We start from the raw sequence: 41,954 nt of genomic DNA, 5'->3' as shown, positions 1-41,954 counted from the left end.
TGCCCAACTGTCCCCGATGATCGGCAAGTCGGAGCGGACCCGTGGGCTGACCCTGGACCAACTGGTTGCGTACTCGTCCCGGGGGTCGGTGACAATAACCGCCAGAACCCAGCGGCGGATCTGGTCTCAGGTCAATCACTTCCTCGACTGGGTGGTCTATGAGGGGCATCTGGAACAGAACCCCTTTCGAACCGTTCTCTTCGATCGCAAGGTAAGCCCTCAACCTTATGCCGTTCCGACCGACGATGAAGTCGTGCGATTGCTAGGAGCCAACGACCGGGAGTTACATCCTGTTCTGCTGACCTGTCTGCTGTCAGGAATGCGAGTAGGGGAAGCGGTCGGCTTGCTTCGGGAAGACCTCGTGACCAAGGGCAACCTCGGTTGCTTCGTCCATGTTCAGCCCAATGAACTGAGACTGCTGAAGACCGACGCTGCGGAGAGACTGGTTCCGGTTCACCCGGTGCTGGAGGAGACGTTCCGGCAACTGCCTATCCATGGGCCTCTGTTCCCTGACCTTACCGTGGCGCATGTCACCAAGGGGTTCGCGAGACTGAGACATAGGCTGGACTTGGAGCGACCGGGTCTGGTGTTTCACTCGACTCGAAAGTGGTTTGTGACCCAGTGCGAACGAACAGGTGTTCCCGAACATTTCACGGCCTCTCTGGTTGGTCACCAATCGGCGCGGTCGGAGAACGGGATCACCTACGGGATTTATTCGGCTGGCATCAGCGACGAGCAGCGGCGGTCGATCGTTGACCAGATCCAACTGCCGACATGACCTTCCCCGACATTGATGCGTTCGAGGAGCGAGCTGCTATCGCTGAGTTCGATGGCGGGTGCACCCGTAAAGCTGCGGAAGATCTGGCTGCTCGTGCTCAGGGGTTTCGTGATGCGGAATCCTACTGGCAATGGCTGGCTGACTACGTCGTCAACCGAAGACCACCCTGACAACTATCCCTCGGCGGCCCTTAGCGGGTTGCCGGGGGATCTGCGCTTTGTTTTCTTTTTTGTCAAAGTGGACATTCGCTTCAAGTTAAACGAACGACTGCTTTGCGGACAAACCTGCCGTTCGGTGCTCAAACAGAATTGACGGATAAGAACACTTAAACGCGTTGTTTGAGCATACTGGCATCAGGCTCAAATTGGTTGCGAAGTCTCTCAGCACGACTCAAACCAATTTCTAGAGGCAGGACCAGCGTATTAGTCGATCTCCCTCAATAGCCACTCCGCCCGTTTGACGCTCTCGTGCGCTGTTCCGAGTTTTCGAACCAGCCTGGCTTTCCTATCAGAATTCTTTTCAATATGAATTTCGGCCTCAATATCTGCTGCCTTCTTGCGCAGCTTCTTGAGTACCTTTTGAACATGGCTGGATTTAATTTTCTCCGCTTTGCCCGCCTCAAGACGCGAGTTGTACTCGACCATTTTTTCGGCAAGTTTTTTCAATCCCATCTTAACCCCCCCCGCAGATCGTCGCACAATTTCAGCATGCTATTTGCTTTCTACGACTTTACTGTGACGTTTTTCGGATTCGTCTTCCTTAGAGAGCGCATCGGTTTCAATCTGATACTCACCCAGTTCTTCTTCTTCCAAAGCCAACAAACGTTCGACTTCGGCCATAGCGCTGTCTCGTTCGATGTAAAAGGTTCTCGCTGCTTCGATCAGTTTACGCATCGCGCTGTAGGCATAGTCCGAGTCGTTTAGAAATGAAGTTGCGGCATCGGGAGTGAGTTGGTTTTTTCGAATGAGATGTTCTACACGGCGCGCAGCGGTCCGGGCATCCTCTTCTACTTGTGCACGTTCCTGATCAAGCCAGAGCGCACTACGCTCATCCGGTTCCGAGTTTTCAAGTTTTTGAATTTCGACGAGTATTCTGGCAATTTCAGTACGGAGGCCATCATACAGTTCGGTTGCACTCCCGGACAACCGTACAGTGTGACGCAAGATATTCTTTCGCAGGTGTTTGACCGACTTAACCGCTTGAACGATGTCACCGGCGATATCCCTCAGTGCATAAACACGTTCCGCAACGTCTGGTTCGACACGTTTTTCCCCGACGCGCGTCGAGAATTCTACAATTGCAGAATAGAGCGTCTTGATCTTGCGCCGGTAGCTTTCCTCGATATCCATGTCGGTAGGTGTTCGACTGCTGCGAACCACCTCTGCAACGCTGTTCGCGCCAAGTACATCCTTCTTATGCAGATTCAGGCCATGCAAGATCAACGTCATCGCGTTTTCGTAGAGATGCATGACTTCCTTTCGAAGTGCGATCTCAAGAGTCTGTGGGAAATCATCGGCCGCATCGTTCAGGTACCGCGGTTGACTGACATCGGGGGTTGGTTCGACGATACTGCGTTCAAGAAAGGAAATCAGCCAACGCATCAATGGTAACATGAGCAAGACGCCGAGCACGTTAAAGATGGTATGGAACACCGCCAACTTCAGAGCATAATCTTCCGCACCGATGCCCACGGTACCACTGATCAGGTCGACCGTCTCACTCAGCGGGACTATGAAAATCAAAGCTACCGCCGCAGTCGTTGTATTGAAGATCAGGTGCGCCAATGCGAGTCGCTTGCCCTGAAAATTGGCGCTGATCGAGCCAATAATCGCCGTAATCGTGGTTCCAATATTAGCCCCGATCGCCAGAGCCAGCGCGTTTTCATAGCTTATTTGTGAAGCGGCAAGCGCGGTGAGAGTAAGCACCATCGTCGCGTGGCTCGACTGCATAATCACGGTTGCGGCAGTCCCCAACAAACAATAGACCACCAGCCCCCAAAACCCCGACAAAGCAAATCGCATTAGGTCGACCTGATCCTTGAACGCGTCGAAACCCTCTTTCATGTAATGAATGCCTAAAAACAGAAAACCCAGTCCTCCAAGGGCGTAACCAATCCCACGGAGCACCTTCGGCTTCTGAAACACAAGAATTATGCTAAGGCCGATAATTGGCATGGCATAGGTTGCGATATTCACCTTTAATCCTAGCCCGGCGACCAACCACGCACCCGTCGTCGTTCCGATATTGGCCCCAAAGATTATCCCCACCCCACCGACCAGAGAAATAAGGTCCGCACTTAAAAACGAAATCGTTATGACCGAAACCAGTGAGCTGGACTGCAACAACGCAGTAGAGACGAAACCGAATAAGAGAGATCGCGAAACGGATTTTGTCGCCCGCTGAAGCATTCGTTCTAGTGTTCCGCCTCCAAGTAGCTTGAAGCCGTCTTCAAGCATAAGCATGCCAAACAAAAATATAGCGATCCCAGCTGCAACCACCTGCGCGTCAGGACTTACCCAAAAGGCAATTAGTAGCGCGCCAATTGCGACCGGTAGGTAGTACTTGATCATTCAATCAGTCCAAATTTTTTGGATCGCAAAGACACCGCATGGCGCGAATTTCGACCTACAGGAAGACCGCACACTAACCTCAACCAACGTTCGTGCAGCGCCAAGATTCTCAGCAGATACCACACCCCAAACCCGGGCGCTTTCTGACCTCGATGTTTCTACTACCGCAACGTACATGTCTCATTGATTCAAATCATGGCGTAGGAACTCTACTTGCCCAAATGTTTGGACTGACTTGCTACATGAGACCGATCGACCAAACATGTTGAGAACTGAAAGAGTAGAAAAAGCAGTTCGCCTAAACCGGGAAGAACTGTTCCGGTTTGGTACGGCTCTGCTCTTCATCGTCGGCATCATGCTGGTAGCAATGGCCAGATCAGAAGGCGGAACAGACGGAGTGCTCTTGATCGTCGCCGCAATGATCGGTGGATACATGGCTATGAACATTGGCGCGAACGACGTAGCGAACAATGTTGGCCCCGCCGTCGGGTCCCAAGCAATTACTTTGACCGGCGCTATCCTGATTGCGGCTTTCTTTGAAGCAGGCGGCGCCATGATTGCGGGGGGCGATGTTGTCGGCACAATAAAAAAAGGCATTATCGACCCGGACTTGGTGGCGGACCGAGACACATTCATCTGGCTGATGACGGCGGCTCTACTCGCGGCAGCGGTGTGGCTGAACTTCGCCACAGCTGTCGGTGCCCCGGTTTCCACAACGCATTCAATCGTCGGTGGCGTACTTGGGGCTGGGATAGCTGCAGCCGGTTGGAGCATAGCGGACTGGTATCAGGTTGGGATGATCGCGGCGAGTTGGATTATTTCTCCCGTCCTTGGAGGAGTCATTGCGGCAACTTTCCTTTACGTCATCAAGCGCACAATAACCTATAAATCGGATGTATTGACTGCAGCCAACCGAATGGTGCCATTCCTTGTTGCCGTTATGGCGTGGGCCTTCGGCACGTATCTTATGCTCAAAGGTGTGAAGAAGTTGGTGAAGGTCGACTTCCCTACAGCCCTGGTGATTGGCCTGTTGCTTGCGATCGTCGTTTACTTTCTTATTCGTCCGTATGTCGCAAACACGACAAAGCGTCTGGAAAACAAAAAATCAAGCGTGAACGATCTCTTCACCGTTCCGCTAATCTTCGCAGCAGCGCTCCTGAGTTTTGCTCATGGTGCCAATGACGTCGCCAATGCAGTGGGCCCACTAGCCGGTATCAACGAAGCGATCGCCGCCGGTGCCGTGGCCACGAAAGCCTCTATTCCGATATGGGTAATGGCGGTTGGAGCCATAGGCATTTCACTCGGTCTCGCGCTTTATGGACCCAAATTGATCCGAACCGTAGGAAGCGAGATCACCGAACTTGATAAAATGCGCGCATATTGCATCGCGATGGCGGCGGCGATTACGGTTATTGTCGCCTCGCAGCTGGGGTTACCAGTCAGTTCCACCCATATCGCTGTTGGGGGTGTATTCGGGGTCGGATTCTTGCGTGAATACATCAAGTCCAGCTACGCCCGCATGCTGGACGAAATTAGAGAGCACCACGCCGACCATGACCCAGAAGCGGTTGAAGCATTCCTCGAGAGATTTGAAGCTGCTGACGTCACGACTAAGGGCGAGATATTGCGCGATATGAAGGCACAGGCTTCCTCCGACCGAGTTTTGGCTAAGAAAGAACGAAAAGCTCTCGGCAGGGTGCACCGGATCGAATTGGTCAAGCGAAACCTATTGCTCCGAATTGCAGCTGCATGGGTTATCACGGTCCCTTTGGCAGGCACTCTTGCAGCTATGTTCTTTTTCATGATCCGCGGAATGTTGTTGCCTTAGGTATTCTGAATCAAACCTAGAGAGACTACGGCTTTTCGTTTGACAGGCTTCAATCGCCTCGGGCTTTGATACTAATTTATATCGATTGCGACCGTCCACATTGGGCTCTCACCAGTCGTTCGCTGCATCACGCCTTAACGTCCGCTCCGCCCCAACCCGCCAGCACCAGCAACCAGCCTTCAGCCCCCGGAACGACTCGTCAGCGGTCGTCTCAGCGCCACTGGGCGGTTCTTTAGCGGTCTCGACAGCACGGGTCGGCACTCGTAAAGGGGTATGTTAGCGGCTCCAAATGCCCCGTGCTCACTCGTCCTTCGTCCTCGTTCCGCCCCAGAAACCGCCCCAGAAACCGCCCCAGTTCCGGTCACCAGTTGGAAAAGCCTATAACAATCATAGGACGGCAAGGATTCCTACCACCCCAGCCACCCACTCACTAATCTTCAGCTCACGAGAGTTTGCGTCGATATTGCTGCGTGATTTCCGCACCTTGGCTCAAGCAACTTTCGACATAGACATGGGATAAGCAGTAAAAACGGCCGATTTCGACCCTTAATCTCAGTTTGCCAATTCGGCGGTACGAGTTTGGTAGATTTTGGAGAGGTTTTGCTCAGAGCTTAGCAAACCGTTCGCGTTGCTCAGACCAGAGAGCCGGGACGCCTGACCTGATGAGATAGTTAGACGTGAGGCCATCCGGCTGTTCGCCTAATGCGATGGAGTCGAGAATGTCCGGCGCCAGCATCGCCAGATCGACTACATCCTGAACGCGGCGCTTGGATGTGCTTTCCGTCTTTGCGATTTCGGTAAAGGTCTTTCCGCTCTTGATCATAGCCATCCACCGCTGCGCTTTGACGATGTTCTGAACCAGAGTGAGATCCGCCTCCGAGGGTGCGTCTCCCAGATGTAACTTCAGCTCGACTCCTCGTCGGCGCATCCGGAACGGAGCTTCGATGCACAGGGCAGATATGTCTAACCGATCTAGTTTGCACTCAAGCTGCTCGGCTATTTCCCTGTGGCCAAGAAGAACAGTCACCTGGCCTGGTTTGAGATCAACTCGCGCGACAAGAGCAAGGCACTGTTTCGCACTTTGAATGGATTGCAATTTCGTGGAGATGCCCGGGATCTCTGCAGCAGATACGTCCCGCAGGAGGGCTATAGCAAAATCCGGACAGCTCAGGTTTTTTCTGATGACGTCAGCGATCAAAGTTTCCAGTTCATCCGCAGGCAGACGCCAAGCATCTGGATGCTTCTGGCTGCGGCCCTTCACCAGTCGGTGGGAGATGTAGTACCGCAGGCCTCTCTTTGCGCATCCAGAGAGTTGAAGTCTTGCTCAAGCCCTTCTTCCGAGCTCTTGCGGGTATAGATCGCACAGCGGACCCTGCGCATCACTGGACCCCGAAGAAGCGCGGGCCGGACCAATGGGCGCCGGTGATATACTGGGCGATGGCTGACAGCGAACGCCAGGTTTTACCGTCCATGACGTACCCACCCTCAACGACCTCGACCTGGTAAGTCCGCCCGTTCCATTCTCGAACAAGCTGAGAACCGGGCTTGGCGGTCGTGGTCAACGTTTTCCCAGCTGCAATCTGCTTCAGTCGCCGGGTGGTTTTAACAGACACACCGCCCAGCGCCCTGTTCTGCGTTTCCCAGATTAGCACCCGCTTCATGAACTGTGGCGAAAGATACTTCGGTGGTGAGCGCCCGAAGGTCTCTCGCCATCGGTCGAGGCACGCTGCGCGATTAAGGGCTTCGATCTCTGATATTTGGATCGAAACATCTTCGTTTTGCTCCGCTTTCATTGGTTGCCCTGCATTTCGACAATTCGGTAGATCGATCCCTTGTCGGTCTCCGCCCTGTCGACCACACGTCCTGCTTTGCGCTGCGCGTATATCGCCGCCCGAGTCGTATGCGGTTGCCAGCCGAAGGTCTGTTGAAGTTGTGCGATTGTGACGCCGGACTTCCGCGTCAGCATTTTGTACAGCTGCTTTTGGCGGGTCGGCTTTTTGGCAACCTTCGTGTTTCTGTCCGAATTTTGGGTTGCCGCAATTGGTGTTGTCATCGTGTTTCTCCACTCTGAGGGCAAAGGTTTATTCCTCGCCCTGTACTGAGTGGAGCCCAGTGATCCCGGGCATGTTCGACACAGACAGTACCGCTCTGAACCGTCGTGAAGTCCAGTCCATTCAAGGAGAAAGCCCGAACTTTTTTAGATCAGTGGGTAATGGCTTCCGTGCCCACTTTCCGACCACAAGCGGTCATCTGACGGAAAGACTCAGATGACTGCATCGAGCCCATCTTGACCGATTCTGCGCGACGCACGAACGGGCGTGAACCACGTTTTGCCGCCATTTGTTATGGTTAGTAAGGTCCCAGAGCTGCCCTTGAGGACTGTTTTCAAATGCTGCATTCGCAGTTCGCATTGCTGCCGTTCGCTGCACCTGCTTGATCTCGGTAGCGATAGACGTCTGTACAGTGGACCTTGCAGTCCTCCGATTCTTGCACTGGATGGCGGCAGTCAGCTAAACGCTGACCTCGTCAATTTTCACCTGGACGACAAACCGAGTATCGCTCGTGCCTGCGTAGGTGTTGCGACTGGTCGGCCGTACTGAACGCAGATATCCGACGTGCGTTCGACCAATGCGGCGTTCGATGAGGCCAAAGTTTTTTTGTCCAGACGCACATTGTCTTCCAGACCCGTTCGTGCATGGCCTCCGGACGAAATTGCCCATTCGTTCAAAACAATCTGTTGCGCCCCAATCCCGGCGGCGCACCAGGGGGCGCCAGGGAATAGTCTATTGACAGTTTTTACATAGAAATCAAAAATCTCACGGTCTGCCGGCATCGCGTTTTGGACACCCATGACAAATTGCACATAAGGCGTATCTTTGATTTGCCCTTTCCGATGCATGTCAGCCGCCTTCAGAATGTGACTCAGATCGAAGGCTTCGATCTCAGGCTTGACGCCATAGGTCACCATTTCCGCCGCCAACCAGTCGACCAGATCAGGCGGGTTTTCATACACGCGCGTTGGAAAGTTGTTCGACCCCACCGACAAGGAGGCCATATCCGGCCGCAATGGCAACATGCCACCCCGCGTCTTGCCCGCACCGGACCGCCCGCCTGTCGAAAACTGAATGATCATGCCGGGGCAGTGTTTCTCCAACCCCTCTTTCAATCTTGCGAATTTGTCAGGATCGCTTGACGGCGTTTCGTCTTCATTGCGCACATGTGCGTGGCAGATGGTTGCCCCCGCTTCGAACGCTTGCTGGGTGCTTTCGATTTGTTCTTCGACGGTTATTGGCACGGCCGGGTTATTGGCCTTTGTGGGCAAAGACCCGGTTATCGCGACGCAAATGATGCACGGCTCGCCCATGTCACACCTCTTGGGGTGCCAGGACGAAATCAAATTCGACATCCCAATACGGACCGTCGAAGCCAACTTGCTCGGAGCGTACCGGGTCATCGACGCGGTTGAACTCGGCAATCAGACTTTCTTTGACACCAAAAACGGAATCCGAATGGAGATATTTGTCCTCGGGGTCAAAAATGTGGGTTGTCAGTTCGTCATACCCATCCTTTGACACAATGTAGTGCAAATGGGCCGGGCGAAACGGATGGCGACCCAACCGGTTCAACAAATCTCCGACGGGGCCATCGTCAGGAATAGAATAATGTTTGGGCCTGACAGCGCGGAACCAGTATTTTCCGTCCGGTCCCGTTCTAAAAACACCGCGCAGGTTAAAGTCGGGTTGGATGCCTTTTTGCTGAACGTCATAGAACCCTTCGTCGTTTGCCTGCCAGACGTCGATTTTGACGCCTTCCAGCGCGTTGCCATCAACATCTGTCACGCGCCCCCGCACCACCATATCTTCGCCCTTCTGGTCGAGGCATATGTTGTGGCCCATTGCATATTCAGGGGCATCGCCGACGTGAAATGGGCCCAACACAGTGTTCTCCGAAGCACCAGAGGGGCGGCGGGAATTTACAGCATCCACCAACATCGACACGCCCAAAACATCGGACAAAAGTATGAACTCTTGCCTCCAGTCGTCGCACATATGACCAATCTTGGTGAGGAACATGATGGCTTCGAACCATTCCTGCTGCGTCGGTTCGATTTCTTTAACCGCTTCATGAAGCTTGCGGGTGATCACCTCCATCACCTCTTTAAGCCTTTCGCTTTCCGCATTTTTGTTGCGGGCCGCAACCACCTCGGCCGAGTTTTCCTCGGTGAAGTATCCCATCTCATGCGAGTCCATTGTGATCTCCTAACCTGTAAAACCTGATCCGTTTCTGTTTATCGCGAAAGGACTGTGGTCAGAGCGCGACGCAGTTCGGCTTCGGCATCCTCAACCATATCGGTCGAGCGCCAAGCGATGTGTTGATCAGGACGGACCAGCAAACAGCCCGTATCCGAAATTTCCGATGCGCGCGCCCAATCCCCGGTGTGGTCAACATAGGTCTGGCGCGGGCCGATGACGTGACAGCGAATGGGCATTCCCAGCTCATTTGAGACGGTCTCGGCCGCTGCTACCCAGGCCTCGCCACCAATTCCGGTCAGCACGGTGAATTCTCCGCGACCACACAAATCCAGAGTTGAATGCTTGTTCCCTGTATCATGATCAAACACCCAGACATGTGGAATACGCGCGCCGGGCCAAGTCGTCGGCTGGAAGTGGAGTTCGGCGTCCTGATAGAAACCGGGGTTCGGTTGGCCATCTGTTTCAATTGCGCGGGAATCGTAACGTTGATTCATTTCGACACCGTGGGCGTCGAATTCATATTTCTTGAAGGCAATGGCCTCGCGGATTGCCTGTCTTTGCGCCGCAGCTTCCGGCGTTGACCCGGTCCTTGCCTCAAGGTTGCTTTGCATGACCTGCGGGTCGACCCCTTCGGCCATGCCAAGCGCTTCGAAGATCGGTCCGAATTCACCAATCGACTGGTTGGCCCGCGTGACGATCTGCTTTGCCACCGGTGCGCGTTCCTCGCTGTAGCTGTCCAACAAGCGTTTTCCAGCATGACCTTTCAATACGGCCGCCAGCTTCCACGCGAGGTTAAAGCTGTCCTGGATCGACGTGTTCGACCCGAGCCCGTTGGATGGTGGGTGTCGGTGTGCCGCGTCACCCATAATGAACACGCGATCCTTCTGCATATGGGTCGCGTACATGTTGTTGACGGTCCAGGTGTTGGCACTGATCAGTTCGATCTCAAGCTCGGGATCGCCAACCAATTGCCGTGCTACTTGCGTGGCCATCGCCTCATCAACTTCGGGGGCTGGTTGATTGATGTCATAGCCCCAGACAATGAGCCATTCGTTCCACGGGCGGACCATGCGGACCAGACCCATGCCGATGCCACCCACATTTGCGCCGGGTTGCATCACCCAGTAGAGAACCGATGGGCGATGCGCGACGTATTTTCTGAGATCCGCGCGGAACAGGATGTTCATCGAACCACCGACACCCATCTGGCCTTCAAAAGGTAGCCCCTCATGTTCGGCGACCAGAGAATTGCCCCCGTCCGCACCGACAAGGTACTTCGACCGGATGGTGATCTCTTCACCCGACAACCGATCAAGGCACGTCGTCGTCACTCCATCTGCGTCTTGCTCATGACGCAAGTATTCAGTGCTCATGCGCGCCTGCGTGCCGCGGCGACAGGCCGTGCCGAACAGGATCGGCTCCATGAACGTCTGCGGTAGGTCGTTCATCATGGTCGGGCTGGACAACAGGTGTTCGGCCTTGGACAGGGGATGGTTGCCCCAGCTTTTCATGCGCCCAATTTCTTCACCGGCAAGGCTTTCGCAGAACACGTTCTCGCCCATCAGGTCCTGATGCGCCGCGTGCATGTAGGCTTCGGCCTCGACCTCGTGACCAAGGTCGCGCAGCACCTCCATCGTGCGCTGATTGGTGATATGTGCCCGCGGCGTATTGGCCAGCCAGCGATAGCGGTTGATGACCATGTTCTCGACGCCATAGCTGGACAGCAAAGCCGCCGTTGCAGACCCCGCCGGGCCGGTCCCGATGATCAGGACATCCGTTGTAATGGTGGCCATAAGCTCTCTCCCTTGTTCTTTGAATGTCTCAGGACCGCGGATCCCAAAGGCGGCCGTCATATTCGGCCTCATAGGCTTTGCCGTCCGGGTAGGTGACCAGTTCAAGCTGCATGCCCCAGGGGGCGAGGAAATAGACCCAGGTCTCGCCAGCACTTGGGCCGTCGGTCATGGTTGTCGGGTTGCCGAGGACCTGAATGCCCTTGTCCTGCAAATAGCTGACGGCACCTTCCATATCGGTGGTGTAGAACGCGATGTGATGCCCGCCGATATCCGAGTTGCGCGGTAGCTTCGTATCCTGATCGGGCGCCGTATATTCGAAGATTTCGAAATTGGCGCCGTCGCCACAGCGCACCAGCCGCATCGTCGGGATTTCGGCTTTGGCATCGACGTTCAGATGCTCCGCCATCCAGGTGCTGTCACCGCCCGAGAACGGTCCCAACGGGTAGAACACATTGCATCCGATCACGTCCTGAAAGAAGGTGACAGCCTCATCAACGCTCGGGACAGTAAATCCCACGTGGTCTGTGCCCGTCATTCCCGGCAGGGAGCTGCCAGCAAGTGCGCCAGTTCCAAGTGCTGCGGCCGCGACCGTCAACGCGATTGTTTTCATGGATCAATCCTCCTTGTTCGACTGCGCGCCAATCACCAAACGACGGCGCACGGGGAATATTTGAAGTCCGGTTTTTTCGGTGATCAGCCCCCAGAGGCCGCGCGGGGCGAAGAGCATGACGGCGATCCCGATCAGACCAAGCACCATGAGGTACCAGGAGCCGTAGTCGGCCAGCAGGCTCTGCAATATGAAGAAGATCAGCACGCCCAGGATTGGGCCTTCAATGGTCCCGATGCCTCCGATAACAACGATGAAAATCACGTAAGCGGTCCAGTCGGTGACCGAGAACGCCGCATCAGGTGAAATCCGCAACTTTTGAACGTAGATCAGCGCGCCGGTCAGCCCGGTTCCTGCGGCTGAGACCAAGTAGACCAGCCATTTCATCCGCACCGCATCGACGCCAACAGACTTAGCCGCTTCAACGTTGTCCCGTACCGCCGCCAGCGCCAGCCCACGCTTCGTTCTGAGCAGCCAGTAGATGCCCGCAATCGTTGCGATCACCAGCGCCAAGGCCAACCAATACGTCAGGATATCCCGCGCTGCCGCGCCGCGAACGTCAAACGTGGTTTGGATCCACTCGGTGGCCCACATCTCACGCGTTGCGGTGCGCGGCAGAGAGGTGCCGGTGCCGCCACCGAGCACTTTCCATTGGGCCACCAGCAGGCGCATGACCTCGGCGATGACCCATGTTCCGATGGCGAAGTAAGCCCCTTGCAGGCGAAAGGCGAAGAAGGCCGTAGGTATAGCGACAATCAGGGCTGCAGCGCCGCCCAACAGGATCGCCGGAACCGGGTCCATACCCCACAGGATGACGCCGCCGAACATGGCATAGGCCCCCATACCAACAAAGGCTTGTTGTCCGACCGAGACCAAACCGCCGTACCCCGCCAGCAGGTTCCAGAACTGCGCTAGTACAAGCATGGTGAAGATGAAGAACAGGTCTTGAATCAACCCCCTGCTGGCAAACGTCGGCAGCAGGATGAACAAAATGATCAGGGCGACGCAGACAGCTCCGGCGCTGTAGGATGCGCGGGTCTGAGTCTGGACGCTGTACATTGAGGTATCAGTCATTAGTCCACCGCCCTTGGAAACAGGCCTCTGGGTTTGATCAGAAGCACGATGAGAAAGGCCAGGTGGCCAGCCAGGATTTGCCATTCGGGGTTGATCGCCGCACCAACGGTCTGCGCGAGGCCGATGATGATGCCTCCAATCAACGTGCCCCACAGGCTGCCGAGGCCGCCAATGATTACGGCTTCAAAGGCGTAGATCAGGCGCGCTGGGCCGATGTTCGGGTCAAAGTTCGCCCGCATTCCTAGATAAAGCGCCGCCAAGGTCACCACGAGCATTGCGATGGCTGTGGCATTGGCGAAGATACGTTCTGGCCGGATACCCATCAGACCCGCTGTCACCGCATCATCCGAGGTCGCGCGGAACGCTCGGCCCAACTCTGTGCGGTAGAAAAGTTGGTTCAGACCTACGATGACAAGGATAGCCGAGGCAAAGGTCAGCAGCGGCAGAACACCAAGATTCAACCCGCCTATTTGAACGGAAGCGGTTGCAATCTCACCCGCAGGCAAACGTTGGCTATCTGCTGAGAACCCTTCGAGCAGAGCATTCTGCAAGACGATCGACAGACCGAATGTCACAAGCAAAGGCGGTAGGATATCAGGCCCCAGCACTCGGTTCAGCACGTGCCTTTGCAAGGCCCAACCCACGCCAAACATGATTGGTGCGGCAATGATGGCTGCCAGAAACGGCGACAGCCCAAACAACGAGACCAATAGAAGGATCAGATAAGCTGCAAAGACGATCAGATCGCCATGGGCCAAATTGACCAAACGCATGATCCCGAACACGAGGCTCAGGCCTGCCGCGAACAGCGCATAGAGCCCGCCCAACAGAACGCCCTGAATGATGGTGTCGATCCAGATCATGCGGCGGCTCCTCCGAAATAGGCGTCGTGAATGGCTTCACGGCTGAGCGTCTCGGCGGTGCCTTCCAGCGTGACGCGACCCTCCATCATGCAGTAGACGCGATCCGCGACTTTCATCGCCTGGCCAATGTCCTGCTCCACCACGATCAGGCTGGCTCCGGCCTCCTGAATGCGGGGGACGGCGTCGTAGATGTCCTTGATGACCACAGGTGCCAGCCCGAGGCTGATCTCGTCACAGAGCAAAACGCGCGGGTTGCTCATGAGGGCGCGGCCAATTGCCACCATCTGCTGTTGCCCACCTGAGAGAGCCGTCCCCGGATGGTTGCGACGCTCTTTCAGGATCGGGAACAGGTCGTAGATCGTTTGCAAAGACCAATGGCCTGACACTTTTCGGCCATAGGTGCCGATCAGCAAATTTTCTTCGACACTGAGAGAAGGAAACAACCGACGCCCCTCGGGCACCATGGCCACTCCGCGCGCCATAATCTCGTCCGCGGCTAGGCCTCCGATGGGTTGACCGTCAAAGCGCACCTGTTCGGGCCCGTTGGTCAGAACGCCAGAGATCGAGCGCATGAGAGTCGATTTCCCGGCCCCGTTCGCGCCGATAATGGCGACGGTTTCGCCTTCGTTCAGGTGGATATCCACGCCGAACAGGGCTTGGAAATCTCCGTAATGGGCGGTCAGCGCGTGGGTTTCCAGCAGGCTCATCAGACTTCGATCCCCAGATAGATTTCTTTGACTTCCCGGCTGTTCATGATCGTGTCCGGATCGCCCAGGCCGATCACCTTGCCGAAATCCAGAACCAGCAGCCGTTCGACGACAGAGGTGAGCGCATGCAGGACGTGTTCGATCCAGATAATCGTGACACCGCTGCTGTGCAGTCCCTTGATCGTGTTGATCAGCGCGGTGCATTCCGCATCGGTCAAACCCCCGGCGATTTCGTCCAACAGCAGAAGCTTGGGGTTTGTGGCCATTGCACGCGCCAGCTCCAGCCGCTTGCGCTGTAGCAACCGCAAACCTGCTGCCGGATCATTGGCCGCATTCAGCATTTCCGTCTGTTCAAGAATACGAACGCAGTCCTGTTCGACCTCTTGTTCGGATTTGTTCTGCCCATGCGTTGCAGCCACCAGAAGATTTTCAAACACTGTCAGATGATCAAACGGTTGAGGGATCTGAAAAGAACGCCCAACACCGGATAAGCAGCGCTGCATGGGCGGCACGCGAGTGACATCTACGCCATCGAAATGGATCGATCCCGCGTCAGAGGTCAGGTTTCCGGTAATCAGGTTGAACAGCGTCGACTTCCCGGCGCCGTTCGGACCAATGATCCCAAGGGCTTGTCCTTGCTCGACGTCAAAGCTGACATCGTCGGTGACGGTCAGGGCTCCGAAGCTTTTGGAGACATTTTTGAGCGAAAGTATGGTCATACCGGTGTTCCTGCCCCGGGCTTGAGTCCGGGGCTTTGGTTTCGTTGCGATCAGGAAATTTCTTCCATCACACCCGCAGTCGGGATCTCGGGCACGGAAGAGTTGTCGACGATCACGAGGTCATAGCTGCCATTGTCGAGCAGCCTCCACTGCCCCCCAACCAGGGGCGTTTTGGCAACGTTCTGCGCAGCGAAGGGTGGCAGGCCCGCACCATCAAACGCGATCCGGCCCACGATAGAATCCAACTGCGTGGCAGCGATAGCTTCGGCTACGGCATCGCCATCGCCCGCGTCATCGACGCGGCCCATGACGTTTGCTGCCATTTCGAACAGTGCGTGCACAAAGCCGATGGGTTGGGTCCACTGGCGGCTAGTGGCAGCCATATAGCCTTGCGCCAGTTCAGCCGAGCTCGCGCCCGTCAGCGATGACGAGAATGGATGCGTGGGCGACCACCACACTTCGGAGCTCAGATTGTTGCCAGCGCTGCCCAAGACTTCGACCGCTTGCGGAAACAGGATAGCTTTACCGATGCTCGCGGCTTTCGGCGTAAAGCCTTGCTGCTTGGCCTGGCTCCAGAATGTAGTGAAATCGGGCGGGATCGGAACACCAGTCACTATCTCGACATTCGCCTGCCGGAAGGCATTGATCTGGGACGAGAAATCGTCCGTCAGGTTCTGGTACCGCCCGGGGTCGGTCAGTGTGTATCCAAGCTCGGAAAGAGCCGGCGGAAAGCCCACATTCGGATCCCCCCAGGCATTGCCGTCACCATCATTCGGGAACAAGGCGCCAACCTGTTTGTTGGTGTCCAACTGGCCCCACATCGCGGTGAAAACAGAGATCACATCTTCGAGCCCCCAGAAGAAGTGATAGGCGTAATAGAACGGCTCCCAAGATCCGGGATCGCCGGGATTGCCCTGCTGGCCGATGAACCACGGCTGCCACGGGGCAACGGTCGAAATGCAGGGCACTTCTTCGGCCTCGCAGGTTGACGCAACCGGGTTTGTCGTTTCGGGGGTTGAGGCGACCAGCATCAGGTCGATCTCGTCATCCACGATCAACTCACCCGCAACGTCGGCGGCGCGGTTCGGGTTCGACTGACTGTCCTTGACTATCACTTCGAAATTCGCGCCAGCCTCGGACGCGGCGAAATTATCCAGAATGTACGTGTCTGCTTCGGAAAAGGCAGCCAGAGGCCCTGATTGCGGGCTGACATAGCCCAGCTTGATCTTCGCGCCCTGTGCGATAGCGGGTGCGGCGAGCGCGCCGGCGGCCAGCCCGAGGCCGGTTGCGGCGCTGGATTGCAGCAATTTGCGTCGTGTGATCATGTGTCCCTCCATTGACACGGTGAACTCAAACGCTTGGGGCGTTGCCCGCCCAAGCGTTTTGCAATAGCGCCCGCACCCCGTCAGCCGTGACAGAGCGCGGGTTCCAATACGGATTTTTGAGTGTGATTTCTGTGGCGCGATCCAGATCGTCTTCCGAAAGGCCGAGGTCTTTCAAAGCCAGGGGTGCGCCCATGGCTATGGCAAATTCCCAAAGCGCCTGACCGGGCTTAGAACCGCCAAGACTGTCTGACACGGGGGCCAGCAGATCGGGCACGCTTACGGCATTGTAAGCGATGGCATGGGGCAGAACGATCGCATGGGTTTCCGCATGCGGCAGATTGAAGGACCCGCCCAGCGTATGACAAAGCTTGTGGTGCAGGGCCATTCCGACCAGGCCAAGTACCGTGCCGCAGGCCCACGCGCCGCGCTGCGTTTCTTCTCTGGCTTTCAGGTCGTTGGGGTTTTCGACAACGGTTGGCAGACCCTCTGCGAACGCTTTGAGACCGTTGATTGCCAGCGCAGTAGTTTCCTCTGTGCGGTCTTTGGCATAGAGCGCTTCGGCCGCGTGCGCCACCGCGTTCAGCGCGCTGGTCACGGTCATTGAAGGCGGCAAAGAGGCCACAAGTTCAGGATCATACAAAATGACCCGCGGCAGAACGTTAGCGTCTGTAAGAGTGGTTTTGATACCTTTATCAGTCTGACCCAGGATCGGCGTGGCCTCACTGCCGGCATAGGTGGTTGGGATGGCGACCTGCGGTAGCCCGGTGCGCAGGGAAATTGCCTTGCTCAATCCGATCGTCGAGCCGCCTCCGATGGCCACTACACTGTCGGCTTGAACTGACTGGGCATGTTCGACTGCCTCTTCGGTGACGTCGACCGGCGTGTGCATTGTCGCGCGGGTAAATACACCCGACGCGCGATCCCCGATCATTGTCGCCAGTTCCATCGCCATATCCACTTGTTGTGGCGTCGAAAGAATCAGCGCTTTTGTCGAGCTTAGTTCAGACAGCTCGGAACAAATGTCGTTTCGCAAACCCGCGCCGAACCGAACCTTCTGACCGTTAATGCTGGTGATGCTGAGACCCATTGAGAGGTTTCCCGACCTGCGAAGAATTGTGAATTTGGTCAACGCTAGCAGGGCACGAACGGGTTCTTGATCGAATTTGGAACTGATAATATAACCTTGGGTTATGAAGTTAGATCCACGACATCTCGAAATTCTCGCGGCCATCGTCGAAGCGGGTGGCTTGACCGAAGGCTCTGTTTTGCTTGGCAAATCTCAGCCCAGTGTCTCGCGCAGCGTGTCCTTGCTGGAAGATCGCGTGGGAGAACCCCTGTTCCTCCCCGCGCGGCGACCTCTGCAACCTACCGAACTTGGTCTTTCATTGGCGCGTGAGGGGCAGAGGATTCTGGATGCCGGCCGTCATGCGAGCCGTCTGGTGGACGAATACCGGCAAGGCCTTGCGGGCGCGGTGCGGGTTGCGGGTACGCCAATCTTCATGGACGGCGTGATCTCGAGCGTGATCGCGGAGTTTCAGGCCGAGCACCCAAACGTCCGGATCGACCAGTCCTATGGATATCCCGCGGACCTGTTGTCGCAGATTTCCAATGAGACATTGGACGTGGCAATTCTTCCTATTCGTCCGGCCGACGTATCTGAAGAGTACGAGTTTCGCCAAATCCTTCCTGGGCGAAATGTTATTGCTTGCCGCATAGGGCACCCTTTGGCGCGCAAGAAAGAGGTGAAACTCGATGATATTACCAACTATCCTTGGATCGCCCCGCCCGCGAACAGTCCACTTTTTCGCGACCTGAGAAATACCTTGGATGGAATTGGTGTGCGTGACCTCAAGATAAGCTTTACCGGAGGGTCTCTCAGCGCGGTCGCAAATGTCTTGACTGGCTCAGACTCTTTGACCGTGTTGCCGTTCTCGGTTGTCTTCATGATGCAACGCCAAAACACCCTGACATCCCTTCCCATCAAGATCGGCGACCCGGACCGCCACCTGGGCTGCGTTACGCTTTGCGATCGAATAATGTCTCCTTCATCGAGCCGATTCATTAGTTTTGTTGAACAAAAATTTCAGGTCTTGGATCGATTGATTTGCAATGCCTGAGTTGACCGCTGATGCAGGTCAATGGTTCCAGCCCAAGGTTACTTCAGCTTCGAGCTCATCGCCGCCCTGCGGCTGTGCAGAAATCAGCTGCCTAAAGTGAACACCGGAATGTCAGCTTTCACAGATTGCCCCACAAAATCTCGCACTTGCGGGGAAGGTCTGCAATCCGCCCTTGTTGCAGGAAATCGAGGTCGCGATGCGCAGACTGCAGAAGTTGGGGTCCGCTACGTGAATTCACGCTATGTCCGCATCTCGGACATTGCAAACTCGGTTTTGAAGGACCGCTTTGGGGCTGAAGCGGATACTGAACTATTAGGTCCGAAATCAGGCCCACGCCCTTCAACTTGGCATAATTTGGCTTACCGGTCACAAGGCCGAAGCCTAAGCGCCGAGGTGCTGTAAATAGTGCCCATCAACTTGTAACACCCTAATATCAATTGACGCCGGTCGCGCTAGTCACACTTGCGTTCCACACCAATCCACTTATGACAGTGCCGTCAAATGACCTGAGGGAAAGCTTGCAATGCGCATGCGCGATACGTTCATCAAACCGATGCATCCCGAAGGCATTAGGTTTGTCGCAATCTTTGCCGCCATAACGGTCGGTCTGTTTCTCTTGTCCGACATTCTGGGCTGGATTGGCGTCGGCTTCACGGTTTGGTGTTACTATTTCTTTCGCGATCCTGAACGTGTGCCACCGACAGAAGAAGGCCTGATTGTTAGCCCGGCGGACGGGGTGGTTTCGCTGATCGAACCTGCGGTACCGCCGAAAGAACTTGGGATGCCCGACACACCTCTCACCCGTGTCAGCGTGTTCATGAGTGTCTTCAACTGTCATGTGAACCGGACCCCCATTGAAGGGGAGATTACCGCAGTTGCCTACCGCCCCGGCAAGTTTTTCAATGCATCCCTGGACAAGGCCAGTGCTGATAACGAGCGCAACAGCTTGCGTATTCGTATGACAAACAATCAGGATCTGGCTGTTGTCCAGATTGCTGGTCTAGTGGCCAGACGGATCGTCTGCTTCGTAAAACCAGGCGAAGCGCTTAAAACCGGAGAGCGATTTGGATTGATCCGGTTCGGGTCTCGGCTGGATGTTTACCTTCCGGATGGCGTGGATCCACAAGTGCGTGTCGGACAAACGATGATTGCGGGTGAAACCGTCCTTGCCAGTTTATCTATGTCTGAAGAAAAATAGGTAGGCGGATCAATGGGAGACCCCCCCAAACAGGAAGAGACCGGGTTTGCGCTAATCCATTTGCTGCCCAATGCGCTGACCATAACGGCCATTTGCGCGGGCCTGTCAGCAATCAGATTTGGTGTTCAGGGTAACTACGTACTCGCGGTCCAGTTGATAATTGCTGCCTGTGTGCTTGATGGATTAGATGGGCGCATTGCGCGCCTGCTCAGCAGTGACAGCAAGCTGGGGGCCGAGCTTGACTCTCTTGCAGATTTTCTGAACTTCGGAGTGGCTCCGCCGCTCGTTCTCTATTTTTGGGTCCTACAGGATATACCCAGCGCGGCGTGGATTGCGGTATTGTTCTTTGCTGTGTGCTGCGTCATGCGCCTTGCCCGGTTCAATGTGAGCAGCAAATCCGAGACATGTGATCAGGACAGTGCCTATTTCGAGGGGGTCCCCGCCCCTGCGGGGGCGCTTCTGGTCATGTTGCCAATGTATTTGTCTTTCGCTTTCGCCGATGCCCCGTTGCTGCCGAGTGTATTGATCTGCCTTTACATGGTGATCATCGGTCTTCTGCTCATCAGTCGCATACCAACATGGTCTTTCAAGGCCACGCGGATTTCTCGCGAGAACGTGAAGTTTTTGCTCATCGGTGTCGCTGTTGCGGGGGCGGCGCTGCTGACATTTGCCTGGGCCACGCTCATCGCTCTTTGTGTCGGGTATGTGGGAATGGTCGCCTGGGCATGGCTCGACAGGGAATTACCTTCTAACCGTTAAGGACTCGATATGGACATCAAGGCCGTTCAAACCTCTTACGCTCGCTGGGCGCCCGTCTATGACAGGACGTTTGGGGCTGTCACCAATGTCGGGAGACAGCACGCGGTTGAATACATCAATAGGCGTCCCGGCAAGGTTCTGGAGGTTGGCGTGGGCACCGGACTGTCCCTGGAACATTACGGGGCCGAGACGCAGGTGACAGGGATCGATTTCAGCGAAGACATGTTAGAAAAGGCCCGCGACAAGGTTCAGGCCATGTCACTAAAGCATATCAAAGCACTGGTGCAAATGGATGCCCGAACGATAGAATTTCCCGACAACCATTTTGACACGGTTGCAGCGATGCATGTGCTGTCCGTCGTTCCGGAACCGGAAAAGGTGATGGCGGAAATAGCGAGGGTCTGCAAACCGGGTGGCAGAGTGGTGATCACCAACCATTTCCAACTTAAGCGGGGGCTGCTTGCATCTATGGAACGCATATTTGCCCCGCTGGCAAATACAATCGGCTGGCATTCAGATTTCGAGATCGAGACGGTGCTGCAAGAGGATATGCTTGCCGTCGAAGAGCAAAGGCCCCTTCCACCGCTGGGGATGATGACCTTTCTGGTGCTGAGGAAATCTGAAGGCGCGTAGTACCCAGTACCTTTGGCCGCTTTTTCAGTTTCGGGCAGCCAAGCCAGTACACATATGTCAATTCATCTCGGAGCTAGATCGTTGGCCACGTCATTGCATTTCAGATGTTCTGACCATAAGAGGCGCCTTGGTCGCGTCAGAGATTTCTTCCGTCATAGATTACCTCAGGTAGGCGAAGAGCGTCCAACTCATCGATGCATCCGAGGTTAACTCGATAGTGGCCCGGGTTCAGCCGCGTCTCGACGAATGTATGAATTCCACAGCGATTGCAAAAATAGTGCCGCGCCGTTTCTGTGCCAAATTGGTAAGTTGAGAGAACACCCTGCTCACACCTGATTTTAATATCTTCAGGCGGTACCACTGTTGCACTCATCACCATGCCTTTACGGGAACATAATGAACAATCGCATCGCATTGCATGATCGATGTCCGGTACCGAAAATGTGAATTCTACAGAACCGCAATGACAGCTGCCTTGAAATTGTTTCACCTTTCACTCCACCGATTGAATGCGGAAAGAGCGCCCACAAAAGATCTGTAGGCACTCAGTGACTATTCACACTTTATTCGGCCACCATTGGGTCCGCATCCGGAACTGTAGAGGTAACACCAACTGCGTTCCGGCGGCTATCGTTGATGATTACCTTGATCAGAGCAAAGCCGATCAACACCATTGCCAGCCTCCCGGTCTTCTGGACCCGAAGGCGTAAGAGTATCAAACACTCTAGCGGAATTCGTTACCGCCCGAAGCATTTTTGATAACGTTTGTCACTACCGGAACCAACTGTCGACAACAGCCGAATTGTCTTCAACCCATTGCTTTGCAAATGCCTCGGGGTCCTTTTTCTCGACTGCCAAGGCAAAGGACATTTCCGAGAGCATCTCGGTCTCCAAATTGACATTGCTTAGCATTGCGACCGCATCAGGCTGCGCGCTTTCCAGGCTGGTCGCGTAGCTGACATGAAGATCGTCAGTATCCCAGGCGACACCGGCAGTTGATTTCTCCAACCAGCCCGGGATCGAGTTGGGCGGCACGATAATCCACTTTGAACTAACGTGCGCTGGCTCGTTCAGAACAACAAGGTCGTGCACTTCGAACATGTAGTGCGGCTGATAGCAATAGAATACGACATTCTCATTCCGCCCGGCAGCAGCCCCCAGTTCTGCCAAGGCGTCGGCTTCGTCCATGATTCGGAGGCTCATAGTCTTGTGATAGCCGTAAGAACGTGCACGGACCTGTTCGATAGAAGTGGAAGTCCAACCTTCTGCACCGATCCAGACCTCACCTTTTCCGTCTCCGTTACTGTCAAAATTCTGAGCCATTTCCGGATCGGAAAGCTGCTTGATATCCGTGATATCAGTGCGTTCCGCCGTGCCCTTTGTCACGCACATTCCTTGCGCCCCCTTGGGGCCACTGGACTTTACCTGAACCGTTTTTCGGCCGTCGACATATTCCCGTCGAAGGTAGTCGAGACTGGGCAGCCAGACCTCAGGATGCACATGCAGGGTTCCGGCATCCATAGCCGCAAACATGGCTGCATTGGTGCTGTCCTGCAGTTCGACGTCCAAGTCCAGCCGACTTTCCAAGGCAACCTTCAGAATATGTGCGGTGGCTTCCCCCGATGGCCAGTTCGGGACGCCAATGACCATGTCGGCCGCCGAGACTGTAGAAGCGGCAGTTACCGCGGACGCCACACTGATAGCTGCAAAAGATTTACGCGTTTTCATCTCGAAGTCCTTTCATCACTATCAAGCTTCATTCCGCAGCAGATGCCGGGGCGGTGGTCGGAACACCTTCGGCAATTCTTCGGCTATCGTTGTAGATCGCCTTAATCAGTGCAAAGCCCATCAGAACCATCGCCAAACTGAATGGCAAAGCCGCAATAACCATCGCGGTTTGAATGGCTCCCAGACCCCCAATGACAAGCAGGGCTCCGACCACCAATGCCAGGGCGACACCCCAGAAATAGATGTGAGGCTTGGCTTTCGGGCCGTCGTCGCCCGCGGCGTTGATTGTATTTACGATCAAAACAGCGGAGTCTGCCGTGGTTACGAGATATGTCAAAAGATCTTTTCAATTGGAACATCGACGAATTTCAGGTCGCGGTGCAGGTCGTTACGCTTGCCGGGCGGCGCCTGCAGACTCGAAGCAGACTTTGGCTCGTGACTATCTGCGACAGCTGACGGACCGGTCGGGTCTGGTTGTGCAGCACCTGGATGATCCACTGAGTTGCCAGACATTTTGTCATTTCCTTTCTCACTATTTGGAGGCGGGAAATGCGGACATGGAGAGCCGCAACGCCCGCCGATTACGGCGTTCGTTTCGAATAGGTTCTCCAAGGTTTTTGGTTGTGGTGGCCAAAACGATGGCTCCACATGTCGCTCCGGTCAACAGAAAAATTCTATATAGTTGACGAACACGCTTCAGGGCACTGCATTGCGACTTTTGACACCGCTCCACCGCCGGTCGGTGTTTCTCAGAACCCGCCCAGTCGGCAAATTTGTGGCAGACCGCACTACCCTTTTAAACGAACTGCGTAACGAAGCGGCGTCGGCATGGCGATCACCACCCTGGATACAGATCCAGGTCACATTCCGCAGGCTCAGTGACAGACAGATTTCTGGCAAGTCGGTTTATCAGATCTGCAAATTCGATCTCGCGACGCCAGAGGAGTGACATGACCTCGCCAAGAAACATAAGTCCAAGCAGGTTCCCTGTTAGCTGATAGAGCTTTCGCTGTTGAGCTCCATAAATTCCCTGTTTTGCGGAGTAGGGAAATTTATCCTATCTACCTGAAATAATGTAATAAAAATTTTGCGCTTCAGAGAAATTTGCATACATTCGCATTTTTCCCTGTAAAAATCCCTGTTACCAGGGAAAATTGGCGCAGACTGGATAGCCGCAGACTGCAAGCACAGCCACCTTTTCCAGAAAAGCCAGGAAAATAAGGGGCAACAGAGCCTCCGGAAAATCCGATGAGTCACAGCATTCGGAAACTGTGACACATGCTGTGACACAGCCAGCCAAAAATCGACCCAGCAGTCGGTTGCGCAAAACCCGTTACCATGCCGGCCCATACCTCATGCGCCGTGGCCGTATTTTCTATTTCCGAAAACGCCTGCCAAAAAAACTATCAAACCAGGTCCCAAACCAGTTTCTTTGCCTGTCGCTGCGAACCGACCTCCCGCTCGACGCCGTGAAGCGCGCAGCCGCGTTGCTCACCGTCCTCGAGCAGATGGAGAAAACACACGTGGACGCACTGATTAAAAACTCGCTTAACCCCGAGACCGCCAAAGCCGTCTTGACTGAGATGCTACGCTCAGCACTTGAGGGCATGCTACAAGAGCAAAACCAGGACATTGCCTTGAGCGCCGGCGAGGTCGACCAGAGGATCGAAGCGCTACAGGAAGAAAACCGACGGCTCCGGCGGGCCGCAAGGAACAGACAATGGACCGACGTCGAGCCTTTGCTGCGTGCCGCCGGAGACCGCGTTACCCTAAATCTACCATCGCCGATTTCAAACGATCTGGGCAAACGTGCGACCGCTTTGCAACACTAAGACGGGTATTTGCTCGAGCACGGATGTGCATTGGCACAAGAAACTGGGCGCGCCTGAACGCGCCCAGTTTCGTCAAGTCGCGACGTGAGATATCTCTTTGTCCGGCGAGTATATGTCCAAAATGTTCCAATGTCCGGTCGTCGGTGTTGGGTTGTTGATCATTGGCACATCGAGCACGGTTGGCTTGCCACTGGCGATTGCCGCTTCCAGTGCGGGCAACAGTTCGTCGGCAGCGCTGAGCCTGTGCCCTTCCGCGCCGTAGGCTCGCGCTATGTCGGCATAGCCCGGTCCGTTTGCGGGTGCGGCGGCTGATCCGGGGAACGTGGTTCCATAGGTCAGACCGTAATGCGCCTTTTGCAGACCCGCTATGGTTCCGAAGGCGTTGTTGTTCATGACCAGCCAGATAATGCCCAGATCGAGTTCGACGGCCGTTGCCAGCATCGACGGGTTTTGGCCGAAACCACCATCGCCAACAAGGCTGATCACCACACGATCAGGTGCCGCCAGTTTCGCGCCGATCGCACCCGGAGGACCGAAACCCATCGTCGCGAACCCGCCCGGGGTCAGGATTGAACCCGGCGTCAAAATGTCGAACTGTTGCCCGACACCGTTCTTGTTCCACCCAACGTCAGTGGTGATGATGGCATCTTCGGGCAGTGCCTTGCGGACATCTGCCAGAATACGCTCGGGCATCATCGGAAAGGCTGCTGAGGTCGCCATTTCCACGTTGTGCGCTTTGAAATCCGTGCGGAAGTCGGCGATCTTCTGTTCCAGAGCGGGGCGTTTGAAACCGTCCGGATACATCTCGCGGGCGACCCGGTTGAGGACGCGCAAAGCGGCCTTGGCGTCAGCAACGACGCCGATCTCGGTGGGATAGTTCCGACCGATTTCCTGCGGTTCGATGTCGATATGGATGACCTTCGAGCCGGGAATGTTGAACGTATAGCCGGGATACCAGCTGGAACAATCGGCCTCTTTGAACCGGGTTCCCACCGCAAAGATGTAGTCCGCATTCAAGCAGGACTGGTTGACCAATTCGGTGCCCCAAAACCCGGTCATTCCCAGCACAAGTGGATGGTCGTCTCGCAACGCGCCTTTACCCATCAGGGAATGCGCGACTGGAAGGCCCATATGTTCAACAAATTCTCGCAACTCCTCGCTGGCCTGTGCCAGAAGAATACCACCCCCGACATAAGCGACTGGGTTTTCGGCTTTAGCCAACGCTTCGACAATCTCTCCCGCTGTCTCGTCGTCAATCGACGGTTTCTTGAGCGCGCGCGTGTTATCGCGGATACGGTCGAAGCTGTCCGAGGGGATCACCTCGGAGAAGATGTCCATCGGCACATTGACCAGCACCGGCCCGGGCTGACCGCTTTCAGCCAGATGGAACGCCTTTTCCAAGATTTCGGCCATCAGGTCGGCGCGATCCACCCGCCACGCACGTTTGACGAAAGGGCGATAAATCTCCCATTGGGCCGCGTCTGCGTGCAGGTTCACTTCCTGATGCGGATGCTTGCCGTAGTAATGCGTAGGAATATCGCCCGCAATCACGACCATAGGGATACAGTCCAAGGCCGCGTTGGCGACCCCGGTGGCGCAATTGGTCAGCCCCGGGGAGAGGTGGGACAGCACCACCGAGGCCTTGCCCGTCACGCGGGCATATGCGTCCGCCGCGTGGCTGGCGATTTGTTCGTGTCGTACTGTGACGAAATCAATTGGACTTTCGGCCAAAGCAGCCAGAACCGCGATGTTCGTGTGGCCGCACAGGCCGAACACATGTTTGACCTCACGACGTTCCAAGAAATCAACGATGTGTTCGGCGACGGTTTTACCGTCCAGTTTGCTTGCGTCCATCACGCGACCTCCTGTCCGTAGAACTCACCGAACAAGTCCGGCTCCGAGGGGCGATCCTCTGGGATGGGACGGCTGACCCAAGTGTAGTTCATCATGTGTTTCATAGTGACGTTTTCGTTGGTGATGTTGCCGCCCCAGATGCCGCAGCCCAGGCTGCTGGTCATAGGCATACCATTGGTCCAGGCACCCGCATTGGCCTTGGACTGAGGCTGTCGAACCATCATGCGGCTGACCGGAGCCAGACGCGCCAACCGGTCGATGTGATCGTCATTGTGGCTGTAGATACCGCAGGAATGACCCTTGCCCCCGGTGTTGTAGATCTGGCTGACCGTTTCCAGCGCGTCATCGAACGTGTCGAAGTGATAAAGCGCCATCAAAGTGGTCAGTTTTTCCTTGGAGAACTTGTGCTGCGGCCCGATTTGCCCCTGATTTTCAACCATCAGAAACTTGCGATCTTCGGGAATGCTAAAACCGGCGACCTTGGCCGTTTGCTGCGGCGGACAGGCGATGGTCGGAAACGTACGGTTTCCCTTTTCATCCCACATGGCCGCTTCGAGCATGGCCTTCTCTTCATCCGAACACAGGTACCCGCCTTCGGCTTGAAGCGCCTTGATCATATCGTCGTAAACTGAGCGCTGGATGATGATGTTGCCGTCGGCCGAGCAGCCCGACCCAAAGTCAGAGGTCTTTGAAATGCGAGTGTTCTGCGCGGCGATGTCCAGATCGGCGGTTTCATCGATGACGATGGATGAATTGCCCGCGCCAACGCCATAGGCCGGGCGCCCGGAGCTGTAGGCCGCTTTGACCATCGGCTTGCCACCCGTCGCCAAAGTCAGGTCGCAGATCTCCATCAGATGTTGCGTCAATGGGATCGACGGTTTGCGAATGGATTGAAACAGGTCTTCGGGGGCACCGGCAGCACGGCAGGCTGCACGCATAACCTCGACCATCTCAAAGGTGGTATGGGCGGTTCGCGGGTGCGGGCTGAAGATGACCGCATCCCGGGCGTTTGCGGCGGATACACCTGTCACCGGTGGCGTCATTGCTGGATTGGTCATCGGGATCAGGGATGCGATGACACCAGCAGGTTTGGCGTATTTCACGAGCCCCTTTTCTTCGTCGACTTCGACGATCCCCGTCGAGGGCGTACGCAAGACATCTCGCAGCACCATGTGAATCTTGAATCGCTTCGCAGGGCGCCCTGCGCGATCTCCGATGCCGCTCTCGTCCACGCCTTGTTGAGCCAAACGCGTGAAGGTTTTCTCATTACCCGCATACCACGCAATCGCCTGAGAAAGGCGGTCCAACCTGTCCTGATCCCAATCCTCGATCTCGGCCATGGCAGCGCGAGCGCGTGCCAGCATATCGGCGGCCATGTTGCGGTCGTTTTCAGTGAGCTCTTTGCCCATGATGATCCTCTTGGTGTTTTAGAATTGCAGCATCGGGCACACGACGCTGTGACCGCGCCTCGCCGAATGTTCGCTTGGCGTGGCTGAGACAGCGACGCGCGTGTTCTTCATATCCCAACTCGGCAACGCGGCTTTGGTTGGGCAGTTCGATGGAATAGTCGACGGGTGGCATCCGTTCGATGATGCCGGTGAAATCGATCCAACCTTCGCCAGGATAGAGCCGCGCATCGCGGGCCAACTGGATCATGCCCTCACGCGTATCGGCGATGCCAGGCAGGCAATCAGAGATATGCAGGAAGTGAAACAGGTCTGAGGGTACGTGTAGCAACTCTCCCAGATCAACGCGACTGAGGTGCAGATAAAGCGTATCGACCAGAATACCGCCATTCGGTTGATCAGAGGCACGCACGATATCAAGCGCCTCATCCAGAGTGCGCAAGCGGGAGAAGCTTGGAAACTCAAGGTCCACTGTTAGCCCATACGGAGCCGCCAGTTCGCAGGTCTCGGAATAGACATCGATCAGGAAGTCACGATCATCGCGGGTGTTGGTCCACGCGCTCATGATCATACGCTTGGCGCCCAGTTCCCCGCCGATCTCCAGCGACGGCTCGAAACTGCGCGGATCGACATCTTCGGTAATGCGCGCAAGCTCGACATCGAGGACTTTCAGACCGGTTGTTGAAAGCGCAGTTTTGGTAGCCTGCACCTGAGCCTTGCCGATCGGGGACTGGGTGAACTCTCCAGGCACATGCATCGGAATAAACCGGGGGCTGACGGCATCGTAACCGGCCCGTGCGGCGATATAGACCAGCTCGGGCGGCGTACAGCCAATCAGCGTCAGATGCGCCAAGGAATAGAGAGAGGGGCGTGTGCCAGCCTCTTCGGGTTTCGCCATGAATGACAGCTCCGGGTGTCTGCGAATCTTATTTTCATCACACGTAGTAAAAAATATCTGATATTTTTTAAAATATCAACTTTTAATACTGAGCAGAAAATAGAAACGCCCGAGCAATAGCCCGGGCGTGTTTAACCTTTATGCTGGCAGAGCATTAGATGGTGACCCAGTCACCTCCGGACTGGTGAGAGCGCACAGAGGCATCAATGAATCGGACACCGTCTGCGCCTTGTTCGACACTGGGGTAAGCAAGCCAATCGGCCGGAACGGTAACGCCATCCCAACGCGCGGCCACGGCCATGGCAAATTCCGTATAGAGGTTGGCCCAGGCTTCGATTATCCCTTCGGGGAAGCCACGCGCGGTACGGATCAGACGTTCCGCACCGCGGCCGATGCCGTGCCCGTGACCTCGGCTGATGATACGATCCGGCTCACCAAACCGATTGAACTTCAGCTGTTCCGAGTTCTCCAGATCCCACTCCAAGCCCCCTTCGCTGCCGTAGACCCGCAACCGCAACCCGCCCCGGTTTCCGGGGGCAAGGCGCGTTGCCATCAGGGTGCCCGGAACCTCGTTTTGATAGCGGGTGAACATGAATACCGTGTCTTCCAAAGGCTTTGGCGCGCCGCAGACATGGAATTCGGCCCTCAGGTCGGTCATCGGCAGGCCCGAGACAAAGCTGGCAAGATGCGCGGCATGGGTGCCGATATCGCCGACACAACTGGTCGGACCTGAAATCTTGGGGTCCAGCCGCCATTTCACATGGGGCGCATCGGCCACATCATCGGGCGTCATCCAATCTTGCATGAACTCGACATGGATTTGGTTGATTTTTCCGATGCCTCCATCGGCCACGATTTGTTTGGCCTGACGGATTACTGGAAAACACGACATCGCATAGCCGACAGCAAAGATGTGTCCCGTGCGCGCAGTAATGTCCTCAAGCCCCTCGGCCTCGTCGACTTCGTTGGTCAGGGGCTTGTCGCACAGCACGTCAATACCCGCCTCCAGAAACGCTTTGGCCGCTTCGAAATGAACGTGGTTCGGGGTGGTGATCATCACCGCGTCCACACCATCCGGGCGTGCCGCCTCGGCCTTTGCCATCTCGTCGAAGGACGCATAGCACCGATCGGCCGGCAGGAACCACTCGGCCCCGCGCGCCTTGCTTCGCATGGCGTCAGAACTGAGCGCTCCTGCGACGACCTCCCACCGGTCGGTCATCCGCGCGGCCGTTGCCTGCGTGAAAGAGATACGTCCGCCGCCAACAACGCCCAGCCGCAAACGGCGAGACAACCGGGGGAAAGGTCCATCAAAGTTCAGGTCTTCGGATAAAAGTCTCTCAGCCATTCTGAATCTCCATTTCTGGGACCCGCACGCCTTCCGGCAGCATTTCCACCGCCATGAAAATACTGGGGGTAATCGTCTCGTACTGATGCCAGGGATAGTTGCCTTCGGCGTCATACATCGGTTTGTGCGTCGTGCCGGGGGCCATGAATTCTTCGAGGTAAAGGGTTTCAACATCCCGCTCACGGCATTGCTGCATTTTGCCAAAGCCTACGATTTGTGTATGCACTTCGCGAAACCCCGGTACAGGGCAGAACGGATGATCCTTGTGCAATCCGACATTCAGCGGCACCGAGCCGGAAAGGTACATGGTCAGCCCAACGTTACCCACAAAGACCTTTGGCGACATGTAGTGGCTGACACCGCGTAAACGCTCCTCTTGGCGAACATCAAAAGCAGATGGCCATGTATCTTTCACCCATGCGAACAACTCGTTGTCATCGGCATGGGCGTCAAAATCGTGGACAACGACTGCACGTTCCACGCCGCTAAGCGTGCTGTCTTGCACGATCACAGAGGAAAGCGGTGCAATGGTCTGATCCTCGACAGAGAGATTTCGCCCCCCAAGGTTAAGGACGATGGCGCGACCCTTGATAGAAATTCTGCGCTCGTCAGTTATGTGCTGGACGCGAAAGAATGGCTGAGCAAAGTCGAGTATCTCAATCGGCATGAACCATTTCCTTCCTCTCATCGTTAAGGAAATCGACCGGCAAAGGCTCTGGAGCCGCGCAACGGCTTTCTATCGTCTGATAGGCGCCAAATTTCGGCGCCCGTTCGATCGCGTCCATGACCTCGAAAACGTGGTAGGCGAGCGCTCCACTTGCACGGGGTTGGCGGCCTTCTTGCGCCGCCAGGGCCAGATCCAAAAGGCCGAGCCCGCGGCTGTCTTCATTGAATACATGTTTGTTTTCGACCACTTGCCAGTCCTCGCGACCTGTTGGACGGGGCTGATGAGACCAGCGCGAGGTGTCCCGTGTCTTCAACCAGACATCCCCCTGAAAGATATTGGCACCATGAACCGGGTCAGGGTCAGGGATGCTGATGGTGCCGTTTTCACCGTAGATCTCGAACCGCGGAGTTTCGCTGTCCCAGACGTCGAAGCTCATGGTCATCGACCCTATAGCTCCGGAAGAGAACTGCAGCAGGCTTAGGGAGTGCGTGTCGACCTCGACGTCCATCCATTCGCCGTTGCGAGGGCCGTTTTCGATCATCCTTTTGTCGAAAGTGCATCGCGCCATTCCGGCGACCCGGTCAACGGGACCAAGGCAGCAAATCATTGCGGTCAGGTAGTATGGCCCAAGGTCCAGCAAGGGCCCGCCACCGGCCTGGTAGTAGAAATCCGGGTTGGGATGGTGGCGCTCCGTCCCGTGGGTCCCGACATGGGCAAAAACCCCTGTCGGTTTGCCAATGGCACCCTCGTCGATCAAGCGCCGAACGGTCTGCCAGCGCCCGCCCAGAAATGTGTCGGGTGCGCAACCGACCAGTAACCCTTTTTCAGAGGCCATATGCAGGATCGCTTTACCATCCGTTCGATTCATAACCAGCGGCTTCTCGGAATAGACGTGCTTGCCCGCCTCCAACGCGCGCAGGCTGATTTCGGCATGCGCCGCCGGAATTGTCAGATTCAGAACGCAGTCAATCGTCGGATCGTCAAACACTTCATCTGGCGTACAGGCCTTGGCGATGCCGTATTGATCCGCCTTGGCGCGGCTTTCCGAAGGATCAAGGCTTGCGCAAGCCACGACCTCAACGTTTGAGAATTTGGATAGTGTTTTTAGATAGATATCACTGATACGACCACAGCCGATAAGGCCGACCCGGAAGGATTTCGATGTCTCACGTGTCATCATTCCTGTCTTCGTAGAGGGGTAAATAATTCGGAGGCATCGGCCCTTTGTTGCGACCGCCCTGCCCCATCTGCTCCCAGGCGTGAGCGAGTATCCCGACCGAGCGGGACAGGCAGAACAATCCGCGCGACAAGGGCGCAGGAAAGCCAAGTTCGCAGAAGATCACGGCTGTCGCGCCGTCGATATTCATGGCAATTGGCCGACCGCCGCGTTGACGACCGAGTTCGGCCTGAACCTCTTCTCCGATATCGGCAAACCGGCCAGAAACTGTGCCTTCTGCCGCCGCATCACGAACAAGTTGCATCAATCGTGGTGCGCGTGGATCGACAGGCTTGTGAAACCTGTGACCAAAGCCCGATACGATCTTGCCGTAGGTCTCGCGCCAGCTGTCCAAGCCATCCCGAACAGCGTCATTCAGCGAAGCTCCCGCATCCATGCGGACTGCGGTATCATTGTACAGCTCTGCACACTGCTCTCCTGCCCCGCCGTGCACGTCGCCCAGCATGTTCACCGCAGTCGCCATCGCATTATTGAGACCTACCCCGCAGGTGGCGGCCATACGCGCAGCCGCGATTGAGGGAGCCTGTGGGCCGTGATCCACGCCTGCGACCAAAGCAGCTTCGAAAAGGCGCGCTTGCGCGTCGCTGGGCAAGTCGCCCCGCACCATCAGCCAGATCATCTGCGGGAAAGATACGTTCCCGATCAGGTCCTCTATGGCGTTGCCGCGAAACGCGATCTGGCCGGGCTTCATGTCGATGATAGATGTGCGCCACCATTGGCGGATAGCTTGCTCGTCGTTTGTCATACCGTTGCACCTCTAAACTCGCGCATGCGCTGCTGACGAAGTGAATCGAAAACGTTTTGAAGACGACTGATTGAGGCGGTGCAGCCGGTGAAGATTTCAAAAGACGCTGCAGCCTGATGAACTGCCATTCCAGCACCATTCATCACTTTTAACCCAGTTGTGCGGGCGCTGCTCAGAAGGTGTGTCTCGAGCGGGAAATATACTATATCTGCCACCCAAGCATTCGGCCGCAACAATGATGGATCAATTACCGACCCGGGGTACTTATCCATCCCGAGCGGTGTTGCATTGACCACTCCGTCCACAAATTTGACCCGTTCCAACGAAATCGAGGGGGAACCCTGAAGCTTCGCACAAGGGCGCAAGACCTTTAGTCGACTGACCAGCGCCTGCGCTCGGTGGAAGTCAGGATCGATGATCTCCAGATCTCGAACACCTGAATCAAGCAAAGCCAAAGAGACAGCACTGCCCGCGCCACCAGCACCAAACATGAGAACCGTTTCAGTCTTCGATGATCCCAAAAAATCTCCGAAGGCACTGTGGAAACCTATGTAATCGGTGTTGTGGCCAACCATTCGGTCGTCACAAAAAACCACCGCGTTGACAGCTTGAAGCTCCTCAGCAGTCTTGGAAAGCTCATCGAGATGATCAATGACCGACGCTTTGTAGGGGTGTGTCACGTTGACCGCCGCACAGCCTAATTCAACGGAATAATGCAGTAAATCAGCGACCGACATTCCACGAAATGGCTCTATTGCAGTGTCGATCCTACCGTAGCTCAGATCGATGCCCTGCGCCCGGCCCTCCGCCTCGTGCATCTCAGGCGTCATGGAGCCAGAAATCCCTTGTCCGATTAGTGCGGCCTTCATATTAGGTTGTTCCTTCCGCCACGTGGTGTCGCGTTTGCGCCGCTAATCGAAACGCAGCGTTACGCGCGCCATAGCCGGCGTAACCAGTTCGGCGCTCAACAATTTCAAAGAAAAAGCCGTTAAAGATAGGGCGACTGTAGATCTGAAAGTACTCGGCACCCGCCGCCTGATCGTAGAGTATGTTATCCCTGCGCATTTGGGCGATCAGGTCTTCACTTAACCCGAATGTCGCTTGCAGATCAGCGTAATAGTTTTCTGGGATGGACAGGCTGGGAAAACCGGACTTCCGCAATTGGGCTGAGGTTTCAAATATGTTGTCCGACTGGAAGGCGATGTGCTGAACACCAGCACCAAAACCGTCTTCAAGGAATGAAGCCGCCAGTGTTCGACGCCCAACTGCACCATTCAGGTTTAAACGCACTTCGCCTTCGGGGCTTTCGATGGCTTGGCTTTGCACAACACCCGACGGGTCGGCAACGTTCACGATCGGGGATTTTGCCATCTCAAAAGTCGAAATGTAATAGAGCAGCCAGCTTTGCATCTCATCGTTACGCATCGTCTGTGCCAGATGGTCGATGCGGCGCAGACCGGCAGGCTGGATCGCTTTGGTGTTGGCGACTGGCTCGAACTCGATGTCCCAAACCCGATGCAGATCGGATTTCTCATCTATGAAATGGACAACATTGCCACCAACACCTCGGATGGCCGGGATGTCCAGTTCCCCGGTCCCTACCGGCTGTGAGAAATTCGGCGCGCCCAACGCGGTCGCCCGCTGAACCGTCTGATCCGCATCTTTGACACGCAACCCCATGTCACAAACGGAGGGGCCGTGACCCAGGAACGCCGAATGGGCAAAACCTTCCTTTTCGGTATTCACAACGATGTTTATCGCGCCCTGCCGCCACAACTCGACGGACTTGCTCACATGCTTTCGCTCCATTCGAAAACACATTGCTGACAGCATATCTGCCAGCTGCGCGCCGCTTGTTTCGTCGGCTGTAAATTCAACGAACTCAAAGCCTGACGCATAGACGCGTTCAGGCAAGTCCGGGATGCCGAAATCTGTTCCCGGCTCGGTCCGCGACACCTCATCCAAAAGGTTCACCAGCGACCTATAGCTGTCTCGGGCCAGTGTGCGGCCACCGGGTTGAGGAGCTGCTTCGTTGACGCGCGCAATGGACCAAGGCCCCTTGTAACCGGCGCGCGACAACACCCGCACGAAGCCCGCAAGGTTCAGCGATCCGAGCCCAGGCAAAAGCCCGAAATGCCGCTTGAGCCTGCGGATATCCATCTCAAGCCGGGGTGCATCGGACAGTTGCACATGGAACAGCCGCTCTCCGGGAATGTCCCGAAGGCGGGCTGGTTTGGACCCATCGGCAAGCGAGAAGAAGGAATTCAGAGCCAGCCCGAAATGGGGGCTGTCGATTGCTTCAACGACGCGTAACGCCTGCTCATCCGAGCGAATAAAATCCGACCATGGCAAGCCCATATAGGCCAGACGCATCCCTATTTCTTTAGCGATTTGGGCCGCCTCGCCAAGATCTGCGATTACCTGTTCTTCAGTTGCAGCGGCATCGACGTCGAAGGCAGACCCGATTAGCAGTAATTCCGTTCCCAACTCGGTCATCAGGTCGAGTTTGCGTTTCAGCCGATCAAAGGCGCGCTCCCGTCCACCGCCGGACTGGCCTTCAAGGTTATGGAAGGGCTGCAGCAGGCAAATCTTAAGGCCGAGATCTGATGCAATGTTCCGAATTTGCGATGGCGGCCCATCAAAAGCGGTCAAATCCGGTTCGTGTAATTCGACACCCCCGAATCCCGCGTCAGCGATAGCACTCAGCTTTTCAGCCAGATCACCGGGGATCGACGTTGTCGAAACTGAGAGGCACATTATCCCTGATATCCAAACATACGCGGCAACCACAGGACTAGATCCGGCATCAGCATCATGATCACCAGGGCGAAGATGAGAACCGCGAGGAAGGCCCAGATTTCCGAGATGATCTCACGCAGCGGAATGTCCGTCACGGCGTTGATCACAAAGAGTAGAATGCCATAAGGCGGCGTGATCAGACCGATCATCGAGTTCACGACGACCAGCACTCCGAAATGCACCAGATCAATCCCAAGCGCTTCGCAGGTTGGAATGAACAGGGGCACGATCACCAGGATGATCGTTGTTGCGTCTAACACGCATCCCAGCGCGAGGATCAGCAGGTTAACCAGGATCAGGAACACAATCGGGCTGACATCCGAACCCTCCAGCAATGCCGAGATCGACTGTGGAATCTGTTCCTGAATGACGATGAAGTTCAGAATGAACGCACCCCCAATGACCACCCCGACGGCTGCGGAAGAGCGCGCGCTGTCGACGAACACTTGATAAAGGCCACGGAAGGTCAGTGCGCGGTAGAACAATGCTGCCAGTAGCAGGGCGTAGAACGCAGCCACGGCTGCAGCCTCGGTCGGAGTGGTGACGCCGCCATATATGCCGTACAGCAGGATTGCGGGCATCAGCAGTGCCGGAAATGCGTTGGCGGTTTTAGCCGGCAACTCGCGCAGCGGAACAGGTTCTTCCAATGCAAAGTTCCGCTTGCCGGCCAGATAGTAATTCATCGCCATTAGGACGACGCCCATGATCAGTCCCGGCAGAATACCGGCCAGGAACAGCGACCCGATAGAGGCCTTGGAAACGAGCGCGTACAAAACCATCGGGATCGAGGGTGGAATGATCGGGCCAATCGTCGCCGACGCCGCCGTGATTGCGGCTGCGTAACCTCGGCTGTAGCGGCCATCTTTGGTCATCATTTCAATGATTATCTTGCCTATCCCCGCAGCATCCGCGACAGCCGAGCCGGACATACCGGAAAAGATCAGAGACGCTACCACGTTTACGTGCCCAAGGCCGCCCTTGAAACGACCGACAGCGGCTACGCAGAAGTTCAACAGACGGTCCGTGATCGACCCAGCGTTCATTATATTCGCGGCGACGATGAACAAAGGCACGGCAAGCAGGATCGTGCTTTTGTAAAAGCCTTGCAGGATCTTCTCACCCGCGAGGGCGACGTCCAGTCCGGCTGTGCCCAAGTACACTAATGAGGCCAAGAGGATGGAATAGCCGATAGGTGTCCCGATGCCTGCCAGAAGAAAGAGAGCGAGCAGGCAGGAAAGAAGTTCAAAACTCATTTCTTAACTTCCTCGTCCTCTTCGACGTCGACACGGGGATGGTCGTCAACCACGTTGTACCCAACAACCAGTTCCAACTCTGTCTTTGGGGGCCCATTGCGCATGACGTCGAAGAATAGCCACGCGTAGCGCGCTGCGACGACCAGCATGAATACCGCGTAAATCGAGAATACTGTGCGCAGCGGTATCTTCTCACCCGAGAACGGATTGCGCACAGTCGAGGTTTTGCGGATTTTCATCCAGTCGATGTAGTCCCACGTCGGCAGGAAACTGTAGAGCATCCCGACCACAATCGCCGCGGCCGCCAGCATCGCAAAGACCTGACGTACGCGCATCGGCACCGAAAGGTAGATGATGTCGAACTTCACGTGATCCCGTTCTCGCACTATGAAAGCGCAACTGAAGAAGATCACCCAGACCCACAGAATGCCGATGAGTTCAAGCGTCCATCCGGCGGGGGTAAAGAAGTAGCGCAAGAATATTTGCAATAGGAAGATCAGGAAGATTGCCGCCAGCATCCCGCCGGCAATCGCTTCGGTCAGTCGGGAGAACCCCTTCATAAAGGCTTTCATTATGGTTCTCCCTCCCTTGTCTTACTGGGTTCAGTTGCCCAGAGCGTTGATCTGATCCAGAACGCCCTCAGGCCACGAGCCAGCGAACTCGCTGTCCAGATACATAGACTGTACCTGATCGCGGAACGCCGCGAGATCGGGTTCGTAGATCGCCATGCCTTGCTCTTTCAGGAAGCTGACAAGATCCTCTTCTTTCTGAAGTTGCTTCTGACGGCCTGATTCAGCTGCAGCATCCGCAGCTTCCTGAACCTTAGCCTGCTGTTCCGGTGTCAGCCCGTCCCAAACCTCTTTTCCGATGGCGATATAGTTCAAGTCGACCAAGTGCGATGTCAGGATGATCTGATTGGTCACTTCGTAGAATTTGGCATCAACCACAGTCGGCAACGGGTTGTCCTGACCGTCGACGGCACCAGTCGACAGAGCTGTGTAAACCTCTGAAAACGCCATTGGTGTCGGGGCGGCACCCAGCGCTTTGCCAAGGAACTGCCACGCATCGGTGCCCGGCATCCGCAGGTTCACACCCTCCAGATCAGCCGGAGTGCTGACGGTCAGTTCATCCTTCGGTTGGCGCAGATTCACCTGACGACGGCCCAGATACATGACCGACAGCAGTTTGACGCCCAGTTCTTCTTCGGCCTTTTGCTTGAAGGCATCCATCAAGGGATCGTTGAAGACAGCCACCTGATGCGCGGCGTCCTGGTGGACATAGCCTGCTGTAAAGATCGAAAACTCGGGGAAGAACTGTGCCAGTTCCTGCGCCGAGGTGATCGACATTTCCAGGTTGCCCCGGCTGATGGCGTCCAACTCCGTACCTTGGGCGAAGATTGTGCCGTTATAGCTGGGCTCATATGTCGCAAATTCAGCGACCATGGGTGCGAAAACCTCGGCCATTGCGACCGAGCGCTGATCGGTCTCCGATCCTGATGTTGCGAGGCGAAGTTGAACTTTGTCTTCCGCCAGCGCACCACTTGTTGCGCTAAACAGAACACCGGTTGCGACCAGGGCTGATACAGCAGCCCGGCGGGTAAGTTTGGTAATCACTTTGCTCCTCCCTGAGACATCATGATGCTTCTTTTTTGCGATTCAGAGTTTTGACCTATTTTGGACATTTTGCAAGATGTTTTACAAAATATCAGATATTTTTCATTACCTGCAATCTCTGTTGCTGCGTTTCCTGAAGGTTTCTTATCCTGACAGTCTCGCCAGTTCTGCAAGAATTCTGAATAGCTTCAATAACTTGAAGCGTTCTGAACCCTTCCCAGCCAGACACAATCGGCACTGCTTCGTGCCGAGCTACTTCAACAAAGTGCCTGAGCTGATTGACCAGAGGGTCAGACGCACCCTTCTTCAGCGCGGTCGATGAAATAGGTGTCCACCAGTCCCTATGCTCACTCTGGTAACTCCACAATCGAAGATCGGGAACGGACAACGAACCATGAGAGCCACCTATCATGTAGCTACTCTCAGTGGTTGAAGGATAGATTGGGTATTCCTGAGAAGTCATCTCCCAGCTCCATGGAGCAACGATGCTATCGGACACACTTATGGTCCCTATCGCCCCGCTTTCGAACGTCAACAGAGCACCGGCAACATCTTCGTTGTCGTAACCCCGCTGCGATGCAGCCGACTGAGCCTGTACGGTCATGACTTCTCCGGCCAGGTACCGCAGCAGATCCACATCGTGGACAAGATTGACCGAGATGGGCCCTGCACCGGGTTTCTTTCTCCAAGTCGCAGCATCAAAATACTCGTCTGGCTTATAGAACCAGCAATTCGCATGGACAGCGCGCACATCTCCAATCTTCCCATCGGCAATGGCTTCCTTAGCCGACCGGATCAGAGGATTGTGTCGACGATGATGTCCGACCATCAGTGGCACATTGGCTTTCTCCGCTGCTTGAACAAGCTCAAGTGCAGCGGTGGCTTCTACGGCGATCGGTTTTTCGACAAGAACGGGACAACCATGTCGAACACACGTGAGGCCTTGTTCGACATGAAGCGTGGTCGGGGTCGCGAGAACAGCTCCGTCCGGCGTCTGATTTGCAAACATTTCCTCGAGGGTCTCGTAACATGCGACCCCATGCTCAATGGCGTAAGCACGACCTTCATCGCTGGGGTCGACCACCGCAACGAGATCAACATGGCGCAACGCTCGGACAGCGTCTGCGTGGCGGCGTCCAACAAGGCCGATGCCGACAATGGCAATGCGAAAGTTCTTAGACACTTTGCTTCCTTCCGGAGGGTCCGGAAAATCCCGAAACCGATGATTGCGATCGAGCTGCTTTGCCCAGCTTGGCCACGACCGTATTGGGGTTTTCGCGATTCCGCAATAATGTATGATATTTTTATTTTTACCATACATCAGTTTGGATTGCTGATGTCTATGAAAAATGCTAATTGAACGAGGAAACTGATAATATCGGGTGAAACGCATGGCGAAACAGCCGTCTACGATAGGTGCAAGCACCTATCAGCGCATCAAGCGGGACATCATCTTCGGGGAGTTGCAGCCCGGCTCCAAACTGAAGCTGGACGCCTTGAAGGAACGCTACTCGGCAAGCCTTTCGACACTTCGTGAAACGCTGAACAGGCTCGCCAGCGACGGATTTGTCGAAGCTCCTGAGCAACGGGGATTCCTGGTTACACCGGTCTCCCGTGAAGACCTGATTGAGATATCAGAGCTGCGTGTCCTGTTGGAATGCCACGCGCTGGAGTTATCCATCGAGAATGGTGACACGGATTGGGAGGGGAACCTCGTCGCCGCGCATCATAAGCTGCATTTGATGGAGCAGCGGCTTCTCAAAGGAGATGACTCTGAGAAAGAAACCTGGAAGAGGTACGACTCGGAGTTTCATCAAGCAATGATAGCAGCCTGCAACTCCAAGAATCTTCTATCCCTTCACTCAATCATCTATGACAAATATCTTCGCTACCAGATGCTCGTACTGACCTATCGAGGTGAGGTAGCAGCCAAAGAACACAAACACATGTTCGATGCCGCATTGGCCAGAGACGCGAATATGGCCAAGAAACTGTTGGAAGATCACATCCGAAACGGCCTCACCCACACGTTGGAGGCTATGTAAGGCGGCATGCTGATTGCGTGCTTCGACGTCTTCAGGTCGATTTGGCAGGGAATAACTCATAATTCCACATCTAAATCGAGAAGTTTGTGAACGGCCCAAAGCGGACCTTCACGCGTCGGGCAGTGAAGGTCCGAATTAGCAATATTAAACTCGGTCTGGTGCAAGAAGCCGCCAGTAAGGGGCTGCCTTTTGAGCTCACCCAACGCAACTTAAACCTACGGTCATGAGTCAAATATCAGGAACACATAGGTCATAAAGGCGGCCAGATGCACGACACCCTGAAGCGCGTTGGTGCGGGTTCCGACAAAGGTCAGGATGCTGATCCCTATTGTCAGGGCCAGGAGGACGATTTCCGCGCCGCCGAGCCCAAGTTCGATGGGAAGCGCAACAAAATGTGCCGCGATCAGCACAGCGGGCACTGTTAGGCCAATGGTTGCCAAAGCCGACCCCAGACAGATGTTCACGGCCCGTTGCAGTTTGTTGGCCCGCGCAGCGTCCAGCGCGGCGAGGGCTTCAGGTGTCAGGATCATGGCGGCAACCAGAAAGCCACCCAACGCGACAGGTGCGCCAAATTCCAGCAATTTGAAATCGACAAACAGCGCCAGTTTTTTGGACATCAAAACCAGGGGCAACATCGCCAGCACCAACCAAAGAACATGGAAACCGATGCTTTTGGTTTCCAGATGATGCGCATCCGAGCCACCGGTTGTTGGCAGGTCTTCCTCAGGCTGTCGAAAAATCTCGGGTTTGCCGGCGGTTTGGTAGACGAGGAAAATCCCATAGAGCACCAAGGACATGGCGATCATGAAGACAGTTTGCAGAGCCGACAGACCACCGCCCGGGGCGGATATGGTGAAGCTTGGCAAGACGAGGCTGACGATGGCCACTGGCAACAGCACCACAAGGTAGGCATTAGCACCCGAGAGGTTGAACACCTGCAGCCCGTGCCGCAGCCCCCCAATCAGCAGGCTGAGACCAACCAATCCGTTCATGACAATCATCAACACGGAAAACATAGTGTCCCGAGCCAGTGTCGGGTTGTTGTCCCCGGTCAGCATAACAGCTGTGATCAGAGCCACTTCGATGCCGATCACCGACAATGTCAGGATCAATGTGCCATAAGGCTCGCCAAAGATGAGATGCCCTTCATAGACTACCCAGTCGAGGAAGTGATTGACCTGAGACCAGATCCGCCGCTGGGTTCTGGCTGTTATGGCCACCGACCCCCGAGACGAGAACGCGACCAGCTGGTCCAGGGTTAACCCACGGGTCCGTTCTGACTTGCCGATCATTGGAGACAGTTGGGCT

The 41,954-nt window shown here is 55.6% G+C and carries 40 protein-coding genes and 1 pseudogene; 8 read left to right on the top strand and 33 right to left on the bottom strand.

Features of this window, described 5'->3' with window-relative positions:
• Positions 1-778: site-specific integrase (locus ABWV79_RS22180; protein WP_502949877.1), on the top strand; the 778-nt coding region annotated here is incomplete at its 5' end.
• 422 nt (positions 779-1,200) lie between these two features.
• Here ABWV79_RS22180 and ABWV79_RS22175 read toward each other — a convergent pair.
• Positions 1,201-1,449, bottom strand: a complete 249-nt coding sequence (locus ABWV79_RS22175; RefSeq protein WP_353394984.1) for a hypothetical protein — start codon at positions 1,447-1,449, stop codon at positions 1,201-1,203.
• Positions 1,450-1,488: 39 nt separating this feature from the next.
• The gene (locus ABWV79_RS22170) at positions 1,489-3,348 is read right to left on the bottom strand and encodes a Na/Pi cotransporter family protein (RefSeq protein WP_353394982.1); all 1,860 of its coding nucleotides are present in this window, start codon (positions 3,346-3,348) and stop codon (positions 1,489-1,491) included.
• Positions 3,349-3,610: 262 nt separating this feature from the next.
• Between ABWV79_RS22170 and ABWV79_RS22165 the strand changes: the two genes are divergently transcribed.
• Positions 3,611-5,176, top strand: a complete 1,566-nt coding sequence (locus ABWV79_RS22165) for an inorganic phosphate transporter (protein ID WP_353394980.1) — start codon at positions 3,611-3,613, stop codon at positions 5,174-5,176.
• A 604-nt stretch (positions 5,177-5,780) separates the two neighbouring features.
• On the opposite strand, the gene ABWV79_RS22160 is transcribed toward ABWV79_RS22165, so the two are convergent.
• The 13 genes from ABWV79_RS22160 to ABWV79_RS22100 all read right to left on the bottom strand — a co-directional run bounded on the left by ABWV79_RS22160 (position 5,781) and on the right by ABWV79_RS22100 (position 17,604).
• Complete coding sequence (locus tag ABWV79_RS22160) at positions 5,781-6,437, bottom strand: hypothetical protein (protein WP_353394977.1); 657 nt, start codon at positions 6,435-6,437, stop codon at positions 5,781-5,783.
• 118 nt (positions 6,438-6,555) lie between these two features.
• On the bottom strand, positions 6,556-6,969 hold the full coding sequence (locus ABWV79_RS22155) for a DUF2924 domain-containing protein (RefSeq protein ID WP_353394975.1): 414 nt from the start codon (positions 6,967-6,969) through the stop codon (positions 6,556-6,558).
• Positions 6,966-7,229 carry a DUF3489 domain-containing protein gene (locus tag ABWV79_RS22150; protein WP_353394973.1) on the bottom strand — a complete coding sequence of 88 codons (264 nt, stop codon included), beginning with the start codon at positions 7,227-7,229 and terminating at the stop codon, positions 6,966-6,968. The genes ABWV79_RS22155 and ABWV79_RS22150 overlap by 4 nt, the downstream gene beginning before the upstream one ends.
• 480 nt (positions 7,230-7,709) lie before the next feature.
• Positions 7,710-8,540: a 3-oxoadipate:acetyl-CoA acetyltransferase gene (locus ABWV79_RS22145; protein WP_170353296.1), complete on the bottom strand. Its 831-nt coding sequence runs from the start codon at positions 8,538-8,540 to the stop codon at positions 7,710-7,712.
• A 1-nt stretch (position 8,541) separates the two neighbouring features.
• On the bottom strand, positions 8,542-9,426 hold the full coding sequence (locus ABWV79_RS22140; protein ID WP_170353295.1) for an intradiol ring-cleavage dioxygenase: 885 nt from the start codon (positions 9,424-9,426) through the stop codon (positions 8,542-8,544).
• A 38-nt stretch (positions 9,427-9,464) separates the two neighbouring features.
• Positions 9,465-11,222: an FAD-dependent oxidoreductase gene (locus ABWV79_RS22135; protein WP_353394971.1), complete on the bottom strand. Its 1,758-nt coding sequence runs from the start codon at positions 11,220-11,222 to the stop codon at positions 9,465-9,467.
• Positions 11,223-11,250: 28 nt separating this feature from the next.
• Positions 11,251-11,832, bottom strand: coding sequence for a VOC family protein (locus ABWV79_RS22130; RefSeq protein ID WP_170528642.1), 582 nt, complete (start codon positions 11,830-11,832; stop codon positions 11,251-11,253).
• 3 nt (positions 11,833-11,835) lie between these two features.
• Positions 11,836-12,903: a branched-chain amino acid ABC transporter permease gene (locus tag ABWV79_RS22125; protein WP_170353292.1), complete on the bottom strand. Its 1,068-nt coding sequence runs from the start codon at positions 12,901-12,903 to the stop codon at positions 11,836-11,838.
• Positions 12,903-13,766 carry a branched-chain amino acid ABC transporter permease gene (locus tag ABWV79_RS22120; RefSeq protein ID WP_170353291.1) on the bottom strand — a complete coding sequence of 288 codons (864 nt, stop codon included), beginning with the start codon at positions 13,764-13,766 and terminating at the stop codon, positions 12,903-12,905. The genes ABWV79_RS22125 and ABWV79_RS22120 overlap by 1 nt, the downstream gene beginning before the upstream one ends.
• Positions 13,763-14,473 (bottom strand): ABC transporter ATP-binding protein, encoded by a 711-nt coding sequence (locus tag ABWV79_RS22115; protein ID WP_170353290.1) that lies wholly within the window; start codon positions 14,471-14,473, stop codon positions 13,763-13,765. The genes ABWV79_RS22120 and ABWV79_RS22115 overlap by 4 nt, the downstream gene beginning before the upstream one ends.
• Positions 14,473-15,192, bottom strand: a complete 720-nt coding sequence (locus ABWV79_RS22110; protein WP_170528640.1) for an ABC transporter ATP-binding protein — start codon at positions 15,190-15,192, stop codon at positions 14,473-14,475. The genes ABWV79_RS22115 and ABWV79_RS22110 overlap by 1 nt, the downstream gene beginning before the upstream one ends.
• 50 nt (positions 15,193-15,242) lie before the next feature.
• Complete coding sequence (locus tag ABWV79_RS22105) at positions 15,243-16,517, bottom strand: ABC transporter substrate-binding protein (protein WP_170528638.1); 1,275 nt, start codon at positions 16,515-16,517, stop codon at positions 15,243-15,245.
• A 25-nt stretch (positions 16,518-16,542) separates the two neighbouring features.
• A complete protein-coding gene (locus ABWV79_RS22100; protein ID WP_170353287.1) occupies positions 16,543-17,604 on the bottom strand; it encodes a maleylacetate reductase in 1,062 nt (353 codons plus the stop codon).
• 103 nt (positions 17,605-17,707) lie between these two features.
• Here ABWV79_RS22100 and ABWV79_RS22095 point away from each other — a divergent pair, with 103 nt between their 5' ends.
• The 4 genes from ABWV79_RS22095 to ABWV79_RS22080 all read left to right on the top strand — a co-directional run bounded on the left by ABWV79_RS22095 (position 17,708) and on the right by ABWV79_RS22080 (position 21,224).
• The gene (locus tag ABWV79_RS22095) at positions 17,708-18,634 is read left to right on the top strand and encodes a LysR family transcriptional regulator (RefSeq protein ID WP_170353286.1); all 927 of its coding nucleotides are present in this window, start codon (positions 17,708-17,710) and stop codon (positions 18,632-18,634) included.
• 523 nt (positions 18,635-19,157) lie between these two features.
• Positions 19,158-19,832 (top strand): phosphatidylserine decarboxylase, encoded by a 675-nt coding sequence (locus ABWV79_RS22090; RefSeq protein ID WP_170335104.1) that lies wholly within the window; start codon positions 19,158-19,160, stop codon positions 19,830-19,832.
• Between the two features lie 12 nt (positions 19,833-19,844).
• A complete protein-coding gene (gene pssA, locus ABWV79_RS22085; protein ID WP_170335106.1) occupies positions 19,845-20,591 on the top strand; it encodes a CDP-diacylglycerol--serine O-phosphatidyltransferase in 747 nt (248 codons plus the stop codon).
• A gap of 9 nt (positions 20,592-20,600) precedes the next feature.
• Complete coding sequence (locus ABWV79_RS22080; protein ID WP_353394966.1) at positions 20,601-21,224, top strand: class I SAM-dependent methyltransferase; 624 nt, start codon at positions 20,601-20,603, stop codon at positions 21,222-21,224.
• Between the two features lie 136 nt (positions 21,225-21,360).
• On the opposite strand, the gene ABWV79_RS22075 is transcribed toward ABWV79_RS22080, so the two are convergent.
• The 4 genes and pseudogenes from ABWV79_RS22075 to ABWV79_RS22060 form a co-directional block, all read right to left on the bottom strand.
• On the bottom strand, positions 21,361-21,714 hold the full coding sequence (locus tag ABWV79_RS22075; protein WP_170815399.1) for a GFA family protein: 354 nt from the start codon (positions 21,712-21,714) through the stop codon (positions 21,361-21,363).
• 281 nt (positions 21,715-21,995) lie between these two features.
• Positions 21,996-22,952 carry an ABC transporter substrate-binding protein gene (locus ABWV79_RS22070; RefSeq protein ID WP_353394964.1) on the bottom strand — a complete coding sequence of 319 codons (957 nt, stop codon included), beginning with the start codon at positions 22,950-22,952 and terminating at the stop codon, positions 21,996-21,998.
• A 28-nt stretch (positions 22,953-22,980) separates the two neighbouring features.
• Positions 22,981-23,292 (bottom strand): annotated as a pseudogene (locus ABWV79_RS22065) (BCCT family transporter); the annotation flags it as partial.
• Positions 23,286-23,465: a hypothetical protein gene (locus tag ABWV79_RS22060; protein ID WP_353394962.1), complete on the bottom strand. Its 180-nt coding sequence runs from the start codon at positions 23,463-23,465 to the stop codon at positions 23,286-23,288. The gene ABWV79_RS22060 and the pseudogene ABWV79_RS22065, both read right to left, overlap by 7 nt.
• A gap of 842 nt (positions 23,466-24,307) precedes the next feature.
• Between ABWV79_RS22060 and ABWV79_RS22055 the strand changes: the two genes are divergently transcribed.
• Entirely contained in the window at positions 24,308-24,784 is a 477-nt protein-coding gene (locus tag ABWV79_RS22055; RefSeq protein WP_353394960.1) for a DUF6538 domain-containing protein, read from the top strand.
• A gap of 72 nt (positions 24,785-24,856) precedes the next feature.
• Here the strand turns inward: ABWV79_RS22055 and ABWV79_RS22050 are convergent, their stop codons facing one another.
• The 13 genes from ABWV79_RS22050 to ABWV79_RS21990 form a co-directional block, all read right to left on the bottom strand.
• The gene (locus ABWV79_RS22050; RefSeq protein ID WP_353394958.1) at positions 24,857-26,638 is read right to left on the bottom strand and encodes a thiamine pyrophosphate-binding protein; all 1,782 of its coding nucleotides are present in this window, start codon (positions 26,636-26,638) and stop codon (positions 24,857-24,859) included.
• Positions 26,638-28,047 (bottom strand): aldehyde dehydrogenase family protein, encoded by a 1,410-nt coding sequence (locus ABWV79_RS22045; RefSeq protein WP_353394956.1) that lies wholly within the window; start codon positions 28,045-28,047, stop codon positions 26,638-26,640. Before ABWV79_RS22045 ends, ABWV79_RS22050 begins: the two co-directional genes overlap by 1 nt.
• Complete coding sequence (locus tag ABWV79_RS22040; protein ID WP_353394954.1) at positions 28,028-28,942, bottom strand: sugar phosphate isomerase/epimerase family protein; 915 nt, start codon at positions 28,940-28,942, stop codon at positions 28,028-28,030. Before ABWV79_RS22040 ends, ABWV79_RS22045 begins: the two co-directional genes overlap by 20 nt.
• Positions 28,943-29,096: 154 nt before the next feature.
• Entirely contained in the window at positions 29,097-30,287 is a 1,191-nt protein-coding gene (locus ABWV79_RS22035) for a Gfo/Idh/MocA family protein (RefSeq protein ID WP_353394952.1), read from the bottom strand.
• Positions 30,280-30,954: a hypothetical protein gene (locus ABWV79_RS22030; RefSeq protein ID WP_353394950.1), complete on the bottom strand. Its 675-nt coding sequence runs from the start codon at positions 30,952-30,954 to the stop codon at positions 30,280-30,282. The genes ABWV79_RS22035 and ABWV79_RS22030 overlap by 8 nt, the downstream gene beginning before the upstream one ends.
• A complete protein-coding gene (locus tag ABWV79_RS22025; protein WP_353394948.1) occupies positions 30,944-32,134 on the bottom strand; it encodes a Gfo/Idh/MocA family protein in 1,191 nt (396 codons plus the stop codon). The genes ABWV79_RS22030 and ABWV79_RS22025 overlap by 11 nt, the downstream gene beginning before the upstream one ends.
• Complete coding sequence (locus tag ABWV79_RS22020) at positions 32,121-32,936, bottom strand: citryl-CoA lyase (RefSeq protein WP_353394946.1); 816 nt, start codon at positions 32,934-32,936, stop codon at positions 32,121-32,123. The genes ABWV79_RS22025 and ABWV79_RS22020 overlap by 14 nt, the downstream gene beginning before the upstream one ends.
• Positions 32,933-33,805, bottom strand: a complete 873-nt coding sequence (locus ABWV79_RS22015) for a shikimate dehydrogenase (protein WP_353394944.1) — start codon at positions 33,803-33,805, stop codon at positions 32,933-32,935. Before ABWV79_RS22015 ends, ABWV79_RS22020 begins: the two co-directional genes overlap by 4 nt.
• Position 33,806: 1 nt before the next feature.
• Positions 33,807-35,693: a bifunctional sugar phosphate isomerase/epimerase/4-hydroxyphenylpyruvate dioxygenase family protein gene (locus ABWV79_RS22010; protein ID WP_353394942.1), complete on the bottom strand. Its 1,887-nt coding sequence runs from the start codon at positions 35,691-35,693 to the stop codon at positions 33,807-33,809.
• Positions 35,693-36,988 (bottom strand): TRAP transporter large permease, encoded by a 1,296-nt coding sequence (locus ABWV79_RS22005; protein WP_170328647.1) that lies wholly within the window; start codon positions 36,986-36,988, stop codon positions 35,693-35,695. The genes ABWV79_RS22010 and ABWV79_RS22005 overlap by 1 nt, the downstream gene beginning before the upstream one ends.
• Positions 36,985-37,560 carry a TRAP transporter small permease gene (locus tag ABWV79_RS22000; protein WP_170651104.1) on the bottom strand — a complete coding sequence of 192 codons (576 nt, stop codon included), beginning with the start codon at positions 37,558-37,560 and terminating at the stop codon, positions 36,985-36,987. The genes ABWV79_RS22005 and ABWV79_RS22000 overlap by 4 nt, the downstream gene beginning before the upstream one ends.
• Positions 37,561-37,590: 30 nt before the next feature.
• Positions 37,591-38,601, bottom strand: coding sequence for a TRAP transporter substrate-binding protein DctP (gene dctP / locus ABWV79_RS21995; RefSeq protein WP_353394939.1), 1,011 nt, complete (start codon positions 38,599-38,601; stop codon positions 37,591-37,593).
• A gap of 91 nt (positions 38,602-38,692) precedes the next feature.
• A complete protein-coding gene (locus ABWV79_RS21990; RefSeq protein ID WP_353394937.1) occupies positions 38,693-39,994 on the bottom strand; it encodes a Gfo/Idh/MocA family protein in 1,302 nt (433 codons plus the stop codon).
• Between ABWV79_RS21990 and ABWV79_RS21985 the strand changes: the two genes are divergently transcribed.
• Positions 39,993-40,646 carry a GntR family transcriptional regulator gene (locus ABWV79_RS21985; RefSeq protein WP_170385853.1) on the top strand — a complete coding sequence of 218 codons (654 nt, stop codon included), beginning with the start codon at positions 39,993-39,995 and terminating at the stop codon, positions 40,644-40,646. The two genes, ABWV79_RS21990 and ABWV79_RS21985, sit on opposite strands and share 2 nt — an antisense overlap.
• A gap of 221 nt (positions 40,647-40,867) precedes the next feature.
• On the opposite strand, the gene ABWV79_RS21980 is transcribed toward ABWV79_RS21985, so the two are convergent.
• Positions 40,868-41,954 (bottom strand): calcium:cation antiporter (locus tag ABWV79_RS21980; RefSeq protein ID WP_353394935.1); only part of this gene is annotated, 1,087 nt, incomplete at its 5' end.

This window comes from Ruegeria sp. HU-ET01832 (assembly GCF_040371315.1).
In the GTDB taxonomy this organism is placed as follows: domain Bacteria; phylum Pseudomonadota; class Alphaproteobacteria; order Rhodobacterales; family Rhodobacteraceae; genus Ruegeria; species Ruegeria lacuscaerulensis_A.
Note: the sequence above shows the minus strand (reverse complement) of the source record. Positions and strands in the feature narration are given on the sequence as shown.

Coding starts and splice junctions, on each gene's coding strand:
- ABWV79_RS22025 (WP_353394948.1), bottom strand. CDS start 32,134: ATGATGACACGTGAGACATCGAAATCCTTCCGGGTCGGCCTTATCGGC.
- ABWV79_RS22095 (WP_170353286.1), top strand. CDS start 17,708: ATGAAGTTAGATCCACGACATCTCGAAATTCTCGCGGCCATCGTCGAA.
- ABWV79_RS22175 (WP_353394984.1), bottom strand. CDS start 1,449: ATGGGATTGAAAAAACTTGCCGAAAAAATGGTCGAGTACAACTCGCGT.
- ABWV79_RS22040 (WP_353394954.1), bottom strand. CDS start 28,942: ATGGCGAAACCCGAAGAGGCTGGCACACGCCCCTCTCTCTATTCCTTG.
- ABWV79_RS22145 (WP_170353296.1), bottom strand. CDS start 8,540: ATGGGCGAGCCGTGCATCATTTGCGTCGCGATAACCGGGTCTTTGCCC.
- ABWV79_RS22045 (WP_353394956.1), bottom strand. CDS start 28,047: ATGGGCAAAGAGCTCACTGAAAACGACCGCAACATGGCCGCCGATATG.
- ABWV79_RS22125 (WP_170353292.1), bottom strand. CDS start 12,903: ATGACTGATACCTCAATGTACAGCGTCCAGACTCAGACCCGCGCATCC.
- ABWV79_RS22170 (WP_353394982.1), bottom strand. CDS start 3,348: ATGATCAAGTACTACCTACCGGTCGCAATTGGCGCGCTACTAATTGCC.
- ABWV79_RS22050 (WP_353394958.1), bottom strand. CDS start 26,638: ATGGACGCAAGCAAACTGGACGGTAAAACCGTCGCCGAACACATCGTT.
- ABWV79_RS22030 (WP_353394950.1), bottom strand. CDS start 30,954: ATGCCGATTGAGATACTCGACTTTGCTCAGCCATTCTTTCGCGTCCAG.
- ABWV79_RS22080 (WP_353394966.1), top strand. CDS start 20,601: ATGGACATCAAGGCCGTTCAAACCTCTTACGCTCGCTGGGCGCCCGTC.
- ABWV79_RS22010 (WP_353394942.1), bottom strand. CDS start 35,693: ATGTGCCTCTCAGTTTCGACAACGTCGATCCCCGGTGATCTGGCTGAA.
- ABWV79_RS22060 (WP_353394962.1), bottom strand. CDS start 23,465: ATGTCTGGCAACTCAGTGGATCATCCAGGTGCTGCACAACCAGACCCG.
- ABWV79_RS22090 (WP_170335104.1), top strand. CDS start 19,158: ATGCGCATGCGCGATACGTTCATCAAACCGATGCATCCCGAAGGCATT.
- ABWV79_RS22155 (WP_353394975.1), bottom strand. CDS start 6,969: ATGAAAGCGGAGCAAAACGAAGATGTTTCGATCCAAATATCAGAGATC.
- ABWV79_RS22120 (WP_170353291.1), bottom strand. CDS start 13,766: ATGATCTGGATCGACACCATCATTCAGGGCGTTCTGTTGGGCGGGCTC.
- ABWV79_RS22115 (WP_170353290.1), bottom strand. CDS start 14,473: ATGAGCCTGCTGGAAACCCACGCGCTGACCGCCCATTACGGAGATTTC.
- ABWV79_RS22130 (WP_170528642.1), bottom strand. CDS start 11,832: ATGAAAACAATCGCGTTGACGGTCGCGGCCGCAGCACTTGGAACTGGC.
- ABWV79_RS22105 (WP_170528638.1), bottom strand. CDS start 16,517: ATGATCACACGACGCAAATTGCTGCAATCCAGCGCCGCAACCGGCCTC.
- ABWV79_RS21985 (WP_170385853.1), top strand. CDS start 39,993: ATGGCGAAACAGCCGTCTACGATAGGTGCAAGCACCTATCAGCGCATC.
- ABWV79_RS22135 (WP_353394971.1), bottom strand. CDS start 11,222: ATGGCCACCATTACAACGGATGTCCTGATCATCGGGACCGGCCCGGCG.
- ABWV79_RS22110 (WP_170528640.1), bottom strand. CDS start 15,192: ATGACCATACTTTCGCTCAAAAATGTCTCCAAAAGCTTCGGAGCCCTG.
- ABWV79_RS22150 (WP_353394973.1), bottom strand. CDS start 7,229: ATGACAACACCAATTGCGGCAACCCAAAATTCGGACAGAAACACGAAG.
- ABWV79_RS22015 (WP_353394944.1), bottom strand. CDS start 33,805: ATGAAGGCCGCACTAATCGGACAAGGGATTTCTGGCTCCATGACGCCT.
- pssA (WP_170335106.1), top strand. CDS start 19,845: ATGGGAGACCCCCCCAAACAGGAAGAGACCGGGTTTGCGCTAATCCAT.
- ABWV79_RS21990 (WP_353394937.1), bottom strand. CDS start 39,994: ATGCGTTTCACCCGATATTATCAGTTTCCTCGTTCAATTAGCATTTTT.
- ABWV79_RS22020 (WP_353394946.1), bottom strand. CDS start 32,936: ATGACAAACGACGAGCAAGCTATCCGCCAATGGTGGCGCACATCTATC.
- ABWV79_RS22070 (WP_353394964.1), bottom strand. CDS start 22,952: ATGAAAACGCGTAAATCTTTTGCAGCTATCAGTGTGGCGTCCGCGGTA.
- ABWV79_RS22035 (WP_353394952.1), bottom strand. CDS start 30,287: ATGGCTGAGAGACTTTTATCCGAAGACCTGAACTTTGATGGACCTTTC.
- ABWV79_RS22005 (WP_170328647.1), bottom strand. CDS start 36,988: ATGAGTTTTGAACTTCTTTCCTGCCTGCTCGCTCTCTTTCTTCTGGCA.
- ABWV79_RS22165 (WP_353394980.1), top strand. CDS start 3,611: ATGTTGAGAACTGAAAGAGTAGAAAAAGCAGTTCGCCTAAACCGGGAA.
- ABWV79_RS22000 (WP_170651104.1), bottom strand. CDS start 37,560: ATGAAAGCCTTTATGAAGGGGTTCTCCCGACTGACCGAAGCGATTGCC.
- ABWV79_RS22055 (WP_353394960.1), top strand. CDS start 24,308: ATGCGCCGTGGCCGTATTTTCTATTTCCGAAAACGCCTGCCAAAAAAA.
- ABWV79_RS22140 (WP_170353295.1), bottom strand. CDS start 9,426: ATGGACTCGCATGAGATGGGATACTTCACCGAGGAAAACTCGGCCGAG.
- ABWV79_RS22100 (WP_170353287.1), bottom strand. CDS start 17,604: ATGGGTCTCAGCATCACCAGCATTAACGGTCAGAAGGTTCGGTTCGGC.